Raw genomic sequence first — 54,583 nt, 5'->3', positions numbered from 1 at the left:
GATCACGCTCACTGCGCGTAACCAGCGCGTCGACGCCGCGGTCACCGATCTGTTCGGCCAGGCGGGGCTCAAGGTGAAGGTCAGCTCGGCAGTGACGGGCAAGATCAACGGCGTCTTCGTCGGCAGCCCCAAGAAGATCTGGGACCAGCTCTCGCGCGCCTTCAATCTGGTCGCATACTACGACGGCGCCGTCGTCCGGGTCTATTCGAGCAGCGAGATCCAGTCGCGCAGCTTCAACGCCGCCGATCCCGCAGCGGTGGTGCGCGACGCGCGCAAGATGCGGATTGTCGATGGCGCCAATACCGTTGCCGCGGCCTCCAACGCCGTGAGCGCCACGGGCGTGCCGGCCTTCCTCGACCGAGTCGCGCAGCTCGCCGGGACGACGCAGGCCAGCGCGGCGATCATCCAGGCGTCGACCACTCCATCCGACGCGGCAGTGATCTCCCCGCTGCTCGGCCCGGCGCCGTTGGGAACGGTGAGCAGCGCGCCGCTACGCTCGCGCGTGCTGAGCAGCGCCACGACGCGTTCCCCCTATGAGGTGCGGATCTTCTATCTGCGCTATGCGCGCGCCGACGACACGATCCAGAAGAGCTTCGACCGGACGATCACCATTCCGGGCGTGGGAACGATCCTGCGCGGGATGATGGGCGACGGGCGTCCTTCCGAAACGGTATCGACCAGCGGCAATTTCGACATCCAGCGCCAGTCGCTGCCGCGGCTCGGCGGGCGCGGGCTCAACGCGGTCCCGCCCGACGAGGACCAGCGCAGCTTCGACCAGCAGGGCACGCCCGGGCTCGACACGGTGGTGGTCAAGGAAGCCCCCGTGCGCGACATCAACGGTCCGCGCGTCGAAGTCGATCCTGCCAACAACGCCGTGCTAATCCGCGACCGCCCCGAATCGATGGGCGTCTACGAGGACATCGTCCGCGCGCTCGACGTCGAGCCGCGCGGCGTGGAGATCGAGGCGACGATCCTCGAGCTCGATACCAGCCGGCTGAAGGAACTGGGGCTCGACTTCGGGCTGCGCGTTGGCGGGTTCGCGGCGCTATTCGGCGGCAAGGAGACCAACCCGGCCGAGAATTTCTCGAGCGGGAACGTTGCCGCGGCCTATCTCACCGGATCGCTCGACATCTTCGCCGCGCGCATCACTGCGCTGGAGAAAAGCGGGGCGCTCCACGTCGTCTCGCGGCCGCGGCTGAGCACGCTCAACAACATCCCGGCGGTCTTCAACAACCAGGTTCAATATTACGTCCGCGTCGCGGGCGACCGCCAGGTCGACCTGTTCCCGGTGACCGCGGGAATGGTGATGCGCGTCAATCCGTCGATCCTCTACGACGGCGGCGAGCTGCGCACGCGCATGTCGATCGAGATCCTCGACGGATCGCCCACCGGAATGGTCGTCGACGGCATCCCGGCGGTGAAACAGTCGAGCATCAACACCAGCGCGGTGGTGCGGCAGGGCGAGAGCCTGCTGATCGGCGGCATGACGATCGACACCCAATATGATTTCAAGTCGAAGACCCCGGGCCTCGGCGACATCCCGCTGCTCGGCCAGGCGTTCCGCAAGCGCAAGAAGGGCGGGCAGCACCTCGAGCGGATCTTTCTGATCACGCCGCGGATCCTGTCACAGCGCTCGCAGGTGGCGCAGCAGCCGACCTCGACGACGCCGATCCCGCTCGAACAGCTTCAGGCGATCGCCGAAAAGGGCAGCAAGTCGCGGCGGAGGAAACGGTGAACGCGCCCTTCCTCTCGGTCGCAGTCGGCACGCCCGTCCTGCGCGTGCTCAGCGGGCGGCTGCGCGGCGCCGAGCACCGCCTGCACCCGGGAAAGTTCGTGCGGATCGGGCATGGCTTCGACCATGACATCGTCCTGCGCGACCCCACCACCCGCGGCCTCTCGATCGAGCTCCATCTGGGCGAGGAAATGGCCAATGTGCGGGTCGTCGCCGGGCAGATCGGCCTGCTCGGGCGACCGGTAGCCGCCGGCGAGCAGGTGGCGCTCCCCGCCTATGTCCCGATGATGCTGGGCGGCTTCGCCGTCGCTGTCGGCGATCCCGCGTCCGAACGCTGGGACGAATCAACGCGTCTCTCGTCGATGATCGCGCCTACGGGCGAGGCGCACGAGGTCGCACCGCCTCAGCGCGCGGCGCTCGGCGAGCGCGTCGCCACCCGGCTCTATCCGATGCGCGGCGCGCTCGCGCTCGATCGCCAATGGCCGTTGTACGCTGCGCTGGCCGCGGTGCTCCTGCTGTTCGCCGCGCTCGCCGCGCCGGCGGCGAAATGGGTGTCGCACCAGCTGCACGACGAGGCGGCCGATCAGGCGATGCTCGCCGCGGCCGGGTTCGGCGATCTCACCATCACCGATGGCCCGGCCGGTCCGGTGATCCGGGGCATCGTGAAGGACGATGCCGCGCTCGCGCGACTGCGGCTGGTAGTGGCGCAGCGGATGGGCACGGCGACGCTCGACGTCGATACGATGGAGGCGCTGGCCGCCGCGGCCACCGATCTGCTGCGCGCACAGGGGATCGACGGCGAGGCTGTCCCGCGCCGCGGCAACGCGCTGCTCGTCACTGCCGAGTTCCTGCCGGCCGATCGCCAGGCCGAGCTCGTGCGGCTGATCAAGGAGGACGTGCCCGGCGTGTCGCGCGTCCATTTCGCGGCCGATCCGGCACGCGGCGACCGCGACCTTCAATATTTCTTCTCGGGCTCCGAATATGGCCTCGCCACCTTCGTGGACGGCAACCCGGGTTACATCACCACTGCCGACGGGACGCGCTGGTTCGCCGGTGCGCAGGTGCCCACCGGGCACCGCATCGTCACGATCGGCAACGGCCGCGCCAGCTTCGAGCGGAACGGCCAGATCGAGGAACTCGTCCTGGGGCCGCAGACGCCGCCCGCCCCGGGCCAGCCAGTCGCAAATGGCGGCGCAGCAAGCGGAGGCACGGAATCATGACCAACCCGATCAACAGCGCGTCGCTGGGGACGCTGATCTCGCTCGGCAACATGGGCACTACCGACGCCCGCAGCGGGCGCGGCAACTGGTTCGAGGCGTTCGGCGAAGCCTGGGGCAAGGCGCTCGACACCCAGGCCGATGCGATCACTGCCCAGGCCGATGTCGTCAGCCAAGGCGGCGACAAGCCGTCGGACATCACCCAGCTCACCACCGAATCGATGCGGATGAGCTTCATGGCGAACAGCTCGCACACGTCGATCGACAGCGTCTCCAAGGCGCTCGAGACCATGGCGCGGAAGAACTGATCATGAGCATCGAAGCCATTGGTGCGCTCGTCGCGTCGGTCGCTGGCCCGGCCGGGTCGGCGCCGGCGGGCGGGCGCGCGTTCGATCTGCTGCCGCCCGGTGGCGGCGGTGGCCTCAGCCCGCAGGTCGAGGGCCGCTTCCAGGCCGCGCTCGAACGCGCAGGCGGCATCGAAGCGACGGTTCCGGCAGGGCCGATCCCGCCGGCGCTCAAGGGCATGTTCAACGCGCTCGACCAGGTGAACGTCCAGGCGCGTTCGGTGTCGCGTTATGCCCAGGCAGCGGAGGCGAGCGGCGGGCAGCTGACTCCCGGCGAGATCGTGCAGCTCACGATGAAATGCTCGGAGTTCATGTTCCAGGCGCAGCTCACCTCCAACATCGCCAACCGCAGCTCGGACGGCGTCCAGCAGCTGTTCAAGCAGCAATGATGGCGGCCGCTCCGCTCCGGCGCTGGCAGGGGTGGCTCGGCGCCCTCCTGCTGCTGCTCGCCGCGTTCAGCCTCGCGGGCTGCGGCAAGCAGGAAGTCTATGGCAAGCTGACCGAGACCAGCGCCAACGAGATGATCGCGGCGCTGCACCAGGCGGGCATCGAGGCAAGCAAGGTCGCAGGCGAGAAGGAGACGTGGAGCGTCGCGGTGGCGCAGAGCGATTTCGCCCGCGCGGTCGAGACGCTGCGCGCGCACGGGCTGCCGCACGAGAATTACGATTCGCTCGGATCGGTGTTCAAGAAGGAAGGCTTCACTTCGACTCCGCTCGAAGAGCGCGCGCGGCTGATCTACGGCCTGTCGCAGGAGCTCAGCCGGACGATCAGCGACATCGACGGCGTGGTGCAGGCGCGCGTGCACCTGACCATGCCCGAGGCCGATCCGCTCTCGCGTGAGGCGAAGCCGTCGGCGGCATCGGTGTTCGTCAAATACCGCACTGGATTCGACCTCCGCAGCCAGACCGGCGCGATCAAGGCGCTCGTCACCAATGCGATCGACGGGCTCACCTATGATCGAGTCTCGGTGGTGATGGTGCCTGCGCAGACGCTGCCGATGCTGCCGCAGGAGCAGGGCATGGTCTCGGTCACCACGCTCGTCCGGGCGCTGGCGGCGCTCGCCGCGCTGGTCGTGCTCGGCTTCGCCGGCCGCGCGCTGCTGCGGATGCGGCGGGTGAAGGGCGGCGTGCCGGATACGGTGCGACCGTGAGAGGAGAGGCGCTGCGGATGCGTTACGCCACGCTGGTGCAGCTCGCACCGGACGGGCGGGGAATGCGTTTCGCGCGGCGGCTCTCTGGCGAAGCCGCGCCGCGTTTTGCGGACCTTGCCAAGCTGCCCGGCTGGCTTTCGGCCGCACCCGAGGATCGCCGGCGCCTCGCCGCGCTCGCCGCGCTGCTGCGGCACCGGGCGGCGATCGATGCAGAGCTCTCGGGGCCCCGGCTCGCGATGATCGCAGAGGCAGTGGGCGAGGACCTGCTCGACGCGGCCTGCGAAGGGGAGCCGCCCGCCGAACTGCCCGAAGCCGCGCCGCTCCCTCCGCCCGAACGGCTGCTGCCCGAAGGCGAGGCGTTGCTGGAGGCGGCGCTGCCCGTCTGTCTCGCGGCATGCTTTCCGGGCGCGCGCGACGACGCCGCGGCGCGCGCGTTGGTCGCACGGGCGAGCGGGCTCGCGGAGGCGCTCGCATGACCTTCCACCTCGTACACGCCGATGGCGCCACGCTGCTGGCGAGCGATACCGCGGTGATCAAGCGCGATCAGCGCGTCGACTTCGTCGATGCGGCGGCGCTGCTTCAGGCCGCATCGGCAATCCGCGACCAGGCTTCGGCGGCTGCCGAGGCGGCGCGGATCGAAGCGCGTGCCGAAGGGCTGGCCGAGGCGCGCGCCACCGTGGAAGCGGCGCTCGCCGAGCAGATCGCCGGTTTTGCCGAGGCGATCGAGCAGCACGAAGCGGCGCGGCGGGCGGACATCGCCGCCGCTGCGCTGGCTGCGGTCCGCGCGATCGTCGGCACTCTAGACGACGAGGCGCTGGTCACCGGCATCGTCGAGCGGACGCTCGCCCGGTTGCCTGTCGAAGGACCGATCATCGTCCAGCTTGCCCCGTCAATGGCAGACGGGCTCGCGGTCCGTCTGGCAGATCGTTCGCACGTAACGGTCGTCGCGGATCCTGCGCTCGGGTCCACCGACTGCGTGCTGCGCACCAGCGCCGGCCAGGTGATCGCCAGCCTTTCGGTGCAGCTCGATGCGCTGGCCAAGCGCTGGGGAGTCGCGGCGTGACTCGGCCCGCCGACACGCTCGCGCTGGTGCGTGCGCTCGAAGCGGCGCCGATGTTCGAGCAGCACGGCCGGATCACCGGCGCGCTGGGCACCACGCTGCGCGTCACCGGGGTGCGCGCACGGATCGGGGAGAGCTGCGAGATCGTCGATGCGGAGACCGGCTATTCGCTGTGGGCCGAAGTGATCGGGCTGGCGGACGGTGGCGCGATCCTGACGCCGCTGGGCGATCTGCGCGGGCTTTCGCTCGACAGCGACGTGATCCTGCGCAGCGGCGAGGACCGCGTGCCGCACGGCGCCGACATGTTCGGCCGCGTGCTCGACGCGCGGCTCCAGCCGCTCGACGGGCTCGGCCCGGTGCGGCGCGGAGCCGATCGGCCGATCCATGGCGTCGCCCCCAATCCGATGGACCGCCGCCCGGTCGATCAGGCGATGGAGACCGGCATCCGCGCGATCGACGGGCTGCTGACGATCGGGATCGGCCAGCGCGTCGGCATCTTCGCGAGCGCGGGCGTCGGCAAGTCGACGCTGCTCGCCAATCTCGCGCGCCAGGCACGCTGCGACGCGATTGTGATCGCGATGATCGGCGAGCGCGGGCGCGAAGTGCGCGAGTTCATCGAGGAGACGCTGGGCGAGGAAGGGCTCGCGCGGTCGGTGGTGGTGGTTGCGACGTCCGATCGGCCGGCCATGGAGCGCGTGCGTGCCGCGCATGTCGCCACCGCGATCGCCGAGGGGCTTCGCGACGAAGGCCGGCACGTGCTGCTGCTGATGGACAGCGTGACGCGCTTTGCCCGTGCGCTGCGCGAGATCGGGCTGGCGGCGGGCGAGCCGGCGGTGCGCCGCGGCTTCCCGCCTTCGGTCTTCGCCGAGCTGCCGCGGCTGTTCGAGCGCGCGGGCGCGTCCGCGCAAGGTGCGATCACCGGGCTCTACACGGTGCTGCTCGAGGATGAGGAAGGCGATCCGATCGGCGAGGAGGTGCGCTCGCTGCTCGACGGGCACATCGTGCTTTCGCGCAAGCTCGCCGCGCGCGGCCATTATCCGGCGATCGACGTGCTTGCCAGCCTTTCGCGCCTCTATCCGCGGCTCGCCAGCACCGGGCAGCAGCGCGCCGCGGCAGGGTTGCGCGCGATGCTCGCCAAGCTCGACGAGATCGAGTTGCTCGTCCAGATGGGCGAATATGCTCCCGGGCGCGACGCGCTCGCCGATCGCGCGCTGGGCGAGCGTGCCGCGATCGACGCCTTCCTCCGCCAGACCCGCGACGACCAGGCCGCGCTGGCGCACACCATCGTCCGGCTGCGCACGTTCGAGGAGATCGACCATGGCCGCTGACCGTCACGGCGCGACGCTCGCGCGCGTCGCCGAGATACGCGGACGGCGCCTGACGCGCGCTGCCGTCGATGCGCGAACTACGGCCGAGCAGGCGGCAGCCGCGGCCGAGCGCGCAGCCGCGGAGCGGGCCGCGGCAGCCGCGGTGCGCAGCGAGGCACGCGCGGCCTTCACCGCCAGCCCGGCGTGCATCCAGGCGCGGGTGTGGTTGGACCGCACGATCGAGCGCGAAGCCGGCGCGATCGCCGAGCTTGCGGATCGGCACGCGCGCGCGGACCTGGCACAGGACGCGCATGGCGTCGCGGTACGCGCGCTCGCGCGGCACGAGGTTCGCAGCGAGACGATTGCCGGCCACCGCCAGACGCTCCGCCGCGCCGACCAGCGCCGGGCCGAGGATCGCGCCGAAGCCGATGCTCCGATGACGCTGCGCCCGAGGATCGCATGAACGACGCGCCGCCCCCGCGCCTGACGCCCAAGTCGATGCCGCGCATCGCGCACACGCGCCGCGAGCCCGCCGAGGCGCCGCCGAATCACCGCCGCGCCTTCGCCGACGCGCTCGCCCGCCACGGCGGCAAGCCGCGTGGCAAGAACCCGTTCGACGAGGCACCCGCGGCTCTTTCCGCGATGGCCACCGCGCGCGAGTTCGCCGCCTTGGCGATGGCCGAAGCGCGGCCGCTTGCAGGAGACGTAGACCTGGCATTCCACGCGAATCTCGATCGGATCGCTGCGGCGATCGCCGAATTCGCCGCGAACGGCGCCGAGCCGGAGGTGCATCTCGCGCTTCCGGCCGGTTCGAAAGTCGAGGGCGCAGTGCTCGGGCGCGATCTCGCGGGCCAGATCAACGTGCTGCTGATCCCGACGACCGCCGTTCCCCCTGCAATCGCCGCGCAATGGACCGAGCAGCTTCAGGAACGGCTGGTGCGGCGCGAGTTGCGGATAGGAAAGCTGGCGGTTCAGTCAGCGACGCGGCGCGCGACTGCACCCGCGTAGAGCGCCAGTGCGCGGTGCACTTCGCTGCCCGAGCCGCGCTCGCCGGGGCGATCGACGATGTTGCGTCCGATCGTGAGCATCAGCGAGTCGATCTGGTTGTAAGTGACGAAGCTCGAGATCGCGTGCGAGATCTCCCGCAGGCTCAGTGTGCGCTTGCCCGGACCATATTGGCGTCCCGGCGCGGTCTGATCGAGGATCGCCTGGGTGATGGCGTCGCCATATTCGTCGCTCCAGCTCCCGGTGAGATCGGTGACGATCGTCAGCCCGTCGCGCGTCGCTGCATCGATCGCCTCTCCGTCGAGGCTCTGCGCTACCGCCAGGTCGCCCAGCACGGTCTCGGCGATTCCGGTGATCACCATCGCGCGATCGTCGCGCGTGACCGTTAGCTTGTCGAGCCGGAACAGGTCGGCGATGGCCGCGTCGGCGACGGTCTCCATCGTGATCTTCGTTCCGTTGCCCAGTTCGACGCTGGTGGTGCCCCAGAAACGCGCCGCATCGGCGCCGTCGAGCGACAGCTGGGCGGCGCCCCACACCAGCATCGTCTCGCCCGTCTCGGCATTGGCGACGAACACCGCCGATTGGGCTTCGTCGATCGAGAGCGAGTAACCGTCGCCCAGATCGAACACTAGGCCGCCGATCGCGATCGCCTTCACTTCGAAGGCAGGTTCGCCCGAGATCGCGGGAAGCCCCTCGGCCGGCGCGACGAAGATCGCGACATCGGCGGTCATGGGAAGCTGGGCCGCGCTGTCGGCGGGGGCGGCGAGCGGGTCGACGAGCACGACTTCGGCCAGCAGCACCGGCGGCGGAGCGCCGGCGAGCGAAGCAGATATGGTGTCGACCGCCGCGGACGCGACGGGGGCGGTCACTCGGGGATGCTCTCGCGCAGGCGGAACGTGCCCGCCTGGATCGCCGCGAACGCATAATCGGCGTCGGTCGAACCGGGACGCCCGTCGTCGTCGACTAGGTTGAAATGGAGCCCCGCGACCATGCCGAGCACGCTGCTCCGCGGCTTGGCAGCGAGGAGCGCGGCGGCCTCGCTCGTGAACTCGTGGAGAGCGCGCGAGAGGCGCCCGGCGTCGGCCGGCGTGCCGCCCAAAGCAGCGGCCATTTCGCTGGCGAGCTGCTCGACACCGTAGAAATCGCCGGCCGGGCTGCCTGAACGGCCACCCCGCCCCCCGCGATCGATCAATCCCAGCTCGCGGGTGAGCGTGGTCGCGACGCGGTTGGTCAGCGTGGTCATCGCCGCAGCTGCCTGCGCGCCGGGCGTTGCGACGCCGCCAGCGGCGCCGAGCGAGGCGCCGTGTACGCGGCCGGTACCGATGGGCTGGATCATCTCGGTGACTCGTCGGACGGGTGGAACATGCTGTCGTAGATAGCGCGCCGCGCGGCTTCGCGCGCTCAACGAATCGCTTAGGCAATGCTACGGAGCACGCGAAGCGCGGGAGCAGCCCAAATGATCGTCACCCTGGTCGCGAGCGTTGCAGGCGGTGCCGTCCAGGTCGAGGCCGCGGATCGGGCCGCGATCCTCGATACAGCGCGCGAACCGGTGGCGAAGCGTCTCGGCAAACGGGTGAAACTCAAGGCCCGCACGCTGGCGCGCGAGGGCGACTGGGCTTTCCTGGTCGCCGCCATGGAAGATGCCGGCGGCCGGCCGATCAGCTATGCCGGCACGCCGCTCGCCTCGGCCGAGGCGGAAGGCGCGGTGTCGAAGGATTTCGTGGCGCTGCTCCGCCTTTCGGGCGGACAGTGGCGCATCGTCGATCAGGCGCTGGGGCCGACCGACGTCGCCTGGGCGGACTGGCCCGTGAAGCACGGGGCACCGCAGTCGATCTTTCCGTGACGCTGAGGATCAGTAGGTCCCGTGCTCGTTGCCGCGGGTCCAATATTGGAAGCTGCGATCGAGCGTGCGCGTGGAGAAAACGACGTTGCCGCGGTTGAGCTCGTGCCCCATCGCCGCCGCGCCGTCGAGCGTGCCCGACCACCAGCCTGATCCGCGCTTGCCGACGAACACGATCTGCTTGCCGCTGCGCCCGCGCGCGGTCATCCGCGTGCTGCCCTGCTCCACCGTGAAGGCGATTTCGCACGGCTCGGGCGGCGCGGTGTCGAACACGCAGGTCGCACTCTCCGCGGCAAGCGCCACGGCCAGCAGCAGAGCGCTCACCGCTGGAAAATCGTGTTCGCCAGCCGGGCGCGATGCGCCGAATCCCCAACGATGTCCGCCGGCCGCTCGTAATAGCGGCACACGATCGCCGCGGCGTCGCCCGCATTGGTCGCCTGGCGCAGGCGATTGCCGGCGCTGCGTTCGGAGGTGGTGAGCTCGTGCTGGATGAAGCGGAGCTGCTCCTCGAAGGTCGAGCTGCGGATGTCGTGTCCGGCCCAGGCGGCGAAATCCGCCTGGCGCGGTCCCTCCCATTGGGCGAGGCCATAGCCGGGGCCGCCGCCGTGCTGGCGGATGCCGGCGTCCATGCCGCTTTCGGCATCGAGGTTGGCGACGATTCCCGCCGCCTGCGCGCGCGTCCAGCCCTGACCCTCGAAGAAAGCCATGGCCTGGTCGATACGCCCTTCGCGCGTGCCGGCGGGGGCGCCGACACGCCCGGTGTCGTTCGCCGCAGTGGGCTGGCTCGCCTGCTCGCGCACGCTGGCCGGGGCGCGCAGAATCGTGCCGCCGTTGGACAGCGCCCAGGAGAGGCTGCCGTAGGTCACCTTCTGGCTGCCGTCCGGGTTGCGGTTGTTCGATCCGATCGTCTGGCCGTTGCCGGCATAGAGCACGGTATGCGAGACGCCCCCGCCCTGGATGATCACCACATCGCCGGGCTTGGCCTCCGCCGCGCTCACCTGGGTCCAGCCGCGCGAACGCAGCGTGCTGTTGAGCTGGGCGACCGAATCGGTGTGGAGGTTGCCAGGAAGCTGGCCCGATTCGGTGAGCACCGCCGAAACGAAATTGGCGCAGCACACGTTCGCCGGAACATTGGGGTTCATCGGCAGATTGTCGCTGCGGTCGCCGCGCAGCTCGGCGGCGTTGCGCCCGAGATACTGGCGCGCGACGTCCGCGGGGTTGCGGCCGCTGCCGGTGCCCCCCGGCGCGGTTCCATCGACGCCGCCCGTGGAATTGGTCCTGCCCCCGGCGCCGCCGTCGAGGCGGATCGTCTGGCCCGGGAAAATCAGGTGCGGGTTGGCGAGGCCGTTGTCGAGCGCAAGGGTGCGCCAGTCGAGCCCGTAGCGCGCAGCAATTTCAGAGAGCGTGTCGCCCGGGCGAACGGTGTAGTTCGCACCCGCGGTGCCGCCGATCCTGGTTGCCTGGCTTCCGCTGACCGGCTGCGTGCGGGCGGCCGTAATCGATTCGACCATTTTCGCCTCCATCGATTGTCGCACCATGGCTCTCACGGAGGCGCCGCAATGTCTCTCAACGATTCGTTTAGAGCAGGGCTCGGTTCGTCGTGCGACGAACGGCAACCCAATCCGAGGAAGACAGCGCAATGATCCTTGCAACGCTCCTGCTCGCCCAGGCCGCTCCGCTGACGCCCCCGGCCGAGCCGATCGGCTGCGCAGCGGCGGCCGGCGCCGTCGACGGGACGGGCGCCGCGCTCCCGGAGGCAGTCGACGGCAGCAAGCTCGATTCGGTCAAGGACCTCACCCGGCTGCGCAAGCGTGCCCGGGATGGCCGCGTGATCCTGGTGGAAGGCGGCGACTTCAGCAATTGGGACTTCCGCAAGGCCAGGCTCTCAGCGATCTGCTTCAGCGGCAGCAAGTTGGCGGCGAGCAAATGGAGCGGAGTCTCCGCGCCGGGCATGGGCTTCATCGGCGCCGATCTCACCGGCGCGCAGCTCGCCGATGCCAGGCTTCCCGGCGTGCTGCTGCGGACCACGACAATGACCGGCGCGAACGCGAGCGACGCCGACCTGAGCGGCGGGCAGCTCGACGGCGGCTGGAGCGCGAGCCTCGCGGGGCTCCGGCTCGATGGGGCGAAGCTCGCCGGCTTCCGCTTCCGCTGCGGCGTCACCGAAGCCGACGGCTGCGCGTTCGACCGCAAGGGGATCACGGCGCGGAACGCCGACTTCTCCAACGCCGTCTTCGACGGCTTCGCCTTCTGGGAAGCGAACCTGGAAGGGGTCAGGCTCAACGGCGCCGAGGTGCGGCTCGACAATACGCCTTTGCTGCAGGCCGCGGCAGGAGCCGAATCGATCGTCTTGCGCGATGGCGATCGCCGGATCGAAGTGCCCGGGCGCGTGGCGGCGGCGCTCGGTCGCGCGTTCGCGCCGCCGCCGGACGATGGCTCGCAGACGGTGCAGGCCGTGCCGCAATCGAAGCGCGCGGCTGGCGGCAAGCAGTTGTTCGTCAGCGATCGGCTGCCGGCACTGCAGGGAGGAACCGAGGATCCGGCGTGGCCCGAGGCGGTGCGTGCGCTCGTCGCCCTGGCGCCCTCATACCTTCTGGTCGGGATCGAGAAGGACGGGCGGGCGATGGTGCGGGGAGTCGCTTGGGATGCGGGCGGCGGCCGCTGCTGGATCGACGCGGGGCCGCTCGCGCCGGGAGCGGAAGGCAGCTTCGGCGTCGCGCCGCCTTCGAAGGGGCGCCGCCGATCGAGGCCGAAGACCGCCGCGATCGTCGTGCGCGCGGATCAGGCGATGATCGCGCCCGATCAGGCCGCTGCCGAAGAGGCAGTCAAGGTCGTGCGCTGCAAGGGCAATGCGAGCTTCGGAACGATGAAGCGTGTGCCGGTGGACGAGGGGACTTTCGAGGCGCTGTGGTCGGCAGTCGCCGCGCGGGCGAGCTGAGCAGCGTCAGTCGGGTGCGCGTTCCCCGCGCATCGCCTCGAGCACGGCGGGCGAGGCGGTCATGCCCGCCTTGGCCATCGCCGCGGTAGGCCAGCTGCCGGCGGCGACCATGCGCTTCACGGTTGCGCGATCGGGCGGCGGCCAGGGAAGTCCGCTCGCCTTCGCGCGCTCGGCCAGCCGCGCGCGCGCGGCCTTCATCTCCGCCGAGGCGAAGACCACCGGCTCACCGAGCAGCTCGTGGACGGCCATGCTCCCGTCGGTCGCCACGCTCCACAGTGTCCCGCCCTTTTCGGCCAGCAGCTCGGCGATGTCGGCCTGCTCGGCGTCGAGCGCGAGCCGCACGCGATCGATTCCGAACTTGTCCTGCCAGCGTGGATCGGCGCCGTGGCGCAGCAAGGTCATCACTGCGCCGATGTGCGAGAAGGCGATCGCCGAGCGCATCGCGTCCTCGCCGCCGGCCTTTTGCGGATCGGGCGACGCGCCCGCGCGCAGCAGCAGCTCGGCGATCTCGGGCGTGTCGGCGAGCACCGCCAGCGACAGCGCATTGCCGCGCTTCACGCCATCGGCCGGCATCCCCGCCTGGAGCAGCATCGTGACTGCATCCGCGTCGCAGCGCGAGACCGCGAGCGTCAGCAGATCGCCATATTGGCCAGCCGGCGGCTGGGGCATGCGCGGATCGTGCGCGACCACCGTGTCGATCAGTCGCGGATCGCGCGCGAGCATCGCCCGTGCGTCCTCTGCGCGCCCGTCGAGCACTGCCTCGGCAAGCGCGCGGCCCGATGCGCCGTTGGTGACGTTCGCCAGCACCCGGTTACGATCCGGAAGCACGACCGACGGGCGTTTGGTGAAGCAGCGCGGCTCGGCTTTAGTGTCTGCGGCCATGCATCCCCCGGTCGGTCCGATCGCCAGCATCGCTGCGATGCCGATGAGCAGGCGGCGTGTCACGATTCAGGGCTGTACCCAGCGGGTGCCGGGCGCGTCAATTGACCGGCAGGCTGCTCAGCACCCAGTCCATGCCGTGGCGGGCGACCGGATTGTCCTGATACCAGCTCTGCCCCTGCGGGCGCACGGCGTCGAGCGGGATACGGTCGCCGTAAGCTTCGGGCGCATCGGCGAGCAGGCCGCCCAGCGGACCGCCGAAGATCGCGCCGAGCACGCGGTCGCCGCCGTCCTGCACTGCCGAGAGGATCTCGCCGCGGACATAGAAGGCGGCGATCTCGGGTGCGGGACTGTCCGTGTTGCCGCGGATGGCCCGGGCCCGATCGATCGTCGCATCGCTGAGCCCGGCGGCGTTGAAGGTCGCGGCGTCGCGCCCGCTCGCCAACGCCGCGGCCGATGCCAGCCCGCCGCCGAGCGAATGACCAGTGAGCGTCACATTGGCATCGGGATGGCGCCCGATTGCCTTGGCGAGCATCAGCGCCCGGGCATATTGGTCCGAAGGGAGCCCCACCGCCTGCTGCGCATTGGCCTTCCAGTCGCTCGCGTCGGTCGAGCCGCGGAAGCTCACGACATATTGCGCGCTGGCGCCTTCGCCGCTGAGATAGACGCGGGCACGGAACGCGCTCTGCGGCGACGACAGATCCTGCGGCGAGAGGCCGATGCGCGCGAGATCGGATTCGGTCGCCACGCGATAGCCTGGGGGCGGGGCAGGGATGTCGTTGTAGACGTCGTCGGCCATCAGCGCGAGTTCGCGCGGGGCGGGGGCGTCGATGCTGCCGGCGGTCAGCGGCGTGGGGGCTGCGCGCGCGATCTGCACTGGCGGCGCCGGCTGCTGCCACGCCAGCGCCTCGCGCGGCGGGATCAGGTGCGACTGGAAATCATTGTTGGCCGCCTCGCGCAGTCGCGCGGCGACGGCATTCGACGGCGCTATGCTGTGCGATCGCGAGATAAGGTCAGTGGCGGTCATCCGATCCTCACGAACGGCCCGCTGTGGGGCAGGCGGGCGCGCAATTTCGATGCCATGCGCCAGGGAGGCTGTCCCTAGACGATTCGTTTAGGCGCTCTAAGCGATCCGCTGAGTGTGGGCGCGTGCGGCATATGCGACTTCTTGCAGCAAGGAAGGCCGATTTCCGGCCCCGACCAAGCGCAAGAGGAGCAAGGGCATGACGTCGATTTCCGCGAACGCCAGTCTGATGGCCAACGGCAGCGCCTTGATGATGGCGGCAGGGATGCTGGCAGGTTCGTTCCGCCCCTTGGGGGCGGGGCCGCTCGCCTTTGCGACGCTGCCCTCCGCCTTTGCGATCCGCCTCGGCACGCTCGCGCAGGGCGCGGCGCCGAGCCAGCTCCAGCAGACCGGCGGCTTCACTGCGCAGGTCACCGGGCAGCACACCGCCAAGATCGATCTCGGCGACGGCTACCGGCTCGAGATCGACGAGCGCAACAGCGAGATGACGATCTTCAACGAGAAGACCGGCCAGCGCACCCGCGTCTGGGGCGATCCGCACGTCGACGTGAACGGCAAGCGCCAGTTCGATTTCTACGGCACGACGACGTTCGAGCTCGAGAACGGCACCAAGCTCACGATCAACACCGAACCATGGGGCAAGAATCCCAACGCCTATGTCGCCAGCCAGGTGGTGATTACCCGCGGCGACAATGCCGTGGTGATCGACGGGATCAGCCAGAACCAGCTCGGCGATCTTTCGGTGAGCGTCTCGACCGACGGCTATGCGCTCGATGCCGCCACTCGCGACGGCTTCACCGTGCACGAGGATGCCGCCGGCTGGCAGACCGAGCTCGGCCAGACCGTAACCCAGGCCGAGGCCGACATCACCAAGCCGGGCCAGCTCTACGGCCCCGGCAGCCAGGCGATGAGCCTTGCCGAAGCGGGCACGGCGATCGGCAGCTTCCTCTTCCTCGGCAGCCTGATCGGGCTGAGCTTCGATGCGGCGGTGCGCGGCCAGTCGCGCGAGTTCGAATCCGCCAATGTGCTGCGCCAGCTCCTGCTGGCCTGACGCGACGACCACTCGGATCGGGCACTCGGATCGGGAGAGAACAGATGGTTGGCGGCGTGAACGGCGTGACCGATGCGGCACGGAGCCTACCCAACAACAGCGGCCTCGGCGAAGCGCTGGTCGTCGCCAACCGCAGCGGGCGCGGAGTCGATGTCGGCGGACTCTCGCGCGACCTTGCCGATCTGTCGCTGCGCGATCCCAAGGGCGCGGCGGACGCGATCGAGGCCGCGCGCAAGGATCTGACGCCGGTCCAGCAGGGCGAGCTCGATCGGCTGCTGCCGGATGCGATCGCGTCGAGCCAGCGGGCGGCGCAGCCGGCGCCCGCCGGGCTCGCCGACGCGCAGCGCGAGCTCGCACTCGATTTGACGCAGATGGGGCTCGATGTCGCCGGGCTGTTCGATCCCACCCCGATCTCGGACGGCGCGAACGGCATCGTCTCGCTGCTGCGCGGGGACTGGCTCGGCGCCGGCATCTCGGCGGTGAGCATGATCCCGTACATCGGCGACGCAGCCAAGCTGGGCAAGCTCGGCAAATGGGGCGAAACGGTGATGAATGCCGTCGACCTTGCGCGGCGCGACAGCGGCTTTGCCCAGGCGGTGCAGCCGGCGCTCCAGAAGATTTCCGACGCTATCGGTGCCGCGCCCGACGGGATGCTGAACGCGCTACCCCAATCGGCGCGCGACACGCTTCTGGGCATGAAGCGCCAGATCGACGAGCTATCCGCGCCCGCAGCCCGAGGCGCCGACGATGTCGCGAGCGCAGGGATGCACAGCGCGCGGATCGGCAACAACCAGGTGAACTGGACCGTCGACGCTAATGGCCGGCCCACTTCCGCCTCGGCGACGCTCTCTGAGGTTCAGCCGAGCGGCACCAAGCGCAGCAACGGCGAGCTTTCCGCGCAGGACGAGGTCCGCGGCCGCGGGCTCGACGACGACGATGCCGGCCACATCATCGGCCACCGCTTCATGGGCGACCAGGGCGCGGTCAACATGTTCCCCCAGAACTTCAACTTCAATCGTTCCGCCTACAAGACGATGGAGAATGAATGGGCTGCCTGGATCGACGCCGGCGGCACCGTGAAGGTCAATGTCGCGCTGAAGGGCGGCACCGCCGATCGGCCCGCCCAGGTCGGCGTCGTCTACGAAGTGTTCAATGCCGACGGCAAACGGGTGTTCAAGAACAGCGAACTCTTCGATAATGCGGCAGGGCAGGTGTTCGATCGCGTATCGACTGCGGACATCCGCAAGCTGCTCGGCAAATGATCCTCGAGGTGATGGCGATGACCAGCGTGACCTTCGACCAGACCCGCGCCGACGCGCTGGTCCACGAAATCGGCCAGATGGTGATCGCCGACGCCAATTATGCGGGCCGCGAGTGGAGCGGGATCGCGCTCGTGATCGAAGTCGCCCAGCGCAAGCGGATGTACGGCTTCGTCTATGGAACGGACGGCGACTGGGAAGCCGAGACGCCCGACGATTTCGACGTGATCGAGCGCGCCGCCGAGCTCAACCGGGTGATGGCCGCGGGCGGCAACGGCTGGACGCGCTGCCTGATCCAGATCGCCCGGCCCGGACCGCGCATCACCATCCAGTTCGATTACGACGATACCGGCGACTGGGTGGTCACCCCCGGCAATCACGCCGAAATGGTGGAGAAGCTGCGGCCCTGACCTCGGTCCGGCTGATCCCCATCGGCCAATGGACAGAATGGTGCGTTGAATGGTTGTATCGCGGGCGCCAACCGGAGGGCCCGACATCCATGCTGCCACCTTATCGCTCCCATGCGCTTGTCCGCTCACGCGGCGCGGCGCCGCTCGCGGCACTGCTGCTCGGGGCATGCGGCGGCGGCGTGTCTTCGGACGATGTGCGCGATCCCTTGGCGCAGAATGTCGCGGAGGCAGCGTCCAAGGGCAAGTCGGCGGCGGTCGCCGCGGCGATCGATTGCAGCAACACGCCCGATTTCGTGCCGATCTACCGCGATGCGCAGGTCACCGCCTGCGTCGCGAGCGAGGATGGCAGGGGCCGGCGGCATGTCAGCGGCTCGATCGTCTACCTGACCGGTGCATCCCCGCGCGAAGTGCTCGGCTGGTCGCGCGCGCAGGCCAATGCCTCGGGGCTCCACCAACGGCTCGCGACCGACGAGACCTATTCGGCGGGCGAAGAATCGCAGCGCAGCCTGATGGTGATCGTCGAGCCGTTCGAAGGCCGCACGCGCGTGACGGTCAACTGGGGCAGCGGCGTCTGACGCGCCCTCAATCCTTCCGCAGCAGGAACACCGCATGCTCGGCGAAGAAGTTCGCCATCGCCGATCCGGTGCGGCTGTCTCCCGAGAGGAACCAGCAATCCTCGACCACGATCCCGCGGTTCCGCACGAAGGCGCGGAAATCGTCGATCGTCACATGGTGGATATTAGGGGTCGCATACCATTCGACCGGGAGCAGCCGCGTCACCGGCATGCGCCCGCCGAACAGCAGCGAGGCGCGCACCCGCCAATGCGCGAAATTGGGAAAGGAGACGAAGGCGCGCCGCCCGATCCGAAGCAACTGGTCGAGCACCCAATCGGGCCGCCGCGTCGTCTGGAGCGTCTGGCTCAGGATCGCATAGTCGAAGCTTGCGTCGGGATAGTCGGCGAGATCGGTGTCGGCGTCACCCTGGACCACCGACAGACCCTTGGCCATCGCCGCAGCGACGTCGGCGGGATCGAGCTCGAGCCCGCGCGCGTCGCAGCCGCGCTGGTCGCGCAGCGCCGCCATCAGCGCGCCGTCGCCGCAGCCGACGTCGAGCACGCGCGTGATCGGCTGGACGTTGGCGGCGATGATCGCAAGGTCGGGGCGCAGGCTCATCGGCGGTAGACCTCCGGATCCTCGCGCACCATCAGCCGCTGGGGCGCGGGATAGGGCTCCCAGCCGAGCCTGGCGTAGAGCGGCTGCATGTCGCGCGTGAACAGTGCCCAGCGCCGCAGCCCCTGGAGCTCGGGGTGCGCGTGCAATGCCTCGATCATCTGCCGCGCCACGCCGCGCCCGCGGTGCGCAGGCAGCACGAACACGTCGGCGAGATAGGCGAAGGTCGCGCGATCGGTGATCACGCGCGCGAAACCGATCTGTTCGTCCGCGCCTTCCTCGTCCTTGCCATAGGCACCCACGCACAGCGAATGGGCGATCGAGCGCTCGACAATGTGGCGCGGGATGCCCTGCGCCCAATAGGAGCCGCTCAGAAAGGCGTGGATCAGCTCGACATCCAGCTCGGCCGGATCGAACGACAGGCGATAGCTCATGCCCCTTCCCCGGCGCGCAGGAAGCCTGACATCACGCGGTCGAGCTCGGGGCTTTCGAGCAGGAAGGCGTCATGGCCGAAAGGCGATTTGAGCTCGACGAAGCTCGCCGGCGCCCCCGCGGCGTTGAGCGCATGGACGATGCTGCGCGATTCGCTGGTCGGATAGAGCCAGTCGGTATCGAAGCTCACCAGGCAGAAGCGCGTGCCGTTGCCGTGGAACGCGTTGGCCAGCACCCCGCCATGCTCCTCGGCCAGGTCGAAATAATCGAGCGCGCGGGTGATATAGAGATAGGAGTTGGCGTCGAACCGCTCGACGAAGGCGATGCCCTGGTGGCGCAGATAGCTTTCGACCTGGAAATCGGCATCGAACCCGAAGGTCTTCGCCTCCCGCGCCTGGAGCCTTCGCCCGAACTTGGCGGTGAGCCCGGCCTCGGAGAGATAAGTGATGTGCGCCGCCATCCGCGCGACGGCCAGGCCGGCGGAGGGCGGATCATTGTCGGCATAATAGTTGCCGCTGCGCCACTTCGGATCGGCCATGATCGCCTGCCGGCCGACTTCGTGGAACGCGATGTTCTGCGCCGAATGGCGCGCTGCCGAGGCGATCACGACCGCAGAGGCGACGCGCTCGGGGAAGGTCGCGGCCCAGCTCAGCGCCTGCATCCCGCCCATCGATCCGCCGATCACGGCGAACAGCCGCGCGATGCCCAGATGATCGAGCAGCATCGCCTGCGCGCGGACCATGTCGCGGATCGTGATCACCGGGAAGCTCATCGCCCAGGGCGCGCCGGTCGCCGGATTGATCGTCGCGGGCCCCGATGAGCCCAGGCAGCTGCCGAGCACGTTCGCGCAGATCACGAAATAGCGGTCGGTGTCGATCGGCTTGCCGGGCCCCACCATCCGCGTCCACCAGCCGGGCTTGCCGGTGACGGGGTGGGTCGAGGCGAGGTGCTGGTCGCCGGTCAGCGCGTGGCAGACGAGGATCGCGTTCCCCGCGTCGGGCGCAAGCGTGCCATAGGTTTCATAGGCGATATCGACGGGCGACAGCAGCGCGCCGCCGTCGAGCCTGAGCGGCCCCGGCAGCGTGACCTTGCGGGCGAGACCGAAGCGGGCATCGTCGGACATGCGGGGTGGTTAGGGGCTGTGGCGGGATCGCGCAATAATGCCTGTCCCAAGCGGAGTGGGATGTCGGGCAGCAGCCCGCCCCTGCGCAGGCTTCCTTTGCTTGGCTACACTTGCCATCCGCAGACCATTCCGCCAAGCCGCGCGACCATGAATGCACCCGTTCCCAATCGCTGGGTCATGGAGATCGCCCCCTATGTGCCGGGGCGTTCGACTACCGATTCCGGCTCCAAGGCCGTCAAGCTCTCTTCGAATGAGAATCCGTTCGGCACGCCCGAGGCTGCGCGCGCGGCGTTTGCCGCCGCCGCCTCCCAGCTCGAGCGCTATCCCGACGCCAGCGCTGCCGAGCTGCGCGCGGCGATCGGCGCGCATTACGGGCTCGATCCGGCGCGGATCATCTACGGCACCGGATCGGACGAAGTGCTCCACCTCGTCGCCGGTGCCTATGCCGGGGTCGGCGACGAAGTGATCTATGTGCGCTACGGCTTCGCAGTGTACGACATCGCCGCCCGCCGCGTCGGCGCGACTCCGGTGGTGGCGCCCGATCGCGACTATGCGACCGACGTCGATGCGATCCTGGCCTGCGTCACCGATCGGACCAAGCTGATCTTCGTCGCCAATCCCAATAATCCGACCGGTACCTATACGCCGCGCGCCGAGATCGCCCGGCTCCACGCGGCGCTGCCGCCGCACGTGCTGCTGGTGCTCGATCAGGCCTATACCGAATATCTCGATCCCGAAGATGATGACGGCGGGCTCGATCTCGCGCGGAACACGCAGAACGTGCTGGTCACGCGCACTTTCTCCAAGATCTTCGGCCTTGCCTCGGAGCGCGTCGGCTGGGGCTATGGCGCGCCCGAGATGATCGATGCGATGCACCGCATCCGCGCGCCGTTCAATTTCAGCACCGCGGCGCAGAAAGCGGCGGTGGCGGCGCTGGGCGACCATGCATTCGTCGAGCGCAGCTATCGCCACAATCGCCAGTGGCGCGGCTGGTTCGCCGATCAGATCGAAGCGATGGGCAACAAGGGGCTGCGCGCCATCCCCTCCAAGGCCAATTTCCAGCTCGTGCTGTTCGAAGGCGATGTGAGCGGCGAGCAGGCGTACAAGGCGCTGATGGATCGCGGCTATATCGTCCGCTGGCTGCCGGGGCAGGGGCTGCCGCACGGCCTGCGCATCACCATCGGCACCGAGGAGGAGATCCAGGGCGTCGCAGCGGCGATCCGCGAGATCGTGGGCGCCTGATGCTGCCGTTCGCGCGCGTCACGATCATCGGGCTCGGGCTGATCGGCTCGTCGATCGCGCGCGCCGTGAAGCAGCACATGCCCAGCGTGCGCGTCACCGGCTATGACGCGAGCCCCGAGGTCCGCGAGACCGCGGTACGGATCGATCTTTGCGACGACATTGCCGACACGGCCGGCACCGCGGCGATCGACGCCGATCTGGTGATCCTCTGCGTTCCGGTGGGCGCGATGGGAGAGGCGGCGGCGGAGCTCGCCGCCGACCTGCCCGCCGATGCGATCGTCAGCGACGTCGGCTCGTGCAAGGAGAATGTGATCGAGGCGGTGCGCGCGGCGCTCCCGAACGCAGTCTTCGTCCCTGCGCATCCGGTGGCCGGCACCGAGAACAGCGGCCCCGAGGCGGGCTTCGCCACGCTGTTCCATCACCGCTGGTGCATCCTGACCCCGCCCGGGGGCACCGATCCGCTCGCCGTCGAGCGCGTCGCCGAATTCTGGCGGCGGCTCGGCGCCGAGCTCGAGACGATGGAGCCTGCGCACCACGATCGGGTGCTGGCGGTCACCAGCCACCTGCCGCACCTCATCGCCTATACGATCGTCGGCACCGCCTCCGATCTAGAGGAAGTCACTCAGTCCGAAGTCATCAAATTCTCGGCCGGCGGCTTCCGCGATTTCACGCGCATCGCCGCTTCGGACCCGACGATGTGGCGCGACGTGTTCCTCGCCAATCGCGAGGCGGTGCTCGACATGCTCCAGCGCTTCTCGGAGGATCTGACTGCGCTCCAGCGCGCGATCCGCTGGGGCAAGGGCGACGAGCTGTTCGAGCTGTTCAGCCGCACCCGCGCCGTGCGCCGCTCGATCATCGACCAGGGCCAGGACGACGCGCGGCCTGACTTCGGCCGCTCGCACGAGTGACCGTTATTCGTTGAGCGTGTTGATCTCACGGTGGACGCGCGCTTCGATCTCGTCGCGCTTGAGGCCCGGCGGAATCGCGTCCCCGAAGCGGAAGGTGACCAGGCCCGGCCGCATCGGGCCGTGCTTGGGCCAAACCCGAGCAGTATCCAGCGCCACCGGCACCACCGGCAGCCCGACCGCGCGGTACAGGCCGGCCAACCCTGCCTGCACCCGCGGCGTTTCGCCCATTGCAGAGCGCGTGCCCTCGGGAAACAAGATGACCGAGCGTCCCTCTGCGCTCGCGGCCTTGGCTTCGCGCATCATCTGTCGCAGCGCCGTTGCCGAGCCGCTTCGGTCGATCACGATCACGCCGTAGCGGCGCGCCGCCCATCCCCATACCGGGATGCGCGCGTATTCCTGCCGCATCACCACTGCCGGCGCGTCGAGCATCCGGACGAGCTCGAACGTCTCGAAGAAGGACTGATGCTTGGCCGCATAGAGCGCCGGCGTCGTCAGGGGTTTTCCCTCGATCCGGGTGCGTATCCCCGCCAGATGCCGCGCGCACCAGGCATGATATTGGGTCCATGCCAGAACCCATCTACGGAACACGCGCTGGCCGAAGAGCGCCATCATCGGCGCCAGCAGCACGATCGGCACCGAAAGCCCGTAGAAGGCGACCGAGAACGATAGCGTACGCAGCCGGCCCATCCTCAGCCCGCCCCGGTCCATAGCGCCAGCCGGCGCACGAGATACTTGTTGTATTCGCGCAGCAGCACGCGCGAACCGGGACTGCTGCGCACCGCATCGCCGATCACTTCGACATCGCCGTCGAGCGCGTGCGACAGCTCCATCCGAGCGCGGGGCATGTGCCAGTCGGTGGTCACCAGCCGCACCGATTTATAGCCGTGCGCGCGCACCCAATGCGCAGTCTCGTCGGCGTTCGATCGCGTGTCGACTGCCTCGTGCCCCAGGTCGACGCAGCAGTCGAACAGCCGCGTGTCGCGCTGGAACTGCGCCGCCAGCTCGTGCGGCCGCACATCGGGATCGACTCCGCTCACCAGCATCCGCTTCGCGTCGCCCGCGCGCAGCACGTCGAGCCCGCGCCCGATCCGGCCGGGGCCGCCGGTGAGCACCACGATCGCATCGGTCTTGCGCGCTTCAAGAGGTTCGCCGAGCGAATGGAGGAAAAAGCCGTATCCGCCCGCCCAGCCTGCAGCGAGCAGCAGCACCATCGCACAGAGCAGGAAGAAGGCGCGGATCACAGCCGGGCGCCCAGCGTGCGCAATATCGCCAGCCGCGCCGCTGCCGTGGCGAGCAGCGCAAAGCCGAGCGGCACCAGCAGGAGCAGCAGCCAGTCGCGCGGCGCGAGCGCCACGCTGCCCAGCAGCTCGGACCCCAGCCCCTGCGCCCGGGTCTGGAGCAGCCACGCCACCGCCGCTGCCGCCAGCGTGCCGATCAGCCCGCCGGCCAGCGCGTCGAACGCGATGCGCCGCTGGAACAGCCGCGCCACCTGGATGTCGGTCGATCCGAGCATATGGAGCACTTCGATCGTGTTGCGGTGCGTGTCCAGCCCCGATCGCGCTGCGAGCAGCACCACTGCGGCGGTGGCGCTCGCGATCAGCAGCACCAAACCCAGCGCGAGCCAGCTCATCATGGTCATGAAGCTGCGCACCGGCGAGAGCCATTGCGCGTGGCGGTCTACCCGCGCGCCCGGCGTGATCCGGCGCGCCGCCTGCTCGACGGCGGCCGCACGGTCCCCGGTCACCTCGACATCGATCATCGCCGGCATCGGCAGGTCCGGATCGAGCCCCGCCTCGCCGAGCCAGGGCTTCAGCAGCTCGGCAAGCCGGCCGCGATCGACCAGCTGCACCCGCGCCACGCCGGGCAGCCGCGCCAGCTCGGCCTGCACTGCCGCAGCCTGGCGATCGCGCAGCGCGGCATCAGGCTCGACCAGCTGGACGGTGAGCCTTCCGGCGAGCTGGCGGTCGAGCTGGCCCGTGGCGGCGAACATCCCCAGCCCCAGCGCAGCGGCGAGCACCGTCAGGAAGACCATGATCGCCATGATCCACGTCATGATACGCGTGCGACCGCTCTCGTCGAGCAGCCGCCGGTCGTGCGGGGGCGGGAACGGCAGCCTCATTGCTGCCCCGGCGGATTGCGGAGCGAGCCGGTCGGATCGTTGATCCGCCCCTTCTCCAGCCGCATCATGTGGGCATCGGGAATGCGGTTGAGCAGCTGGAAGTCATGCGTCGCGACCACCACGGTGGTGCCGAGTCGGTTCAGCGACTGGAACAGGTGCAGCAGGCGTTCGGCCATGTCCGGATCCACGTTTCCGGTCGGCTCGTCGGCGACGAGCATCTCGGGCCGGCCGATAACGGCGCGGGCGATCGCGATCCGCTGCTGCTCGCCGCCCGAAAGCGTGGGCGGCCGGGCGCTACCGCGTCCGGCGAGGCCCACCCAGTCGAGCATCTCGCGCACCGGCGCCTCTATATCGCTCTCGGAGACGCCCGCGACGCGCAGCGGCAGCGCGATATTGTCGTAGGCAGAAAGGTGCGGGAGGAGTCGGAAATCCTGGAACACCACGCCGATCCGCCGGCGAAAGCCCGGCAGCCGTGTGCGGGGAAGCCGCGCCGCGTCTTCGCCGAACAGCCGGATTGCGCCGCGCGTCGGCCGCTGGGCGAGATAGAGCAGCTTGAGGAGCGATGTCTTGCCGGCACCGGAAGGACCGGTGAGGAAATAGAAGGAGCCGCTCTTGAGCGTGAAGGTCACGTCCGAAAGCGTCTCCGGACCCGTGCTGTAGCGCAGCCCGACATTCTCGAATTGGACGATGCTGACCATCCGCCGGCGCTGACTGCTTTCTGCTGACCCCGGATCGGCATCGCACAGCCGCCGGGCTCGCTCAAGCACATGGGCGAATCGCATGTTCACAGACTCTTGCTGCGCCGATTCGCTAGGGTTAGAATCACGCAGGTCGGCCAGTGGGCAAGCCGGCTCCCCATGAGGCGTTCGAATGATCCTGGAATGCAGCCAGTGCGGGACGCGGTACAGCGTACCCGATAGCGCCATAGGACCCGATGGGCGGACGGTGCGCTGCGCAAGCTGCAAGCACAGCTGGTTCCAGTCGCCCCCGATGCTCGATCTCGCAACGAGTGCCGAGATCGACCGCGTGGCCGACGAAGCTGTGCCCGCGCCATCTGAACCCGATGCTCCGGTCGCTGCGCGAGTTTATGAAGACACCGCCCAGCCCGAGGCGCCGAAGCCCGCGCCCGGCTATGATCCTTTCGTGCAGCAGCCGTCGTCCAGGCGGCAGCGCAAGCCCGCCCGGCGCTGGACCGCGGCTGCGGTGATCGCCGGGATCTCGATGCTGCTCGGCGCCGGCGCGATCCTCTATTCCGGCGCTCCCAGCCTCGCCGCGCAATTCGGGCTGGGGATCGGCGGGCAGGTGGATACGCCGCTGCTCTTCACCGACAAGAGCGTCGAGCTCCGGACGCTGCCCAACGGCAGCGAGGTGCTGGCGATCTCGGGCAAGGTGATGAACCCCACCGGCGGCGCCCAGCACGTGCCCGACATCCGCGTCGAGCTGCGCGACGACGGCGACCGGCTCGTCTACAGCTGGCGAATCACGCCCCAGGCGCGCAACCTGGGTCCCAAGGCAGCGATCGACTTCGATGGTGCCACCGTGGACATGCCGCCCAACGCCAAGGTGGTGCAGCTCAGCTTCGCGACCGAAATCGGGAGCTGACCCGGGCGAGCCGTCCGCCGTTGAGCAGCGCGGCGGCGACCATTCCCAGCCCCGATGCGATCACCAGCGCGCTGGACCCAAGTCCCCAGTCGACGAGCAGCACGCCCGCGCCGCCGGTGATCACGAAAAAGGCGATGATGCCGTTGATCCCTGCGGCGATCTGGTCGCCCAGCGAGCGCAGCGCATAGACGAACACCACCTGCACCCCGTCGAACAGGATGAAGGGTGCCCAGATCGCCAACATCGCGAATGCCATCGCATGAACCTCGCGCGTCGCCGGAAACAGGCCCACGAAGGGATTGGGAACCAGCAGCAGGATCAGCGCGAGCAGCCCGGTGGCAAGCGCCGCCAGTACCGCGGCGATCAAGGCGCGGCCGGTCGCTTGGTGCGGGACGCCTTCGCCGACTGCATTGCCGACGCGCACGCCCGCGGCCGATCCCAGCCCCAGCGCGACCGCGAAGGTGACGTTGTGTATCGAGAAGACGATCTGGAAGGCGTGCGCCGTCGTCTCGCCGAGCTGGGTGGAGAGGGCGATCAGGATCGAGAAGCCGACGAGCTCGAGCCCCGACGCCAGCGCCGGCACCAGCCCGAATGCGGCGAGCCTGCCGGCGCCACGGAGCGTTTCTCGGCTCATGACGTCGTGCAGGTCGTGCACGCCGCGCTCGCGTCCGCGCGGCAGCGTCCAGGCCGCGACGATCATTCCGACCGCGCCCAGCGCCGAAGCGAGCGCAGTCGCCCCGGCCGCCCCGACTGCCCCCATTGCCGGCAGCCCGAACTGGCCGGTGGCGAATGCCCAGGCGAGGAAGGCGTTGATCGGCAGGATGGAGATATTCACCACCGCGACGCGGCGCGGCCGGCTGACGCCCTCCAGGAAGAAGCTCGCCGCGACGATCAGCAGCTGGAACGGATAGGCAGCCGCCATCACCCGGACGACCTGCGCGGCATGGGGCGCAGTCTCCGCGGCCACTCCCAGTGCGAGCAGCATCGGCTCGGCGAAAAGATAGAGGGCAAGTCCGCTCGTCAAGCCGAGGATGAGCGCGAGCACCAGCCCCTGGTGGAGCACGCGGCCGGTCTCGCGCAGATCGCGGGCGCCATCGGCGCGCGAGACGAATACGAGGATCCCGGCGAGCGCGCCAAGCCCCATGACGATTCCCGGGAAAGTGACCGAGCGGCTCGCGCCGAGCGCCGCGGCCTCGGCGGTCCCCGTCAGCCCCACCACTGCCACGTCGGTGACGTGCAGGATCGTCCAGTTGAGGCTGGTCAGCACCACCGGCCAGGCAAGGGCCAGAATGCGGCGCATCTCGGCGGAAAGGGTGGGCAATGCAGGCATGGGCACCCGGCCCTTAGGGTGTCGAACAGATTCGCGAAAGCCGCGGCTTCGGCGCTTGCAACGCGCAAAGCGCTTTGCTAGGGGCCGCGCCTTACCAGACGCCGGGCCTCTCCGGCGGAGTTTCACGTGCGGTCGTGGCGGAACTGGTAGACGCGCAACGTTGAGGTCGTTGTGGCCGAAAGGCCGTGGAAGTTCGAGTCTTCTCGACCGCACCAGTGAAGCAGGCGCCCCGCTGCAGGGGCCATTTTTCTCTCCCTTGGCACAATTCTGCGACAAGTCGCCTTTAGCCCCCGGTCAGGGGCGGAGCGCCGGCGTTCCGCGACGATGAGAAGGGGAGCTTGATTCGAATGAAATGGAGTTGCGCGCTCGCGGGTCTGATGGTGGGCGCGATGCCGGCTGCGGCATGGGCACAGGAGCAGGCTGCGCCGCCCGCGCCGCAGGATGTTCCGGCGGCCGAGGAGACCCCCGAGGGGGCGAGCGATTCAGACGTGCCGGTTGAGGAAGTCGTCATCAGCGGGCAGCTCGAAGGCGCGGTTCCGGGCGACATCAAGCCCGAGGTCCAGCTCACCCCGGCCGAGATACGTTCCTTCGGCGCTTCGAGCGTCGGCGAGCTGCTCGGCCAGCTCTCCGCGCAGCTCGGCAGCGGCTCGGGCCGCGGCGGCGAGCAGCCGGTGATCCTGCTCAGCGGTCGTCGCGCGAGCATGGCGGAAATCCGCTCGCTGCCGCCCGAAGCGATCGAGCGGATCGACATCCTTCCAGAGGAAGCCGCGCTCCAGTTCGGCTACAGCGCAACACAGAAAGTGATCAACTTCGTGCTGCGCCGCCGCTTCATGGCGCTCACCACCGAGCTGGAAGGGCGCACGCCCACCGCCGGCGGCAACGCGGGCGTGAACGCCGAAGCCGATCTCACGATGATCCGGCGCAACCAGCAGACGCAGCTCCACGTCGAGTATGACCAGTCCTCGGGTATCCTCGAAAGCGAGCGCGGCGTCTCGCGCGTCGGCACTTCGCTGTTCGACTTTGCCGGCAACGTCACCGGCCTCACCGGTGGCGAGATCGATCCGGCGCTGAGCGCGGCTGCCGGCGCTATCGTGACCGAAGCTGGCGTGCCCGCCTCGGCGGCCGCGGGTGCACCGAGCCTCGGCGACTTCGTCCCGACGGCCAACCAGCCCAACGTCACCGATATCACCCCCTATCGAACGCTGGTGAATCCGCGGAAAAATCTGCAGATCAGCGGCGTCTACCGGCGCCCGCTGTCCTCCAAGGTCCAGGCGTCCGCCACGCTCGAACTCGAGGGGACGGAGAGCCATTCGCTGCAGGGGCTTTCGGGCGTCGTGCTCCGCTTGCCCGAGGGAAATCCCTACTCGCCCTTCTCGCAGGACGTGTCGCTGCTGCGCTACATCGAAGGCCAGCCGGCGCTGGTGCGTGCGAACAGCAGCAAAAGGGCAGAGGCAGGGCTCACGATCAACGGCGACGGTGCGCCCTGGGCGCAGAGCTGGCGCTGGTCGTTCCAGGGCAATTACCTGCTGAACACCACCGAATCGAGCGGCGACAACGGCATCGACCCTTCGGCGATGCAGGCGCTGCTCGACGCCGGCGACCCCGGCTTCAATCCCTTCGCGCCGATCGCGCCCGGCGTGATCCGCAGCCTGCCCTATGACAATGCCAGCTCGCGCTCGACCACCGGCCGAGTCGATTTGCTGACCAACGGGCCGCTGTTCAATCTGCCCGCCGGCGATGTGCGCGCAAGCATCCGCGCCTCGGGCCAGACCCAGGATTTCTCGAGCGAGAGCTTCCGGCGCGGACTCGCGAGCGAGGCCGACATCGCGCGCGACCGAGGCGGCGTGCGCGGCACGATCAGCGTGCCGATCACCAGCGATCGTCGCGAAGTGCTTGGCTTCCTTGGCGATTTCTCGGCCGATGCCTCGGTCGAAGTCGAGGAGTTGTCCGACTTCGGTCAGCTGACGAGCACCACCTATGGCTTCAACTGGGAACCCGTGAACGGCATCCGCGCGCTGGTGAGCTGGACCCGCGACAGCAACGCGCCCAGCCCGCAGCAGCTCGGAGATCCGCTACTGATCACGCCCAACGTCCCGGTCTATGATTATGTGCGCGGCGAAAGCGCCAACGTTTCGGTGATTACCGGCGGCAACCCCGCGCTGCTCGCTGACGACCGGCACGTCTTCAAGGCCAACCTTACCCTGCGCCCGCTGCGCGAAACGATGCTCACCATCACCGCGGACTACACCAACCAGCGATACCGCGACACATTCGGCGCGCTTCCCGCGGCCAGCGCGGAAGTCGAGGCGGCGTTCCCCGACCGCTTCATTCGCGATGCCGAGGACAGGTTGCTGAGTATCGACCAGCGCTGGGTCAATTTCGATCGCGCCGATCGCTCGCAACTCAAATGGGGCTTCAACCTGTTCCTGCCGATTGCCTCACCCGCGGCAAAGCGGATGCAGGAGCGGCGCACGGCCTTTCAGGAAGCGATGGCCGAATCACGGCGTACCGGGCAGCCCCTCCCGCCCGAGTTTCAGGCGCAGCTCGATCAGTTCCGCCGGCTCGGCCAGCAGCAGAGCCTGTTCGGCGGCGGCCAGCGGCAGGGGCCTGGACAGGGGCAAGGTCAGGGGCCGCGCCCGCCGCAGGGGGAAGGCGCGGGCCAGGCGCAAGGCGCAGGTCAGGATCGGGGGCCGGGCGGTGGTCCGGGCGTCAGGCGGTTCGGCCCCGGCGGTGGCGGCGGCGGCCGCGGCCGCTTCGGCGGCAACGGTATCCAGCTCGCTGCTTATCATACCTGGGTCTTCAAGGACGAGCGCGTGATCCGCCCCGATCTGCCGGTGCTCGATTATCTGAACGGTGCGGCCGAGGGCCGGGGCGGCGGCACGCCCGCGCACAAGATCGAGTTCCAGAGCGGCATCCAGCGCGATGGCCTTCGCCTGCGTCTCGACGGTAGCTGGCAGAGCGGCAGTGAAGTCGCGACTGGCACCCCTGGGAGCATGGGCAGGCTCACCTACGGCAGCCTCGCCAAGGTCAATCTCGTGGCCCAAGCCGATCTGGGCCAGCAGCTCGACCTGCTGCTCAAGCATCCCTGGCTGCGCGGCACGCGCGTCAGCTTCCGCGTCGACAATATATTCGATGCCAGGCAGCGCGTGACTGACGAGACAGGGGCGACGCCCTCGGCCTATGCGCCGGACCTGATGGACCCTCTGGGCCGGGTCGTGCGGCTCAGCATCCGCAAGCAGTTCTTCTGATCGACGATCGGCGGGTACGCTCGCGGCCGCAAAGAGAAACGGCGGCCTCCCCGAAGGGAAGCCGCCGCCACGGAGTGCGAGGGAGCACTCAACTTGTGAAGTACGTCAGAAGCGGAACGACGCGCCCGCGCGGAACTGGCGGCCGATCAGACCCGGATAGTGCCAAGTGGTCATGAAGTTCGGCGCGCTGGCATAGGCTGCCGGAGCGACCGGTGCCCGCGCGTCGAGCAGGTTCTTCACGTTGACGAAGAAGGTCAGGTCGTCGCCCGACTTCATCGTCATGTTCAGGTCGTTGGTGATGAAGCTGTTGACGTAGCAGAACTTCTCTCCTGAGGTGTCGCCCGGCGCCTTGTAGAGCGCAGCCGAGCAATCCGTAGTGTAGTTCGGGCCGGTTTGCTGATCGGTCGACACTGCCTTGATCCGGCCGACATAATAGGTCGTCAGGCTGAGCGAGAAATCGCCATACTCGATCGTGTTCTGCCAATTGCCGCGCCAGTTCGGCGTGCCATTGCCCGACGAGAGATCATAGGGGCCCATGGTGCCGGCATATTCCTGCACGCCATTGTCGGTGTGCAGATCATAGTTGAACACATGGGTGACCTCGATCCGGCTGCGGAACCGGATGCCGTCCGAGATCGGAATGTCCGCGGTCGCGGCGAGATCGATGCCCGAAGTGGCCGCATAGTTGGCGTTCACATAGGGCACGTTGATGATCAGCACGCGGGGCAGCGCCGCAGGGTAGAGCGGATCGGCGCCGTCGACGGTGTTGACCGAATAGCCCGGGCCGACCGCAGCGACGGCCGCCTGCGCCGCCGCAAGGTTGGGCGCGGCGAAATAGGCGCTGACGGCGGTGCCGATATCGGGACCCGCGATGATCAGGTTCGATTTCTTCACATTGTAATAGTCGGCGGTGAAGCTCAGCCAGCGCGCCGGCTGGAAGATCGCGCCGGCGGTGAAGCTGCGCGAAGTCTCGGGCTCGAGATCCGGGTTGCCCGCAACGCCGCGACCCAGCGAATAGGGCAGGTTGTAGGGGTTGCCGTTCCCGGTGGCCGAAGGGCACGGCGACCCGGCCGGGCTATGCGCCAGGATGAAGTTGCACGGCGGGGTGGTGGTGACGAAGCCGGCGTACTGGCTCCGCGGACCCGATTCGGCGAAGGTCGGCGCACGGAAGCCTTCCGAATAGGTGCCGCGCAGCGCCAGCCCTTCGAACGGCGTGACCTTCAGGCCGACCTTGGGCGAGAAGTGGCTGAACCCTTCCGAATAATTGTCGTAGCGGCCCGAAACGTTGAGCTCCACCTCGTCGATGATCGGCGCTTCGAGCTCGAAATACGCCGCCGAAACCGTGTGCTCGCCGAACGCCGAGGCGGTGGTGAGGCCATAGGTGTCAAGCGCGGCGTTCTGGTTGTTGTTCTCCAGCTCCTCGTGGCGAACCTGGCCGCCGATCGCGAGCTGCATCGTGCCGCCCGGTAGCTCGAACAGCGACTTGGCGATCGACGCATCGACGCCATACATCTGCGAGAAGGACGGCGTCGTCTTGTCCGGCGCCAGCGCAGCGCGCACCGCGGCGCTGTTCTGTGACGGATTCACGAAATTATACGAGCCGGTGTTGATCGCCTGGCGCAGCGCAGCGATGTTGATCAGGCCGTGCTGCGTGATCTCCAGCTCGTCTCGGGCATAGACGGCCTCGACGCGCCAGTCCCAGCCCCCGTCGAAGCTGCCCGTCAGGCCGCCGGTGAAGCGATAGACTTCGTTGGTGCGATCGCTGCCCGCGGGGATGTCACCGAACAGATAGTAGATGCGCGCTGCGCCTGCCGAGGGATTGCCGGCAAAGGCGGCGGCATAGGGATTGTTCGGGTTGAGCGTGCGGCCCGGCGTGGCGGGATCGGCGCAGTTGTTGCCCGACGGGCAGATCCACACCGGCAGCACCACACCCGGGTTGCTGGTGGCGACCAGCGGGTTGGCGCCGAACGGCTGGGTCTGGCGGACCGCCGAGGGGATGCCCTTGATGCTGACGTAGCTGCGGCTGTAGCTGCCGGTCAGATAGCCTTCGATGTTGTCGGCGACGCGGACGCTCAGCCGGCCGTTGAGCGAATAGCGCTCCTGCAGTGGCTGGAGCTGCCGGTACATGTCCTCGAGATTGTACCGGCATCCGGTGCCGCGCGCCGAACCGGTGGTGATGGCGTAGGTGCCGGTGCTGCAGTTGGCGAGGCCGAGCGCGTCATACTGGTTGGTGATCGGTGCACCGACCTGCCCGCTAAGCGGGTTGTTCAGGTCGAGCTGGTTGACGCGCGTGACATAGGCGGTCGGCACGTTGGTCGTGAGCGAACCGTCTGCCGCGTTAGAATCGTTGCCGCCGATCGGAGTCAGGTCGCGCGTGTTGTACGGGAAGCCGCGGCTGTGGCTGCTGACGCGGCCGTCGCGCTGATATTCGCCGTTGATGTAGAAGTTCCAGCCGCTCGTGTCATAGTCGCCGAACCCGAAGGTCAGGTCGCCGCGGACATGGCCGGCATCGCCCTGCTCGGAAACGCCGCCCTCGAAGGTGCCTTCGATGCCGGTGAACTGCTTCTTGAGGATCAGGTTGACCACGCCGCCGATCGCATCGGCACCATAGGTCGAGGACGCACCGTCCTTGAGCACTTCGACCCGGTCGACCAGGCTGAACGGAATCGAGTTGAGGTCGACATAGGCGTTGTGGCCGTCGTCGTTGATCGGGAAGTTGGTCGAGCGCAGCCCGTCGATCAGCACCAGCGTCGAGGAGACGCCGAGGCCGCGCAGCGAGACTGCCGAGCCGCCGGCCGAGAAGCCGGTCTGGAAGCCGGTGCCGATCGATCCGGCGCTGTCGGCGGAGATCGAGCGGATCGCGTCGGCGATCGTGGTGATGCCGGCCTTGTCCAGCGTCTCGGAGGTGAGCACGGTGACGGGCGACGGCGTTTCGGTGTCGGTGCGGCGGAACAGCGATCCGGTGACGACCACGGTCTCGCCTTCGTCTTCGGCCTGCTGCTCCTGATCCGTGACCGGCGGCGTGCCGGCGTCCTGCGCGAAAGCCGGCGAGGCGATCAGCCCCAGCGCGAGCGCGAACGGAGCCGCCCCGCGACGCAGGCGTGCCGCGGTCGAACGATTATGAAACTGCATCGGAAATCTACTCCCCTGAACCGCCCCGCGGGCCGGCATGTCTAGCGCACACGGTCTCCTGCCCCGCGCGCCAATGTTGCTGGAATGTAGCCCCGGAAATACATTGTAAACTGGCAGAAACAAAAAAGTCGGCGTGTTGTGTCAGTGCAACACCTATGCACTGAGGTGGCGAACCTATGCCCAATGGTTCATCACCCCGGCAAGCCATTCACCCCGCGCGCAGTGCTGGCATCCTCCCGCGCTTTGGGCTAGCGCGTGCGCGATGAGCCAGCCCCATGTCGTCGCCCTCGGCGGAACCCTGCGGTCTGAATCGGCGACGGGGCGGCTGCTCGCCGCCGCGCTCGAGATGGCCGCCGCACGTGGCGCTCGGACCACGCTGCTCACCGGCGATGAGATCGCCTTTCCCCATTACGAGCCCGATGTCGCCGCGGCCAACCGGGCAGTGGCGCGGTATCTTGAGGCGCTGCGCAGCGCGGACGCAGTGATCGTCGGCTCGCCGGGCTATCACGGAACGCTTTCCGGGCTGGTCAAGACCGCGCTAGATTATGCCGAGCAGCTCAGGACCGACGAGCGTGTCTATTTCGACGGGCTGCCGGTGGGGTTGATCGCCACCGCGGCGGGCTGGCAGGCCGCAGTCTCGACGCTCCACGCGCTGCGCACCATCACCCACTCGTTGCGCGGCTGGCCCACCCCAATGGGGCTCGCGATCAACACTGCCGAGCCGGGCGACTGCATCGCGCGCTGCTCGGGCCAGATGGAAGTGATGGTCGACCAGATCTTCGAATTCCTGCGGCGCTGAGAGTCGCCGGCCCGGATTTGTTGCAGCGCCGTTCACGATTCGTCGCTCTCAGCCAAGCGTTCGTCGCATACGTGACTCGCCGGACTTTGCTGGATTCCGCCTCGGGCGCATGGTGCGCAATTAGGCAAGGGGCGCAAAAGTGTGAAGAAATTCCTCGGCTTCTCATCGATCGAACGGGCGCTGACCGTCGCGGGCCTCGGCCCGGCGATCCTGCTCGGTTGCTCGGTGCATGAGAATACCGAAATTGCCGCCTATCTTCCCGCGCCCACCTATCGCGTGCTCGTGCCGATTCCGCCCGCCGCGGCGGCGCCGACAGCGCCCACTGTTCCGGCCCCGCGCGACCTGGTCAATTCGATCGACTTGCTGACGCGCGACTTCAACGGCCTCGTCGGCGTCGCGGTGACCAGCATCGACGACGGCTGGATCGCCGCCAACCCGACTGCCACGCGCCGCTTGCCCCAGCAGAGCGTGAGCAAGCTGTGGGTGGCGATGACGGTGCTCGATCTGGTCGATCAGGGCAAGGTCCGGCTCGACGATCCGCTGACCATCACCAGGGCGGATTTCACGCTTTTCCACCAGCCGGTCGCCGCGCTGGTCAAGGACGGGGTGGGCTATACCGGCACCGTCGGCGAGATCATGCGCCGCGCGATGCAGATGAGCGACAACACCTGCAACGACAAGCTGCTGCGCCTTGCCGGCGGCCCGCAGGCTGTCCGTGCGTTCATCGCGCGCAAGCAGCTCGGTGCGATCCGCTTCGGTCCCGGCGAGCGGCTGCTCCAGGCGGGCACCGCCGGGCTCGAATGGAAGTCCGAATATTCCTACGGCAACGCCTTTTCGGTGGCGCGTTCCAAGCTGGCGCCCGAAGTACGGCTCGCGGCCTATGAGGCCTATGTCGCCGATCCGCCCGACGGCGCCGCCCCCCAGGCGATCGCGCTGGCGCTCGCCCGGCTGAAGCGCGGCGAGCTGCTTTCGGCGAGCTCGACCGATTGGCTGCTGCGCACCATGGGCGCCTCGCGCACCGGTCGTGCCCGCGTCCGTGCCGGGCTGCAGCCGGGCTGGGAATTCGCGCACAAGACCGGCACCGGCCAGGATCTGCGCAGCCGCACCGCGGGTTTCAACGATGTCGGCATCCTCACTGCGCCCGATGGCCGCTCCTATGCGCTCGCGGTGATGATCGGCGATACGTCGCGCCCATCGCGCGAGCGGCAGCAGCTGATGCAGTCGGTGGCGCGGACGATCATCGCGCACCATGAGGAAAAGCGGATGATGGCCCGCAACATGGCTGGCACGCCCGCAGGTCACTAAGCCGATTTTGACGGCCCCTCACCTCGGCGCGGCGCAATGCGGCGCCGATGGCTGCGCCTGAGGGCTTTGTTCCGCCCCGCGGCTCGGCTATCTCCGCCGCGATGCCCCATCTCTATCTCGTCGACGGCTCCGGCTATATCTTCCGCGCCTATCACCGGCTGCCGCCGCTTACCAACAAGCATGGCGAGCCGGTCGGCGCCGTCTATGGCTATACGACCATGTTGTGGAAGCTGGTCGACGCCCTCAACAAGGCCGACGGCCCGACTCACATGGCGGTGATCCTCGACAAGAGCGAGCACACCTTCCGCAACGAGATGTACGATCAGTACAAGGCGCACCGCCCGCCCGCGCCCGAGGATCTGGTGCCCCAGTTCCCGATGATCCGCGACGCGACGCGCGCCTTCTCGCTGCCCTGCATCGAGGAAGTGGGCTGGGAGGCGGACGATCTGATCGCGAGTTATACCAAGGCGGCGCTGGCGCAGGGCTGGCAAGTCACGATCGTCAGTTCCGACAAGGATCTGATGCAGCTGATGACCGATCCGTCGGTCGACATGCTCGATACGATGAACAACCGGCGGCTCGGCCCCGACGACACGCGCGAGAAGTTCGGCGTGGGGCCGGAGAAGCTCGGCGAAGTGCTCGCGCTGATGGGCGACAGTGTCGACAATGTGCCGGGCGTCCCCGGCGTCGGCCCCAAGACCGCGGCAAAGCTGATCCTTGAGCATGGCGATGTCGAGGCGGTGCTCGCCGCGGCACCCTCGATGAAGCCGGGCAAGCTGCGCGACAATCTGATCGAGCATGCCGAAATGGCGCGGCTTTCCCGGAAACTCGTCGAGCTGAGCTGCGACGTGCCGCTGCCCGATCCGCTCGAGGAGCTGGAGCTCAAGGGCATTCCGGAGGCGCCGCTGCGCGCCTTCCTCGAGCACCACGGCTTCCGCACCTTGCTCAACCGGCTCTCGGCAGTGGCCGACGCGCCGGTCGAGGCGCACGAGACACCAGGGCTGGAGGAAGATCCCCCCTGCGACCACGACGCCTATGAGACCGTGGTCACCGAAGAAGCGCTCGACCGCTGGATCGCCGAGGCACGCGCGCAGGGCTGGGTCGCGGTCGATACCGAGACCACCGAGCTCGACGCGATGCGCGCCGGCATCTGCGGCGTCAGCCTCGCGCTCGCCCCCAATAAGGCGTGTTACGTCCCGCTGGCGCACATCGGCAGCGACATGTTCGCCGAGAAGCCGGTCCAACTCGATGCCGATCTGGCGCTCGCAAGGCTCAAGCCGCTGCTAGAGGACCCCGCCGTCCTCAAGATCGGCCACAACCTCAAATACGACATGATCGTGCTCGCCCGCCGCGGGATCACCGTCGCCCCCTATGACGACACGATCGTGATGAGCTTCGATCTCGACGCGGGGCTCCACGGCCACGGCATGGACGAGCTCGCCGCGACGCACCTCTCGCACAGCTGCATCGCGTTCAAGGACGTGGTCGGCGCCGGCAAGAAGCAGCTCGGCTTCCACCAGGTCGATCTGCGCGCCGCGACGCGCTATGCCGCCGAGGATGCCGACGTCACGCTCCGCCTGTGGCGGCGCTTCAAGCCACGACTGGCCTATGAAAGCGCGACGCGCGTCTATGAGATGGTCGATCGTCCGCTCGTCGCGGTGCTCGCCGGAATGGAGCGGCAGGGCATCAAGGTCGACGCCGCGGTGCTGGCGCGGCTCTCCGACGAGTTCTCGAAGCAGATCGCCGCACTCGAGGCGGAAATCCACGGCATCGCCGGGTTCAAGTTCACGATCGGCAGCCCCAAGCAATTGGGCGACGTGCTGTTCGAGGGCATGGGGATCAAGGGCGGGCGCAAGGGCAAGTCGGGCGTCTATTCGACCGACGTCAACGAGCTCGAGCGGATCGCGGCGGACAAGGATTCGCCGGGCCGGGTGATGGCCGCCAAGGTGCTCGACTGGCGCCAGCTCACCAAGCTCAAGTCCACCTACACCGATGCGCTCCAGGCGCAGATCAATCCCGAGACCGGCCGCGTCCACACCAGCTACAGCCTCACCGGCGCGCAGACTGGGCGGCTGTCCTCGACCGATCCCAACCTCCAGAACATCCCGATCCGCACCGAAGTCGGCCGTCAGATCCGCGACGCCTTCGTTGCCGAGCCGGGCAATGTCATCCTCGCCGCCGACTATTCGCAGATCGAGCTCCGCCTCGCCGCGCACATCGCCGACGTGCCGGCGCTCCGCGATGCCTTCGCCAGCGGCACCGACATCCACAACATGACCGCGATGGAGCTGTTCGGCGAAGTCAACCGCGACACCCGCGGCCGAGCCAAGACGATCAATTTCGCGATCCTCTACGGCATCTCGCGCTGGGGGCTCGCCGGCCGGCTCGACGTGACGCCCGACGAGGCGCAGGCGATGATCAACCGCTATTTCGAGCGCTTCCCCGGCATCAACCGCTACATCGCCGACACGCTCAACGAAGCCAAGGCGCGCGGCTACACCACCACTCTGTTCGGCCGGAAGACGCATTTCCCACGCCTGAAGTCGCCCAACCCCAACGAGCGCGGCGGCTCCGAGCGCGCCGCGATCAACGCCCCGATCCAGGGCACCAGCGCCGACATCATCAAGCGCGCGATGGCGCGGATGGGCCCCGCGCTCGCCGAGGCCGGGCTGCACCGAGTGAAGATGCTGCTCCAGGTGCACGACGAACTGGTGTTCGAGCTCCCCGAAGCCGATGTGGAGGCCGCGCGCCCGATCATCGAGCGCGTGATGGCCACCGCCGCCGAGCCGGCGATCAAGCTCACCGTACCCCTGGGAGTCGATATCGGCGTGGGCCCGAGCTGGGGCGCCGCCCATTGACTATTTGCTCGGTTCGCCCTGAGCTTGGCACAGGGCGGTTCTCCTCCGCGAATCGGGTGGGAGGCCGGCGCACCGGAAAACCGGGCGTGCAACGGGAGGGGGCCGAAGTCCGGTGAGCGAATCGCAGGACATCAATGCGCTCGCCAAGGGCGGGCGAACCAACATGCTCGGCTTCATCCTGCGGCTCGCGGCGCGGCTTCCCTTCCTGTTCATCGCGGGGCGGGCCTATGGGCCGGACATCGTCGGCCGCTATGCGATCGCGGTGCTGGTCCTCGAAGTCGCGGCGCTGCTCGCGACGCTGGGGCTGAAGCGCGGGCTGGCGCAGGCGCTTTCTTCCACCGATCGCCCGCACGCGCATGTCGCCTGGGATGCCGTCGTCGTGGCGGTGGTCGCCTCGGCGATCGCCAGCGCGGTGCTGATCGCCTTGCCGCAGATCATGTACCCCAACAGCCAGGTGATGGGGCTCGAGCGACTGCTTCCGCTGGTCGTCTTCGCGATCGCCATCTCGGACGTGACGCTCGCCGCGCTCGCCTATCGCCATAACATCCGCGCCTCGGTCACGGCGCGCGCAGTGATCGAGCCCTGGACGATCAGCATCGCCGCCTGGGGCTTCTCCTATGTCTCGGCGCGCGACGGGCTGATGTTCGCCTATGTGCTGTCAATGACCGCCGCGTTGGTCGCTTCGGTCGTGCCGTTCGTCAAGGAATATGGCCTGCCGCACGGCTGGCGGCCGCGGCTGGTGGAGATCGCCGCGCTTGCCCGGCGCAACGCCCCGCTTGCCGGCGCCGACGCGATCGAGTGGGGGACGCGCAACGTCGATCGCTTCATCCTGGGCCTGTTGTTCACGCCTTCGGTGGTCGGCATCTATTATATGGCGCAGCAGGTCGCCTCGGTGCCGCAGCGGCTGAAGTCGAGCTTCGATCCGATCCTGGGACCCGTCGTCACGCAGAGCCTCGCCGCGGACGACCACAAGGCGATCGCCAAGCAGGTGCGCCAGGTCGGCTTCTGGGTCATGAGCGCGCAGGCCGCGCTGTTCGTGGTCTTCGCCATCCCGGCCGAAGGCGTGATGGGGCTGATCGGCCCCGAATTCGTGGTCGGCGCGGGCGTGCTGTGCGTGCTGCTGGTGGCCGAGGTGCTCGCCTCCACCGGGGCGGTGTGCGAGACGGCGCTCGTCTATATCGCGCGCCACCGCAACCTGATGGTCTCGGTCTGCGTGCTGCTGCTCCAGATCGCGCTGAGCTTCGCCTTCGTGTTCCTCGCGCGCGAACAGGGCTGGTCCGAGTCCGTCCAGGCCGCGGGCCCCGCCGTCGCGCTCGCGCTGTCGCTGACGATCGGCTCGGCGGCGAAGGCGATCCTCCTCTATCGGATCGTGCGCGCGCCGGTGATGCGCATCCGCCCGAGCTTCTTCGTGGCGATCGGAGTCGCGGGGCTGGTCGGCTTCGCCTTCACGTCGCTGCCCCACCGCTATGAATGGGCCGAGCTCAGCCTGGGAATGCCGGCGATCCTGATCACCTTCCTCTATGTGATGATCCGCTTCGGCTTCGGCCCGGAGGACCGCGCGTTGTTCCGCAAGTTGCCCAAGGCAGAACCCGCGCTGCCGCTGACCGAGAAGCTGTAGCGCCGCGCGCCCATGGGCGAGTTCGTGATCTTCCTCGCCTCGCTCGCCGCGGTCCTCGTGCTCGCGCTGGTCGCGCGGCTGCTCCGGCTCGGCGGCGGATCGATCGCCGATGCGGCAGAGGCGATGCGCGAAGCCGAGGCGCAGCTTCCCGGATTCGACGCGGAGCGCGCGCTGGTCGGCAGCGATGGCCAGGCGGCGCTGGTGCATGGCCGCGACGGTAGCGTGGCACTGCTCAAGATGCACGGCACCCAGGTCGCGGCGCGGCGCCTCCTCGCCCCCGCGATCCGGCAGACCGACGCCGGCCTGCTCGTCGCGAGCGGCGAGCGCCGCTTCGGCGAAGTGCTCGTCCGCGGCATTTTCGAAGCGTCCTGAATTCCTATCCTCCCCCGCCAGGCGGAGGTGTCAGCCGCAAGCTGAAGGAGGGGGCGGATGCCAGAACATGGCGGCGCGCTTCCTCCCCCTCCGTCGCCTTCGGCGCCACCTCCCCCTGGCGGGGGAGGATAAACCTCTTCAATGCCCCCGCGGGCGCGAACAGTGACACGCTATTTACATTAGGGTAAGCAGTCACTCCGATGCCCAGCCTGCCCGATCCCGTCAATCTCGCGGTCCCGGCCTTCGTGCTGCTCGTGCTGGCGGAAATGGTCGTGGCCTGGGCGAAGGACCGCCGCCGCTATTGCCCGCGGGACACGCTGACTTCGCTCGGTCTCGGATTGGGGAGCACGGTCGCCGGGCTGCTCTCGGGCGGGCTCGTCTTCGCGATGGCGGTCTGGGTCTGGCAGTTCCGTCTCTTCGATATTCCCTGGGCCTGGTATTGGTTCGTCGTCGCCTTCGTGCTCGATGATCTGGCCTATTATGTCTTCCATCGCTCGGCGCACCGCGTCCGCTGGTTCTGGGCGAGCCACGTCATCCACCATTCGAGCCAGCATTATAATCTGTCGACGGCGCTGCGGCAGACCTGGACCGGCTTCTTCAGCCTCGGCTTCCTGTTCCGCCTGCCGCTGTTCCTGATCGGCTTTCCCCCGGCGATGATCTTCTTCGTCGCAGGAGTGAACCTGATCTACCAGTTCTGGATCCACACCGAAGTGATCGGGCGGATGCCGCGCTGGTTCGAAGCGGTGATGAACACGCCGTCGCACCACCGCGTCCACCACGCGACCAATCCACGCTACCTCGATCGCAACTATGCCGGCGTCTTCATCGTCTGGGACAAGCTGTTCGGCACCTTCGAGCCGGAGCGCGACGACGATCGCCCCCGCTACGGCATCGTCAGGAACCTCGGTAGCTTCAACCTGCTCTGGGCGGCGTTCCACGAATGGATCGGCATCGCCCGCGACGTGTGGCACGCACCCGATTGGCGTGCGCGGCTGAACTATATGGTCAAGCCGCCCGGCTGGAGCCACGACGGCAGCCGCGACACGTCCGAGACGATAAAAGCGCGCTGGGAGGCGCGGCAGCAGCGGGAGGGTGTGTGGAGCAGGCCGACATCGTCGTCATCGGCGGAGGATCGGGCGGGAGCGTCGTCGCAGGCCGCCTGAGCGAGGGTGGCCGATACCGGGTTGCGTTGCTCGAGGCGGGCGGGCGCAACACCGGCCTCAAGACGATCATGCCGGGCATGATGCCCTTCCAGGGCGAGGCGACCAACTGGCGGTTCGAGACAGTGCCCCAGCGTGGGCTGAATGGCCGCCGCGGCTATCAGCCCCGCGGCCGCGGGCTCGGCGGATCGAGCGCGATCAACGCGATGCTCTACGTCCGCGGCCACCCCCGGGATTACGACCAATGGCGCGATCTCGGCTGCACCGGCTGGGGCTGGGACGATGTGCTGCCGTGGTTTCGGCGAAGCGAACGCAACGAGCGCGGCGCCGATGCTTTCCACGGCGACGCGGGACCGCTCTGGGTCAGCGACCAGCGCTTCGCCAATCGCGGCAGCCACGCCTTCGTCCGGGCGGCCGAGGCCCTCCAGATCCCGGTCAACCACGACTTCAACGGCGCGTGCCAGGAAGGCGTGGGACTCTATCAGGTCACCCAGCGTGGCGGCGAACGCTGGACCGCGTCGCGTGCCTATCTTTCCGGCGCCCGCGAAAACCTCACGATCCTCTGCGATACCCTCGCCGAGCGCGTGCTGTTCGAGGACGGGCGCGTGGCCGGCGTCGCCTATTTCCAAGGCAGCGAGCGGCGGACGATCCGCGCGCCGCGCGTGGTGCTCGCCGCGGGCACCTTCCAGACGCCGCAGCTGCTGATGCTCTCGGGCATTGGGCCTGCCGCGCATCTTCGGGAGGTGGGGATCGATGTCCGGCTCGATCGCGCCGCGGTCGGCGCCGACCTGCAGGACCATGTCGATTATGTCGCGGCGTTCGAGACGCCGGGCAGCCTGTTCCTCGGCAAGTCGCTGCGCGGCACGATCCGCTCGATGGGCGCGCTCGTCCAGTGGCTGCTCACGCGGCGCGGCGGGATGACGTCGCCCTTCGCCGAGGCGGGCGGCTTCCTGCGCACCGATCCGGCCGACGAACGCCCCGACGTCCAACTCCATTTCGTCGTCGCTATCGTCGAGGATCACGGTCGCGCCAAGGTGAAGGCCCACGGCTTTTCGTGTCACGCCTGCGTGCTGCGTCCGGACAGCTGCGGCACGGTGCGCCTGCAATCGCCCGATGTAACCGCGCCGCCGCTGATCGATCCCGATTTCCTGGGCGATCCGCGCGACATGGAAGTGCTCAAGCGCGGCGTGCGCGCGATGTACCGCATCCTCCAAGCCCCGCCGATGGCAGCCTTCGAAGGGCGCGACCGCTATCCGCTCGACCTCGCCGACGATGCTGCGCTCGAAGCGCTGCTCCGCGCGCGTTCGGACACGGTCTACCACCCGGTCGGCACCGCTCGCATGGGATCGGATGCCGCGGCGGTCTGTGACCCGCGCCTCCGCGTCCGCGGCGTCGAGGGCCTCTACATCGCCGATGCTTCGGTGATGCCCCGCCTGATCGGCGGCAACACCAACGCCCCCACCATCATGATCGGCGAACGCTGTGCCGCCTTCGTGCGCGAGGATCTCGCATAAATCTCTCTACGGCTTGCCTCGCTTGCAAAATAGGATTTCGCCTGCTTGGCTCGGGCAGCGGGGTTCGCGCCTTGCTGCTCTTTGACCTCGTGATCCCATAGGCTGCTGCGCGGTGCGAAGTTGACCCGGCAAAAACCTTGAATCGAGTCAACCGGGTCAACCAACCATTTGGTTGAATATTATCCGGCGGGACCGTGACAAATCGTTTCATACATTTGAATTGAAAGTATTTTTAAAGCGCTGTCTCAGTTGACTCGATGCGGCACTCGCGGCGGAAAGCTAAACCTTTCGGTTGAATCTCGACATAGGATTCAACGCGATTCAGCCGGCTTCCCGCGCCGCCTGCCGCCCGAATAAAAAAGGGCCGGTGGAGAACCACCGGCCCAGTGCGTCCGCAGGAGGAACGTCGGTTGGAGCGCCGCGCGTGCAGGAGAGTGCGCGGCGCTCCGAGCTCGTCAGTAGTTGTAGGCGCGCTCGCCGTGCGCGTTGATGTCGAGGCCTTCGACCTCGACCTCGGCGCTCGGCCGCAGCCCGACCGTGTGCTTGAGTGCCAGGAACAGGATCGCCGATACGCCGCCCGACCAGATCAGCGTGACGGCCACTGCCTTGATCTGGGTCACGAGCTGCGCGCCCATGTCATAGGTGCCGGCGACCGCGGGCATCACGGTATAGTCGAAGAAGCCCTGGCCCCCGAGCGCCGGGTCCGCGACGATGCCGGTGCCGATCGCGCCGACGATGCCGCCCACGCAGTGCACGCCGAACACGTCGAGCGAGTCGTCATAGCCGAACTTGTTCTTCACCGTGGTGACGAAGAAGAAGCAGACGACCGAAGCGACGGCGCCGAGCACGATCGAAGTCCCCGGAGCGGCGAAGCCCGCCGCGGGCGTGATCGCGACCAGGCCGGCCACCACACCCGAGGCCGCGCCGAGCAGCGAGGACTTCTTGTGCACGATCTGCTCGATCAGCGCCCACACCAGCCCGGCGGCCGCAGTGGCGACCAGCGTGTTCATGAAGGCGAGGCCTGCGAGCGCATTGGCCTCGAGGTTCGATCCGGCGTTGAAGCCGAACCAGCCCACCCACAGCAGCGAGGCGCCGATCATGGTCATCACCAGGCTGTGCGGCGCCATCGGCTCGCTCTTGTAGCCGATCCGCTTGCCGATCACGAGGCAGCCCACGAGACCGGCGATGCCGGCGTTGATGTGCACCACGGTGCCGCCCGCGAAGTCGAGCGCGCCCATGCCCCACAGAAAGCCCGCGTCGCTGGTGTTGGCCGGCAGGAAGTCCGGGCCGGCCCAGTACCAGACCATGTGCGCGACCGGGAAATAGACGATGGTCAGCCAGGCCACGACGAAGAGGATCAGCGGCCAGAACTTCACCCGCTCGGCAAAGGCGCCGACGATCAGCGCAGGCGTGATCGCCGCGAAAGTCAGCTGGAACACCACGAACACGAGCTCGGGCAGGTAGACGCCGTTCGAGAAGGTCGCCGCGAAGGTGGTCGCGTCGACGCCGCTCAGGAACATCTTGGAAAAACCGCCGACGAACGGCGCGAGCGCGCCCGAACCGGCGGTGAAGGCCATCGAATAGCCCCAGCCGACCCACACCAGCGCCGCGACGCAGACGATGGTCAGCACCTGCATCAGCACCGACAGCATGTTCTTGGCGCGCACCAGGCCGCCGTAGAACAGCGCGAGACCGGGCACCGACATCATCAGCACCAGTGCCGCGGACACGAGCATCCAGGCGACGTCGCCCTTGTTCACCATCGACGCGTCCGGCGTCACCGTCGCGACGGCGGGCGCGGCTGCGTCCTGCGCCCAGGCAGGCAGCGCCGCAAACGCCGCGAGCCCAGCGCCCGCGGCCAAAGTCTTGGCTAGCTTCATTTCGACCCCCTTCATCACAGCGCCGTCTCGTTGGTCTCGCCGGTGCGGATCCGCACGGCCTGACCCATGTCGAGGACGAAGATCTTCCCGTCGCCGATCGCTCCCGTGCTCGCCGCAGCCTGGATCGCCTCCACGGCGCTGTCGGCAAGGTCGGCGCCCACTGCGACCTCGATCTTGATCTTGGGCACCATGTTGGTGCTGTATTCGGCGCCGCGGTAGATTTCGGTCTGGCCCTTCTGGCGGCCGAAACCCTTCACTTCGGACACGGTCATGCCCGTCACGCCGACCTGCGTCAGCGCCTCGCGGACTTCGTCCAGCTTGAATGGTTTTATGATGGCGATGATGAGTTTCATTTCGCCCCCTCTTGGCGGTTGTCCCGGGGGAGCGATCAGCAAGCGCCGTGCCAGACGCAGGATTCGCGCATTTCTGCCGTCAGGCGGCGCAATCAAATGTCACGAACATGTAAATTTTTGTGCAGATGCGAGCGTCTGCCTAAAAATCAGGCAGGTCATTGATAATGGCGCGGGCGCGTTCGAGATCCTCGTCGTCGACCATTACGCGCACCGGGATCAGCAGCCAGCTCCCGTCGGCGATGCTCGCGCCGGCATCGAAAACAAAGCTCATCACGTCCTCGGCTTCGAGCCGCGACTGGACGAAGAACGCCTCCTGCCGGTCGAAGCGGCCGAGTTCGACGAGCGCCATCAGCCGGCCAGTTCGCGCAACCGCGCCGCCACTGCCCCGGGGTCGGGCAAGTCGATTCCCATCTCCCGCGTAAGGATCGTGCAGAATTCGTCGGCATCCTCCACTACGCGGCGCTCGAAGCTGCCATCGCGCCCATAGCGCGTGAACAGCCCGCTGCGCACCGCCAGCCGCCCGTCGGGGAGCACCCGCGCACAGGTCACGCCCTGAGTGAAGTGCGAAGCGGGGCTGGTCGAGACCCACCAGTTGATCGCCTCGAAGTCGATCGCGAGCTGCGGGTGGAGGTCGAAGCGATAGGTGGTCCGCCATTCGTCGTCGATGCGGATCTGCTGCCGCCATTCGCCGCCTTGTTCGAGCAGCCGGAAGGGCTCGTGCGGCGTCGTCTGCTCGATGTCCGGTACCAGATCGAGCACCCCGGTCAGCACCGCGCCGCCGAAGCCCACGTCGACGATCACCGGCCCCTCAGGCAGATCGACCCGAAGCAGCATGTGGCTGCGCGGGGTGATCGCATCTTCGGCCATGTTCCACAGCACGCGCGCAGCGAGCGGCGTCACTTTGAAGCCGATCGTCTCCAGCACTCGCCAGAACAGCCCATTCTGCTCGAAGCAATAGCCGCCGCGCCGGCCATGGACGAGCTTGTCGACCAAGGCCTCCGGATCCAGCTGAACCGGCCGGCCGAGCAGCGGATCGAAATTCTCGAACGGAATCGCCAAAGTGTGGCGCAGCACCAGCTCCGCGAGCGTCGCGCGGTCCGGCGCGGGTGTCCCCGCATAGCCGATGCGCGTGAAATAGGCCTGAAGGTCACGATCGAAGAGCATGTGCACGGCCTAGCTTAGATCGCTGGCGGGCAACAGCATTCGCATCACGAGAAGATGTTGATGCGCAAATAGGATGCGCATACTTTATGCGCATGAAACATGCGTCCATCGCGTCAGGCAAGCGCAAGGCAGTCAACCTCTCGCTCGACACGGGCGTGGTCGAAGCCGCCCGCGAGGCGGGTCTGAACCTTTCGCAAGTGTGCGAAGCCGCACTTCGCGACGCCAGCAAGCAGGAACTCGAACGCCGCTGGAAGGAAGAGAATCGCGATTGGATCGAGGCCCACAGCAAGTGGGTCGAAGCCAATGAGCTGCCGCTCGAGAAGTACCGCATGTTCTGATGGCGCGATTCGATATCTATGAATTGAAAAGCGGGGCATTGGTACTGGATTGCCAAGCCGACATATTCGAGGGGATCGGCACGCGGTTCGTAGTCCCGCTGATCCCCCTGGGAGAAGGGCCACCAACTAATCCCCGGCTTCATCCGCAGTTCGAGATGAACGGGCGGGCGCTGATCATGATGACGGAATTCGCCGCCGCGATCCGTACTTCGGAACTACGAACCAATATCGGCTCGTTGGCGCACGAGCATTTCCGGATCATCGGCGCGATCGACACGCTGACCGGCAGCGGCTGATCAAGCTGCGGTCCCGCCCACCGTCAGTCCTTCCACCAGCAGCGTCGGCTGGCCCACGCCAGCGGGCACGCTCTGCCCGCCCTTGCCGCACATGCCGATGCCTTCGTCGAGGGCGAAGTCGTTGCCGATGCCGGTCACCTTGTTGAGCACCGTCGGACCGTCACCGATCAGCGTCGCGCCCTTGATCGGTGCGGCCAGCTTGCCGTTCTCGATCATGTACGCCTCGGTGCACGAGAAGACGAACTTGCCCGAGACGATGTCGACCTGCCCGCCGCCGAAGCTCTTGGCATAGATGCCGCGCTTCACCCGCGACATCAGCTCGGCGGGATCGTCTTTGCCGCCTTTCATGAAGGTGTTGGTCATCCGCGGCATCGGCGCGTGCTGGAAGCTCTCGCGGCGCCCGTTGCCGGTGGGCTCCACGCCCATCAGCCGCGCGTTGAGCCGGTCCTGCATATAGCCCTTGAGGATACCGTCCTCGATCAGGATCGTCTCGCGGGTCGGCGTGCCTTCGTCGTCGATCGAAAGCGAGCCGCGACGGTCCATGATCGAGCCGTCGTCGACCACGGTCACCCCCGGCGCCGCGACGCGCTCGCCGACCCGGCCCGAGAAGGCGCTGGTGCCCTTGCGGTTGAAATCGCCCTCGAGCCCATGGCCCACCGCTTCATGGAGCAGCACGCCAGGCCAGCCAGGACCGCAGAGCACGGTCATGTCGCCAGCGGGCGCGGCGACGGCATCGAGGTTGACCAGCGCCTGCGCCAGCGCCTCGTCGATCGCGCGGTTCCACGTCGCCGGCTCGAACAGCCGGTCATAGAGCGTGCGCCCGCCGGTGCCGAAGCTGCCCGTCTCGCGGCGGCCGTTTTGCTCCACCACGATCGACACGTTGAGCCGCACCAGAGGCCGAACGTCGGTGGCGATGAAGCCGTCCGGACGGACGATCTCGACCACCCCCCACGACCCGGTGAGCCCCACCGATACCTGCACCACGCGCGGATCACGCGCGCGTGCCGCGGCGTCGATCGTCTGGCACAAGTTCACCTTGTCGGCGAAGGGGACCAGGTCGAGCGGGTCCGCATCGGTATAGAGGTGACGATTGTTGCCCTGCGGCGCCGGCGCCTTGGCCTGCTTCGCCGGATCGATCAGCGCCATCGTCTCAGCAGCGCGGCGGATCGCCTGCGGGCTGATCTCGTTGGCGTGCGCGAAGGCAGTGGTCTCGCCCGAGACGGCGCGAAGCCCGAAGCCCGATTGGGTGTCGAATGAAGCCGTCTTCAGTCGTCCGTCGTCGAAGCCGAAGGCTTCGGTCTTGCGATATTGGAGATAGAGCTCGCCGTCCTCGGCATTGCCGAGCGCCTCGGCAGTGAGCTGTGCCGCGGTCTCGGGATCGAGGCCGTCGCGATAGAGGAAGCTGCGCGGGTCGGAGGGGATCGTCATCCCACCGATATAGGTGTCTTAAACGCTGACACCAGCCGGGCGTTTCTGCGGCGCTTACCGGCTGGCGCCGGACGCGATGTCGGGAAGATCGCTCTGGTCGGCGCCGTCGGCGGGCCCGCCGATCAGGATGAAGCGCCGGTCGCAATAGCCGCAATCGACATAGCCGTGCTCGTCGATCTGGAGGAATACGCGCGGGTGCCCCAGTGCGGCGGGCAGGCCGGGGCCGGTGCCGTCGCAGGCGACGCGGGCGGTGGAGGTGCGGATGATCTCGGGCAGGGGCGCGGTCATGCGTGGCGATTAGCAAAGGCGGAGGGGGCTCGCAATCACATGCACAGCGTCCTAATGCACGCCGCATGACCCAGGCCGCGATCGAGATCCAGGACCTTTGCAAGACCTACGCGGGCGGCAAGCGCGCGCTCGACGGCGTCACCTTCGAAGTGCCGCGCGGCCAGATCTTCGGGCTGCTCGGCCCCAACGGCGCGGGCAAGTCGACGCTGATCAACATCCTGGCGGGGCTGGTCAACAAGACCGGGGGTCGCGCCTCGGTCTGGGGCTTCGACATCGATGCCCATCCGCGCAACGCCAAGGGTTCGATCGGGATCGTCAATCAGGAGATCACCTTCGATCCCTTCTTCACGCCGCGCGAGACGCTCGAGCTCCAGGCAGGCCTTTACGGCGTGCGCAAGGATCGCTTCGATGCAATGGCGCTGCTCCGCGCCGTGCATCTCGAGGACAAGGCGGAGGCCTATTCGCGCACGCTTTCGGGCGGCATGAAGCGCCGGCTGATGGTCGCCAAGGCGATGGTCCACTCGCCGCCGATCATCGTGCTCGACGAGCCGACCGCCGGGGTCGACGTCGAGCTTCGCCAGCAGCTCTGGGCCTATGTGAAGGAGCTCAACGCACGCGGGGTCACGGTGGTGCTCACCACCCACTATCTCGAAGAGGCCGAGGAGCTGTGCGACCGGATCGCGATCATCAACCACGGCAAGCTCATCGCCAACAAGCCGACGCGCGAACTGGTGGGCATGGCGCAGGAGAAGGTGGTCGAGGTGACCGTCGACCGTGACGTGCCGGCGCTTCCTGAAAACCGCTGCTTCCAGAAGATCGAGGCGAAGGGCGAGCGCATGTTCGTCATCACTTATCGCAAGGACCAGGCGAACGCAGGCGAAGTGCTCGGCGCCGTCCAGTCGAGCGGCTACGGCATCGTCGACGTTTCGACCCGCGAGGCCGATCTGGAGGACGTATTCCTCAATCTCACCCGGGCGGCCAACGCCTAGGCGCTACCGCCGGTGGCGGGCGAGGAAGGCCCACATCGCTTCGTTGTCCGCCGTCCAGACATGCCCTGCGCCGGGGGTGATCCGCGCGACCACATCGGCAGTGCTCCGGCAGTCTACATAGGCTCGTTCGATCACACCGCTTGCCAGCCGGCGCTCGGCCAGCGGGCGGCGGCAGGCGTTGAGGTCGGCCCAGCGCGCTTCGGCGGTGTGCATCGGATATTGCCAATATCCTGCGCCGCCGCCCTGGATGGGGTTGGTGGTGTCCTTGTCCCCGGCGAAGGCGATCACCGGCATCGGGCGGCTCGGCGTGCAGGTCGCGGGGTCGGGGAAGCGGGGGTCCGCCTTCGAGGGATTGCCGGCGCGCAGCCCCACCACCGGGGCGATCGCGGCGAACCGGTCGGCGGCGACGCAGCCGAGCCAGGAGGACATCCGCCCGCCGCCCGACAGGCCGGTAGCATAGACGCGGCTGCGGTCGGCGCAGCCTTGTGCCACGAGCCAGTCGATCGCCGCGCCCAGATAGGCGACGTCGTCGGGATCGCCGGGGCCGGGTACCTTGCCGGTGACGGTCGGCACGCCGGGGATGTTCCATACATAACCCTTGCCGGCCGGAATGCCGCCGTCGGGTGCGGCGAGGAGGAAGCCATGGCGCTCGGCGGTTTCCTCGAGCTTCGACTGGACTAGGATGCCCGCCCCGTCGCCGGTGCTGCCGTGGAGCACGAAGAGCAGCGGCGCCCGCCCCTTCAGCTTCGCCGGCACCCGGAGCAGCATCGACCGGCCGGTGTCGCCGATCGCCACGCGCTGGGTCGTTCCGGCCTTGCCGAGGGTGCAGGAAGCGGCAGCAGCGGGTGCCCAAACGGCGGCGAGCGCCAGTATCGCGAAACCCAGGCTATGGCGGCGCATATCTGTCTCCCGTTGCCAGCGGCGGCGCTTAGCGCCTAGTCGGAAAGCCAAAGCAGCGGAAGAGACATGGCCGGCGAACCTCACAACAGCGACATCCTCGTCATCGGCTCGGGCGCGGCGGGGCTCACCGCGGCGCTCAACCTCGCCGAGCGGTTCAAGGTCACCGTGCTCGCCAAGGGGCGGCTCGACGAAGGCTCGACCGCCTGGGCCCAGGGCGGGATCGCCGCGGTGCTCGAGCCCGGCGACAGCTTCGAGAACCATGTCGAGGACACGATGATCGCCGGGGCGGGGCTCAACGATCGCGCTACGGTGGAGTTCGTGGTGGAGAACGCGCCCGCGGCGATCGACCGGCTCGCCAAGCTCGGCGTGCCGTTCAACACCGAAGGCAACACCCTCCACCTCACCCGCGAGGGCGGGCACAGCCACCGCCGGATCGTCCATGTCAACGACGCGACCGGCTGGGCCGTCCAGGAAGCGCTGCTCAAGGCGGCGCGTGCGCACCCCAACATCACCATGATCCCCGACATGGTGGTGATCGACCTCGCCACCAGCCGCCACGAGATGCGCTATTCCGGCGCGGGCAGCGTCTGGGGCGTCTATGCCTTCAGCCGCGCGACCAAGCGCGTCGAGCTGTTCACTGCGCGCGCCACTGTGCTGGCCTCGGGCGGCGCCGGCCGCACCTATCTGTTCTCGACCGCGCCGCGCGGGGCGACCGGCGACGGCATCGCGATGGCGTGGCGCGCGGGGTGCCGCATCTCCAACATGGAGTTCATGCAGTTCCACCCGACCTGCCTCTACAACCTCGAGGTCAAGAACTTCCTGATCACCGAAGCGGTGCGCGGCGAGGGCGGGCATCTCAAGAACCCCAACACCGGCCACCGTTTCATGCCCGAGCTCGATCCGCGCGCCGAGCTGGCGCCGCGCGACATCGTGGCGCGGGCGATCGACGCCGAGATCAAGCGCTTCGGCCTCGACTATGTCCATCTCGACATCAGCCACATGGGCGCGGAGTTCGTGAAGCACCACTTCCCGACGATCCACGCGCGGCTGCTCGACCTCGACATCGACATGACGAAGGAGCCGATCCCGGTGGTGCCGGCGCAGCACTATACCTGCGGCGGGGTGGTGATCGACCGCGACGGGCGCACCGACCTGCCCAACCTCTATGCCGCGGGCGAAGTCAGCCAGTCGGGGCTCCACGGCGCCAATCGTCTAGCGTCGAACAGCCTGCTCGAATGCTTCGTGTTCGGCGAGGCGGCGGCCAACCATATCGCGGCGAGCTGGGGCGACCTCGCCCCCCCGCCGGCGATCCGGCCGTGGGACGAGAGCCGCGTGACCGATTCCGACGAGGAAGTGGTCATCAAGCAGAACTGGACCGAGATCCGCCGCTTCATGTGGAACTATGTCGGCATCGTCCGGACGACCAAGCGGCTCGAACGCGCCGCGCACCGGATCAAGATGCTGCGCGAGGAAGTCGCCGACTATTACGGTCATTTCCGCGTCACGCCCGACCTGATCGAGCTGCGCAACCTGCTCGAAAGCGCCGATCTGATCGTCCGATCGGCGCTCCACCGCAAGGAGAGCCGCGGGCTGCACTATACGCTCGATTATCCCGAGACGCTCGACGTGGCAGTGGACACGGTGCTGATGCCCTGAGGGCGGGAATTGACTCGGGCGAATATTCAACCAGCTGGTTGAGCTTTCGGCGGGGAGTCAGGCGTCGCTCGACTCGCTGGGTGCCGGAAGAACTTCTTTTATTCGCAACTGCCTGGGGCACTTGTCGCGCTTAAAGGCGCCGCGATAGTCAACCGAATGGTTGCGCAACTGCTTGACTCGATTCGACGTTTTTCACGCGCGTGAGTCAACCGCGGACACGGCGCTCCACAGTCGCGCGCGGGGAGAATCATCACAAGATCAAAGAGCCGCGAGGCGGGCCCCGCGCGGGGAGCACAGCAGGCGAAATCCTATTTTGCAAGCGCAGGGGCTGGGCCTGTATCGATACCTTCCCTTCGACAAAGCCGGCCGACAGCGGCTAAGGCGCTGGCCATGAATCTCGTCACCCTCACCGGCGAGCCCTGGGCCGATTACGGGCTGCTCGACAGCGGCCACGGCCGCAAGCTCGAACGCTACGGCGCCTATCGCTTCATTCGCCCCGAGCCCCAGGCGATGTGGGCACCTGCCTCCGCAGACTGGGACGCGCATGGCGAGTTCTTGCCCGGATCGGACGAGGAAGGCGGCGGTCGCTGGACCTTCGCCAAGCCGGTGCCGCGCGAAGGATGGCCGCTCGCGTGGAACGAGGCGCGCTTCACTGCGCAGAACACGCCGTTCCGCCACCTCGGCTTCTTCCCGGATATGGCGCCGGTGTGGAGCTGGATGCGCGAGCGGATCGAAGACGCCGAGGCGCCCGAGTGCATGAACCTGTTCGGCTATACCGGCGTCGGCACCCTCGCGCTCGCCGCCAGGGGCGCGCGCGTGACACATGTCGATGCGTCGAAGAAGTCGGTCGCCGAGGGCAAGGCCAATGCCGCGCTTTCGGGGATGGAAGACAAGCCCATCCGCTGGATGATCGACGACGCCGCCAAGTTCACTGCGCGCGAAGTGCGGCGTGGGCGGCGCTATGACGGAATCATCCTCGATCCGCCCAAATGGGGCCGGGGGCCGAACGGCGAAGTATGGAAGCTCGAAGAGGGGCTTCCGGCGCTGATCGCCGACACGCGGAAGCTGCTCGACGCGGAGTCGCGCTTCCTGTTCCTCACCGTATATGCTGTGCGCATGTCGGCGCTGGCGATCGGCGAGCTGGTCCGCCAGCATTTCGCCGATCTGGGCGGCAAGGTCGAATGCGGCGAGCTGGCGGTGCGCGAGGAGGCGCGGGGGTTGCTGCTGCCGACGGCGATCTTTGCGAGGTGGAGCCGCTGAAAGCCCTCTCCCGGAGGGGAGAGGGAGCTTAGCTTAGCTCCGCCCCATCCGCATCGCCGCGCCCGCCACCACCGGGCACCCCGCTACCAGCAACAGGCTCACCGCGCCGAGCAGCTTGAGAGCGCCCGGCTGGCCTGCGGTCGACCCTGCGCCGAAGATCAGCAGCGGCACCGCGAAGGGCAGCATCACCAGCCCCGCGAGCGCGCCCGCGCCGCGCAGCCCGGCGACCAGCGCGGCGGTCGCGACGCCCAGCGCGGCAAGCCCGGGTGTGCCGATCGCAAGGCCCGTGAGGATCGCGACCAGCGCCGCTCCCGGCAGCTGGAGCAGCGCCGCGGCGATCACCGTCGCGAGCAGCAGCGCGGGCGCGAAGCCCAGCCAATGGCCGATCATCTTGGCCGCAGCGACGGGGGTGTCCGAAACTCCGCGCACTGCATATTGATCGAGCACGCCGCTCTCGGCGTCGGGCGTCACCAGCCGCTCGACCGGGAGCAGCGCTGCGAGCAGCGCCGCCGCCCAGATCACGCCCCCGCCGATCCGCGCGAGCAGCCGCGCGTCCGGCCCCACCGCGAAGGGAAACAGGATCGCGACGAGCAGGAAGAAGACGATCGGCATCGGCAGCCCGCCGGTGCTCCACGCGCGCCGAAGCTCGCGCCAAACGATTGCGCCGAACCCGCTCACCGTCGCCCCTTCCGTTCGTGCTGAGCTTGTCGAAGCACGTTTCCCTTCGCTTGCGAGGGAGGTCGCCCTTCGACAAGCTCAGGGCGAACCGGGAGTGGACGCGTCACAGCGCGATCTCCTGCGCGTCCGGCAGCGCCAGCGGCAGGTGCGTCGCGGCGACCACGATCCCACCCGTCTCACGGTGCGCGGCGATCGCCGCCTCCAA

Annotated in this window: 56 protein-coding genes and 1 tRNA gene (2 of these 57 running past the window's edge); 33 read left to right on the top strand and 24 right to left on the bottom strand. The window is 68.2% G+C overall.

Annotated features, from left to right (window positions below; genetic code table 11):
• The 10 genes in view from sctC to ACMGDH_RS02695 are tightly spaced (at most 17 nt apart) and all read left to right on the top strand, a layout consistent with a single transcriptional unit that may run on beyond the window.
• A protein-coding gene (sctC, locus tag ACMGDH_RS02740; protein WP_436826383.1) for a type III secretion system outer membrane ring subunit SctC crosses the window boundary here: on the top strand, positions 1 to 1,735 show its 3' portion. The gene continues 71 nt to the left of window position 1, outside the view; only the last 1,735 of its 1,806 coding nucleotides appear in the window; the start codon falls outside the window, past its left edge; its stop codon occupies positions 1,733 to 1,735.
• Positions 1,732 to 2,952: a SctD/MshK family protein gene (locus tag ACMGDH_RS02735; RefSeq protein ID WP_436826382.1), complete on the top strand. Its 1,221-nt coding sequence runs from the start codon at positions 1,732 to 1,734 to the stop codon at positions 2,950 to 2,952. The genes sctC and ACMGDH_RS02735 overlap by 4 nt, the downstream gene beginning before the upstream one ends.
• A complete protein-coding gene (locus tag ACMGDH_RS02730) occupies positions 2,949 to 3,257 on the top strand; it encodes a hypothetical protein (RefSeq protein ID WP_436826381.1) in 309 nt (102 codons plus the stop codon). Before ACMGDH_RS02735 ends, ACMGDH_RS02730 begins: the two co-directional genes overlap by 4 nt.
• Positions 3,258 to 3,259: 2 nt before the next feature.
• A complete protein-coding gene (locus ACMGDH_RS02725; RefSeq protein WP_436826380.1) occupies positions 3,260 to 3,682 on the top strand; it encodes a hypothetical protein in 423 nt (140 codons plus the stop codon).
• Positions 3,682 to 4,443, top strand: coding sequence for a type III secretion system inner membrane ring lipoprotein SctJ (gene sctJ / locus ACMGDH_RS02720; RefSeq protein WP_436826379.1), 762 nt, complete (start codon positions 3,682 to 3,684; stop codon positions 4,441 to 4,443). The genes ACMGDH_RS02725 and sctJ overlap by 1 nt, the downstream gene beginning before the upstream one ends.
• A gap of 17 nt (positions 4,444 to 4,460) precedes the next feature.
• Entirely contained in the window at positions 4,461 to 4,919 is a 459-nt protein-coding gene (locus ACMGDH_RS02715; RefSeq protein WP_436826378.1) for a hypothetical protein, read from the top strand.
• Entirely contained in the window at positions 4,916 to 5,506 is a 591-nt protein-coding gene (locus tag ACMGDH_RS02710; RefSeq protein ID WP_436826377.1) for a FliH/SctL family protein, read from the top strand. Before ACMGDH_RS02715 ends, ACMGDH_RS02710 begins: the two co-directional genes overlap by 4 nt.
• Positions 5,503 to 6,831: a FliI/YscN family ATPase gene (locus tag ACMGDH_RS02705; RefSeq protein WP_436826376.1), complete on the top strand. Its 1,329-nt coding sequence runs from the start codon at positions 5,503 to 5,505 to the stop codon at positions 6,829 to 6,831. The genes ACMGDH_RS02710 and ACMGDH_RS02705 overlap by 4 nt, the downstream gene beginning before the upstream one ends.
• Positions 6,821 to 7,273 (top strand): hypothetical protein, encoded by a 453-nt coding sequence (locus ACMGDH_RS02700; protein WP_436826375.1) that lies wholly within the window; start codon positions 6,821 to 6,823, stop codon positions 7,271 to 7,273. The genes ACMGDH_RS02705 and ACMGDH_RS02700 overlap by 11 nt, the downstream gene beginning before the upstream one ends.
• On the top strand, positions 7,270 to 7,818 hold the full coding sequence (locus tag ACMGDH_RS02695; RefSeq protein ID WP_436826374.1) for a hypothetical protein: 549 nt from the start codon (positions 7,270 to 7,272) through the stop codon (positions 7,816 to 7,818). Before ACMGDH_RS02700 ends, ACMGDH_RS02695 begins: the two co-directional genes overlap by 4 nt.
• Here the strand turns inward: ACMGDH_RS02695 and ACMGDH_RS02690 are convergent.
• Together ACMGDH_RS02690 and ACMGDH_RS02685 are read right to left on the bottom strand one after the other, a co-directional pair.
• The gene (locus ACMGDH_RS02690) at positions 7,782 to 8,684 is read right to left on the bottom strand and encodes a DUF1521 domain-containing protein (RefSeq protein ID WP_436826373.1); all 903 of its coding nucleotides are present in this window, start codon (positions 8,682 to 8,684) and stop codon (positions 7,782 to 7,784) included. The genes ACMGDH_RS02695 and ACMGDH_RS02690 overlap by 37 nt on opposite strands.
• Positions 8,681 to 9,151: a hypothetical protein gene (locus ACMGDH_RS02685; protein WP_436826372.1), complete on the bottom strand. Its 471-nt coding sequence runs from the start codon at positions 9,149 to 9,151 to the stop codon at positions 8,681 to 8,683. Before ACMGDH_RS02685 ends, ACMGDH_RS02690 begins: the two co-directional genes overlap by 4 nt.
• Before the next feature lie 120 nt (positions 9,152 to 9,271).
• On the opposite strand from ACMGDH_RS02685, the gene ACMGDH_RS02680 reads away from it, so the two are divergent.
• The gene (locus ACMGDH_RS02680) at positions 9,272 to 9,658 is read left to right on the top strand and encodes a hypothetical protein (protein ID WP_436826371.1); all 387 of its coding nucleotides are present in this window, start codon (positions 9,272 to 9,274) and stop codon (positions 9,656 to 9,658) included.
• 9 nt (positions 9,659 to 9,667) lie between these two features.
• Here ACMGDH_RS02680 and ACMGDH_RS02675 read toward each other — a convergent pair whose 3' ends face one another.
• Both ACMGDH_RS02675 and ACMGDH_RS02670 read right to left on the bottom strand, forming a co-directional pair.
• Positions 9,668 to 9,979 (bottom strand): hypothetical protein, encoded by a 312-nt coding sequence (locus tag ACMGDH_RS02675; RefSeq protein WP_436826370.1) that lies wholly within the window; start codon positions 9,977 to 9,979, stop codon positions 9,668 to 9,670.
• Positions 9,976 to 11,166, bottom strand: coding sequence for a phage tail tip lysozyme (locus ACMGDH_RS02670; RefSeq protein WP_436826369.1), 1,191 nt, complete (start codon positions 11,164 to 11,166; stop codon positions 9,976 to 9,978). The genes ACMGDH_RS02675 and ACMGDH_RS02670 overlap by 4 nt, the downstream gene beginning before the upstream one ends.
• Positions 11,167 to 11,294: 128 nt before the next feature.
• Here ACMGDH_RS02670 and ACMGDH_RS02665 point away from each other — a divergent pair, with 128 nt between their 5' ends.
• Positions 11,295 to 12,593: a pentapeptide repeat-containing protein gene (locus ACMGDH_RS02665; protein ID WP_436826368.1), complete on the top strand. Its 1,299-nt coding sequence runs from the start codon at positions 11,295 to 11,297 to the stop codon at positions 12,591 to 12,593.
• 6 nt (positions 12,594 to 12,599) lie between these two features.
• Here ACMGDH_RS02665 and ACMGDH_RS02660 read toward each other — a convergent pair whose 3' ends face one another.
• Both ACMGDH_RS02660 and ACMGDH_RS02655 read right to left on the bottom strand, forming a co-directional pair.
• Positions 12,600 to 13,538, bottom strand: a complete 939-nt coding sequence (locus ACMGDH_RS02660; RefSeq protein ID WP_436826367.1) for an ankyrin repeat domain-containing protein — start codon at positions 13,536 to 13,538, stop codon at positions 12,600 to 12,602.
• 34 nt (positions 13,539 to 13,572) lie between these two features.
• Positions 13,573 to 14,499: a Tle-like phospholipase domain-containing protein gene (locus tag ACMGDH_RS02655; RefSeq protein WP_436826366.1), complete on the bottom strand. Its 927-nt coding sequence runs from the start codon at positions 14,497 to 14,499 to the stop codon at positions 13,573 to 13,575.
• Between the two features lie 196 nt (positions 14,500 to 14,695).
• Here ACMGDH_RS02655 and ACMGDH_RS02650 point away from each other — a divergent pair, with 196 nt between their 5' ends.
• The 4 genes from ACMGDH_RS02650 (at position 14,696) to ACMGDH_RS02635 (ending at position 17,791) form a co-directional block, all read left to right on the top strand.
• Complete coding sequence (locus ACMGDH_RS02650) at positions 14,696 to 15,547, top strand: DUF1521 domain-containing protein (protein WP_436826365.1); 852 nt, start codon at positions 14,696 to 14,698, stop codon at positions 15,545 to 15,547.
• Between the two features lie 44 nt (positions 15,548 to 15,591).
• On the top strand, positions 15,592 to 16,809 hold the full coding sequence (locus ACMGDH_RS02645) for a DNA/RNA non-specific endonuclease (protein ID WP_436826364.1): 1,218 nt from the start codon (positions 15,592 to 15,594) through the stop codon (positions 16,807 to 16,809).
• Positions 16,806 to 17,216, top strand: a complete 411-nt coding sequence (locus tag ACMGDH_RS02640) for a hypothetical protein (RefSeq protein ID WP_436826363.1) — start codon at positions 16,806 to 16,808, stop codon at positions 17,214 to 17,216. The genes ACMGDH_RS02645 and ACMGDH_RS02640 overlap by 4 nt, the downstream gene beginning before the upstream one ends.
• 89 nt (positions 17,217 to 17,305) lie before the next feature.
• A complete protein-coding gene (locus tag ACMGDH_RS02635; protein WP_436826362.1) occupies positions 17,306 to 17,791 on the top strand; it encodes a hypothetical protein in 486 nt (161 codons plus the stop codon).
• Between the two features lie 7 nt (positions 17,792 to 17,798).
• Here ACMGDH_RS02635 and metW read toward each other — a convergent pair whose 3' ends face one another.
• From metW to metX, 3 genes are read right to left on the bottom strand one after another with little or no spacing between them, the layout of a single operon-like run.
• The gene (metW, locus tag ACMGDH_RS02630; protein ID WP_436826361.1) at positions 17,799 to 18,389 is read right to left on the bottom strand and encodes a methionine biosynthesis protein MetW; all 591 of its coding nucleotides are present in this window, start codon (positions 18,387 to 18,389) and stop codon (positions 17,799 to 17,801) included.
• Positions 18,386 to 18,820, bottom strand: a complete 435-nt coding sequence (locus ACMGDH_RS02625; RefSeq protein ID WP_436826360.1) for a GNAT family N-acetyltransferase — start codon at positions 18,818 to 18,820, stop codon at positions 18,386 to 18,388. Before ACMGDH_RS02625 ends, metW begins: the two co-directional genes overlap by 4 nt.
• Entirely contained in the window at positions 18,817 to 19,941 is a 1,125-nt protein-coding gene (metX, locus tag ACMGDH_RS02620; protein WP_436826359.1) for a homoserine O-acetyltransferase MetX, read from the bottom strand. Before metX ends, ACMGDH_RS02625 begins: the two co-directional genes overlap by 4 nt.
• Before the next feature lie 147 nt (positions 19,942 to 20,088).
• On the opposite strand from metX, the gene hisC reads away from it, so the two are divergent.
• Entirely contained in the window at positions 20,089 to 21,183 is a 1,095-nt protein-coding gene (hisC, locus tag ACMGDH_RS02615) for a histidinol-phosphate transaminase (RefSeq protein WP_436826358.1), read from the top strand.
• Positions 21,183 to 22,091, top strand: a complete 909-nt coding sequence (locus tag ACMGDH_RS02610) for a prephenate/arogenate dehydrogenase family protein (RefSeq protein ID WP_436826357.1) — start codon at positions 21,183 to 21,185, stop codon at positions 22,089 to 22,091. The genes hisC and ACMGDH_RS02610 overlap by 1 nt, the downstream gene beginning before the upstream one ends.
• 3 nt (positions 22,092 to 22,094) lie before the next feature.
• Here the strand turns inward: ACMGDH_RS02610 and ACMGDH_RS02605 are convergent, their stop codons facing one another.
• The 4 genes from ACMGDH_RS02605 to ftsE are packed head-to-tail and all read right to left on the bottom strand — an operon-like array spanning position 22,095 to position 24,908.
• Entirely contained in the window at positions 22,095 to 22,778 is a 684-nt protein-coding gene (locus ACMGDH_RS02605; protein ID WP_436826356.1) for a lysophospholipid acyltransferase family protein, read from the bottom strand.
• Between the two features lie 2 nt (positions 22,779 to 22,780).
• Positions 22,781 to 23,314: a YdcF family protein gene (locus tag ACMGDH_RS02600; protein ID WP_436827206.1), complete on the bottom strand. Its 534-nt coding sequence runs from the start codon at positions 23,312 to 23,314 to the stop codon at positions 22,781 to 22,783.
• Between the two features lie 14 nt (positions 23,315 to 23,328).
• Positions 23,329 to 24,210, bottom strand: coding sequence for a cell division protein FtsX (locus ACMGDH_RS02595; RefSeq protein WP_436826355.1), 882 nt, complete (start codon positions 24,208 to 24,210; stop codon positions 23,329 to 23,331).
• The gene (gene ftsE, locus ACMGDH_RS02590) at positions 24,207 to 24,908 is read right to left on the bottom strand and encodes a cell division ATP-binding protein FtsE (RefSeq protein ID WP_436826354.1); all 702 of its coding nucleotides are present in this window, start codon (positions 24,906 to 24,908) and stop codon (positions 24,207 to 24,209) included. Before ftsE ends, ACMGDH_RS02595 begins: the two co-directional genes overlap by 4 nt.
• Before the next feature lie 172 nt (positions 24,909 to 25,080).
• Between ftsE and ACMGDH_RS02585 the strand changes: the two genes are divergently transcribed.
• The gene (locus ACMGDH_RS02585; RefSeq protein ID WP_436826353.1) at positions 25,081 to 25,812 is read left to right on the top strand and encodes a zinc-ribbon domain-containing protein; all 732 of its coding nucleotides are present in this window, start codon (positions 25,081 to 25,083) and stop codon (positions 25,810 to 25,812) included.
• On the opposite strand, the gene ACMGDH_RS02580 is transcribed toward ACMGDH_RS02585, so the two are convergent.
• The gene (locus ACMGDH_RS02580) at positions 25,784 to 27,142 is read right to left on the bottom strand and encodes an MATE family efflux transporter (protein ID WP_436826352.1); all 1,359 of its coding nucleotides are present in this window, start codon (positions 27,140 to 27,142) and stop codon (positions 25,784 to 25,786) included. The two genes, ACMGDH_RS02585 and ACMGDH_RS02580, sit on opposite strands and share 29 nt — an antisense overlap.
• 128 nt (positions 27,143 to 27,270) lie before the next feature.
• Between ACMGDH_RS02580 and ACMGDH_RS02575 the strand changes: the two genes are divergently transcribed.
• Positions 27,271 to 27,357 (top strand) — tRNA-Leu (locus ACMGDH_RS02575).
• Positions 27,358 to 27,489: 132 nt separating this feature from the next.
• Entirely contained in the window at positions 27,490 to 30,390 is a 2,901-nt protein-coding gene (locus tag ACMGDH_RS02570) for a TonB-dependent receptor (RefSeq protein WP_436826351.1), read from the top strand.
• 105 nt (positions 30,391 to 30,495) lie between these two features.
• Here ACMGDH_RS02570 and ACMGDH_RS02565 read toward each other — a convergent pair whose 3' ends face one another.
• Positions 30,496 to 33,522: a TonB-dependent receptor plug domain-containing protein gene (locus tag ACMGDH_RS02565; RefSeq protein ID WP_436826350.1), complete on the bottom strand. Its 3,027-nt coding sequence runs from the start codon at positions 33,520 to 33,522 to the stop codon at positions 30,496 to 30,498.
• Between the two features lie 262 nt (positions 33,523 to 33,784).
• Here ACMGDH_RS02565 and ACMGDH_RS02560 point away from each other — a divergent pair, with 262 nt between their 5' ends.
• From ACMGDH_RS02560 to ACMGDH_RS02530, 7 genes are all read left to right on the top strand, one after another.
• Positions 33,785 to 34,321: an NADPH-dependent FMN reductase gene (locus ACMGDH_RS02560; protein ID WP_436826349.1), complete on the top strand. Its 537-nt coding sequence runs from the start codon at positions 33,785 to 33,787 to the stop codon at positions 34,319 to 34,321.
• Positions 34,322 to 34,462: 141 nt separating this feature from the next.
• Positions 34,463 to 35,626, top strand: a complete 1,164-nt coding sequence (locus tag ACMGDH_RS02555) for a serine hydrolase (RefSeq protein WP_436826348.1) — start codon at positions 34,463 to 34,465, stop codon at positions 35,624 to 35,626.
• 101 nt (positions 35,627 to 35,727) lie between these two features.
• A complete protein-coding gene (gene polA / locus ACMGDH_RS02550) occupies positions 35,728 to 38,484 on the top strand; it encodes a DNA polymerase I (protein ID WP_436827205.1) in 2,757 nt (918 codons plus the stop codon).
• A 112-nt stretch (positions 38,485 to 38,596) separates the two neighbouring features.
• A complete protein-coding gene (locus tag ACMGDH_RS02545) occupies positions 38,597 to 40,102 on the top strand; it encodes a lipopolysaccharide biosynthesis protein (protein ID WP_436826347.1) in 1,506 nt (501 codons plus the stop codon).
• A gap of 12 nt (positions 40,103 to 40,114) precedes the next feature.
• Entirely contained in the window at positions 40,115 to 40,474 is a 360-nt protein-coding gene (locus tag ACMGDH_RS02540) for a hypothetical protein (RefSeq protein ID WP_436826346.1), read from the top strand.
• Between the two features lie 200 nt (positions 40,475 to 40,674).
• Complete coding sequence (locus tag ACMGDH_RS02535) at positions 40,675 to 41,637, top strand: sterol desaturase family protein (RefSeq protein WP_436826345.1); 963 nt, start codon at positions 40,675 to 40,677, stop codon at positions 41,635 to 41,637.
• On the top strand, positions 41,571 to 43,148 hold the full coding sequence (locus tag ACMGDH_RS02530; protein WP_436826344.1) for a GMC family oxidoreductase: 1,578 nt from the start codon (positions 41,571 to 41,573) through the stop codon (positions 43,146 to 43,148). The genes ACMGDH_RS02535 and ACMGDH_RS02530 overlap by 67 nt, the downstream gene beginning before the upstream one ends.
• Before the next feature lie 455 nt (positions 43,149 to 43,603).
• Here ACMGDH_RS02530 and ACMGDH_RS02525 read toward each other — a convergent pair whose 3' ends face one another.
• From ACMGDH_RS02525 to ACMGDH_RS02510, 4 genes are all read right to left on the bottom strand, one after another.
• Complete coding sequence (locus ACMGDH_RS02525; protein WP_436826343.1) at positions 43,604 to 45,028, bottom strand: ammonium transporter; 1,425 nt, start codon at positions 45,026 to 45,028, stop codon at positions 43,604 to 43,606.
• A 14-nt stretch (positions 45,029 to 45,042) separates the two neighbouring features.
• Complete coding sequence (locus ACMGDH_RS02520) at positions 45,043 to 45,381, bottom strand: P-II family nitrogen regulator (protein WP_436826342.1); 339 nt, start codon at positions 45,379 to 45,381, stop codon at positions 45,043 to 45,045.
• A 139-nt stretch (positions 45,382 to 45,520) separates the two neighbouring features.
• Entirely contained in the window at positions 45,521 to 45,730 is a 210-nt protein-coding gene (locus tag ACMGDH_RS02515; protein ID WP_436826341.1) for a putative signal transducing protein, read from the bottom strand.
• A complete protein-coding gene (locus ACMGDH_RS02510) occupies positions 45,730 to 46,545 on the bottom strand; it encodes an arylamine N-acetyltransferase family protein (RefSeq protein ID WP_436826340.1) in 816 nt (271 codons plus the stop codon). Before ACMGDH_RS02510 ends, ACMGDH_RS02515 begins: the two co-directional genes overlap by 1 nt.
• Before the next feature lie 86 nt (positions 46,546 to 46,631).
• Between ACMGDH_RS02510 and ACMGDH_RS02505 the strand changes: the two genes are divergently transcribed.
• A complete protein-coding gene (locus ACMGDH_RS02505; protein WP_436826339.1) occupies positions 46,632 to 46,883 on the top strand; it encodes a type II toxin-antitoxin system CcdA family antitoxin in 252 nt (83 codons plus the stop codon).
• Positions 46,883 to 47,179: a CcdB family protein gene (locus ACMGDH_RS02500; RefSeq protein ID WP_436826338.1), complete on the top strand. Its 297-nt coding sequence runs from the start codon at positions 46,883 to 46,885 to the stop codon at positions 47,177 to 47,179. Before ACMGDH_RS02505 ends, ACMGDH_RS02500 begins: the two co-directional genes overlap by 1 nt.
• On the opposite strand, the gene tldD is transcribed toward ACMGDH_RS02500, so the two are convergent.
• Both tldD and ACMGDH_RS02490 read right to left on the bottom strand, forming a co-directional pair.
• Positions 47,180 to 48,607 carry a metalloprotease TldD gene (gene tldD, locus ACMGDH_RS02495; protein WP_436826337.1) on the bottom strand — a complete coding sequence of 476 codons (1,428 nt, stop codon included), beginning with the start codon at positions 48,605 to 48,607 and terminating at the stop codon, positions 47,180 to 47,182. It lies immediately after the preceding gene.
• A gap of 54 nt (positions 48,608 to 48,661) precedes the next feature.
• Complete coding sequence (locus ACMGDH_RS02490; protein ID WP_436826336.1) at positions 48,662 to 48,895, bottom strand: zinc-finger domain-containing protein; 234 nt, start codon at positions 48,893 to 48,895, stop codon at positions 48,662 to 48,664.
• A 65-nt stretch (positions 48,896 to 48,960) separates the two neighbouring features.
• On the opposite strand from ACMGDH_RS02490, the gene ACMGDH_RS02485 reads away from it, so the two are divergent.
• Complete coding sequence (locus ACMGDH_RS02485) at positions 48,961 to 49,884, top strand: ABC transporter ATP-binding protein (protein WP_436826335.1); 924 nt, start codon at positions 48,961 to 48,963, stop codon at positions 49,882 to 49,884.
• Between the two features lie 3 nt (positions 49,885 to 49,887).
• Here the strand turns inward: ACMGDH_RS02485 and ACMGDH_RS02480 are convergent, their stop codons facing one another.
• Positions 49,888 to 50,784 (bottom strand): CE1 family esterase, encoded by an 897-nt coding sequence (locus ACMGDH_RS02480; protein ID WP_436826334.1) that lies wholly within the window; start codon positions 50,782 to 50,784, stop codon positions 49,888 to 49,890.
• Positions 50,785 to 50,850: 66 nt separating this feature from the next.
• Between ACMGDH_RS02480 and nadB the strand changes: the two genes are divergently transcribed.
• A complete protein-coding gene (gene nadB / locus ACMGDH_RS02475; protein ID WP_436826333.1) occupies positions 50,851 to 52,440 on the top strand; it encodes an L-aspartate oxidase in 1,590 nt (529 codons plus the stop codon).
• A 390-nt stretch (positions 52,441 to 52,830) separates the two neighbouring features.
• Positions 52,831 to 53,700, top strand: a complete 870-nt coding sequence (locus ACMGDH_RS02470) for a class I SAM-dependent methyltransferase (protein WP_436826332.1) — start codon at positions 52,831 to 52,833, stop codon at positions 53,698 to 53,700.
• A gap of 33 nt (positions 53,701 to 53,733) precedes the next feature.
• Here the strand turns inward: ACMGDH_RS02470 and ACMGDH_RS02465 are convergent, their stop codons facing one another.
• Both ACMGDH_RS02465 and ccmA read right to left on the bottom strand, forming a co-directional pair.
• Positions 53,734 to 54,378, bottom strand: a complete 645-nt coding sequence (locus ACMGDH_RS02465; protein WP_436826331.1) for a heme exporter protein CcmB — start codon at positions 54,376 to 54,378, stop codon at positions 53,734 to 53,736.
• Between the two features lie 103 nt (positions 54,379 to 54,481).
• On the bottom strand, positions 54,482 to 54,583 hold the 3' portion of the coding sequence (ccmA, locus tag ACMGDH_RS02460) for a heme ABC exporter ATP-binding protein CcmA (protein WP_436826330.1). The gene runs 468 nt beyond the window's last position; only the last 102 of its 570 coding nucleotides appear in the window; its start codon lies off the right edge, out of view — the gene reads right to left on this strand; its stop codon occupies positions 54,482 to 54,484.

Source organism: Sphingomonas radicis (assembly GCF_051400635.1).
Taxonomy (GTDB): domain Bacteria; phylum Pseudomonadota; class Alphaproteobacteria; order Sphingomonadales; family Sphingomonadaceae; genus Sphingomonas.
Note: the sequence above shows the minus strand (reverse complement) of the source record. Positions and strands in the feature narration are given on the sequence as shown.

What these genes read in the sequence shown, in the direction of transcription:
- ftsE (WP_436826354.1), bottom strand. Translation starts at nt 24,908, where the DNA reads ATGGTCAGCATCGTCCAATTCGAGAATGTCGGGCTGCGCTACAGCACG.
- ACMGDH_RS02540 (WP_436826346.1), top strand. Translation starts at nt 40,115, where the DNA reads ATGGGCGAGTTCGTGATCTTCCTCGCCTCGCTCGCCGCGGTCCTCGTG.
- metW (WP_436826361.1), bottom strand. Translation starts at nt 18,389, where the DNA reads ATGAGCCTGCGCCCCGACCTTGCGATCATCGCCGCCAACGTCCAGCCG.
- ACMGDH_RS02680 (WP_436826371.1), top strand. Translation starts at nt 9,272, where the DNA reads ATGATCGTCACCCTGGTCGCGAGCGTTGCAGGCGGTGCCGTCCAGGTC.
- tldD (WP_436826337.1), bottom strand. Translation starts at nt 48,607, where the DNA reads ATGACGATCCCCTCCGACCCGCGCAGCTTCCTCTATCGCGACGGCCTC.
- ACMGDH_RS02525 (WP_436826343.1), bottom strand. Translation starts at nt 45,028, where the DNA reads ATGAAGCTAGCCAAGACTTTGGCCGCGGGCGCTGGGCTCGCGGCGTTT.
- ACMGDH_RS02610 (WP_436826357.1), top strand. Translation starts at nt 21,183, where the DNA reads ATGCTGCCGTTCGCGCGCGTCACGATCATCGGGCTCGGGCTGATCGGC.
- ACMGDH_RS02725 (WP_436826380.1), top strand. Translation starts at nt 3,260, where the DNA reads ATGAGCATCGAAGCCATTGGTGCGCTCGTCGCGTCGGTCGCTGGCCCG.
- ACMGDH_RS02470 (WP_436826332.1), top strand. Translation starts at nt 52,831, where the DNA reads ATGAATCTCGTCACCCTCACCGGCGAGCCCTGGGCCGATTACGGGCTG.
- ACMGDH_RS02560 (WP_436826349.1), top strand. Translation starts at nt 33,785, where the DNA reads ATGAGCCAGCCCCATGTCGTCGCCCTCGGCGGAACCCTGCGGTCTGAA.
- ACMGDH_RS02510 (WP_436826340.1), bottom strand. Translation starts at nt 46,545, where the DNA reads ATGCTCTTCGATCGTGACCTTCAGGCCTATTTCACGCGCATCGGCTAT.
- ACMGDH_RS02650 (WP_436826365.1), top strand. Translation starts at nt 14,696, where the DNA reads ATGACGTCGATTTCCGCGAACGCCAGTCTGATGGCCAACGGCAGCGCC.
- hisC (WP_436826358.1), top strand. Translation starts at nt 20,089, where the DNA reads ATGAATGCACCCGTTCCCAATCGCTGGGTCATGGAGATCGCCCCCTAT.
- ACMGDH_RS02485 (WP_436826335.1), top strand. Translation starts at nt 48,961, where the DNA reads ATGACCCAGGCCGCGATCGAGATCCAGGACCTTTGCAAGACCTACGCG.
- ACMGDH_RS02500 (WP_436826338.1), top strand. Translation starts at nt 46,883, where the DNA reads ATGGCGCGATTCGATATCTATGAATTGAAAAGCGGGGCATTGGTACTG.
- ACMGDH_RS02655 (WP_436826366.1), bottom strand. Translation starts at nt 14,499, where the DNA reads ATGACCGCCACTGACCTTATCTCGCGATCGCACAGCATAGCGCCGTCG.
- ACMGDH_RS02565 (WP_436826350.1), bottom strand. Translation starts at nt 33,522, where the DNA reads ATGCAGTTTCATAATCGTTCGACCGCGGCACGCCTGCGTCGCGGGGCG.
- ACMGDH_RS02695 (WP_436826374.1), top strand. Translation starts at nt 7,270, where the DNA reads ATGAACGACGCGCCGCCCCCGCGCCTGACGCCCAAGTCGATGCCGCGC.
- ACMGDH_RS02685 (WP_436826372.1), bottom strand. Translation starts at nt 9,151, where the DNA reads ATGATCCAGCCCATCGGTACCGGCCGCGTACACGGCGCCTCGCTCGGC.
- ACMGDH_RS02515 (WP_436826341.1), bottom strand. Translation starts at nt 45,730, where the DNA reads ATGGCGCTCGTCGAACTCGGCCGCTTCGACCGGCAGGAGGCGTTCTTC.
- ACMGDH_RS02625 (WP_436826360.1), bottom strand. Translation starts at nt 18,820, where the DNA reads ATGAGCTATCGCCTGTCGTTCGATCCGGCCGAGCTGGATGTCGAGCTG.
- ACMGDH_RS02585 (WP_436826353.1), top strand. Translation starts at nt 25,081, where the DNA reads ATGATCCTGGAATGCAGCCAGTGCGGGACGCGGTACAGCGTACCCGAT.
- ACMGDH_RS02670 (WP_436826369.1), bottom strand. Translation starts at nt 11,166, where the DNA reads ATGGTCGAATCGATTACGGCCGCCCGCACGCAGCCGGTCAGCGGAAGC.
- ACMGDH_RS02710 (WP_436826377.1), top strand. Translation starts at nt 4,916, where the DNA reads ATGACCTTCCACCTCGTACACGCCGATGGCGCCACGCTGCTGGCGAGC.
- ACMGDH_RS02580 (WP_436826352.1), bottom strand. Translation starts at nt 27,142, where the DNA reads ATGCCTGCATTGCCCACCCTTTCCGCCGAGATGCGCCGCATTCTGGCC.
- ACMGDH_RS02665 (WP_436826368.1), top strand. Translation starts at nt 11,295, where the DNA reads ATGATCCTTGCAACGCTCCTGCTCGCCCAGGCCGCTCCGCTGACGCCC.
- ACMGDH_RS02640 (WP_436826363.1), top strand. Translation starts at nt 16,806, where the DNA reads ATGATCCTCGAGGTGATGGCGATGACCAGCGTGACCTTCGACCAGACC.
- ACMGDH_RS02505 (WP_436826339.1), top strand. Translation starts at nt 46,632, where the DNA reads ATGCGCATGAAACATGCGTCCATCGCGTCAGGCAAGCGCAAGGCAGTC.
- ACMGDH_RS02605 (WP_436826356.1), bottom strand. Translation starts at nt 22,778, where the DNA reads ATGGGCCGGCTGCGTACGCTATCGTTCTCGGTCGCCTTCTACGGGCTT.
- ACMGDH_RS02570 (WP_436826351.1), top strand. Translation starts at nt 27,490, where the DNA reads ATGAAATGGAGTTGCGCGCTCGCGGGTCTGATGGTGGGCGCGATGCCG.
- ACMGDH_RS02635 (WP_436826362.1), top strand. Translation starts at nt 17,306, where the DNA reads ATGCTGCCACCTTATCGCTCCCATGCGCTTGTCCGCTCACGCGGCGCG.
- polA (WP_436827205.1), top strand. Translation starts at nt 35,728, where the DNA reads ATGCCCCATCTCTATCTCGTCGACGGCTCCGGCTATATCTTCCGCGCC.
- ACMGDH_RS02700 (WP_436826375.1), top strand. Translation starts at nt 6,821, where the DNA reads ATGGCCGCTGACCGTCACGGCGCGACGCTCGCGCGCGTCGCCGAGATA.
- ACMGDH_RS02715 (WP_436826378.1), top strand. Translation starts at nt 4,461, where the DNA reads ATGCGTTACGCCACGCTGGTGCAGCTCGCACCGGACGGGCGGGGAATG.
- ACMGDH_RS02645 (WP_436826364.1), top strand. Translation starts at nt 15,592, where the DNA reads ATGGTTGGCGGCGTGAACGGCGTGACCGATGCGGCACGGAGCCTACCC.
- ACMGDH_RS02730 (WP_436826381.1), top strand. Translation starts at nt 2,949, where the DNA reads ATGACCAACCCGATCAACAGCGCGTCGCTGGGGACGCTGATCTCGCTC.
- metX (WP_436826359.1), bottom strand. Translation starts at nt 19,941, where the DNA reads ATGTCCGACGATGCCCGCTTCGGTCTCGCCCGCAAGGTCACGCTGCCG.
- nadB (WP_436826333.1), top strand. Translation starts at nt 50,851, where the DNA reads ATGGCCGGCGAACCTCACAACAGCGACATCCTCGTCATCGGCTCGGGC.
- sctJ (WP_436826379.1), top strand. Translation starts at nt 3,682, where the DNA reads ATGGCGGCCGCTCCGCTCCGGCGCTGGCAGGGGTGGCTCGGCGCCCTC.
- ACMGDH_RS02535 (WP_436826345.1), top strand. Translation starts at nt 40,675, where the DNA reads ATGCCCAGCCTGCCCGATCCCGTCAATCTCGCGGTCCCGGCCTTCGTG.
- ACMGDH_RS02520 (WP_436826342.1), bottom strand. Translation starts at nt 45,381, where the DNA reads ATGAAACTCATCATCGCCATCATAAAACCATTCAAGCTGGACGAAGTC.
- ACMGDH_RS02480 (WP_436826334.1), bottom strand. Translation starts at nt 50,784, where the DNA reads ATGCGCCGCCATAGCCTGGGTTTCGCGATACTGGCGCTCGCCGCCGTT.
- ACMGDH_RS02490 (WP_436826336.1), bottom strand. Translation starts at nt 48,895, where the DNA reads ATGACCGCGCCCCTGCCCGAGATCATCCGCACCTCCACCGCCCGCGTC.
- ACMGDH_RS02595 (WP_436826355.1), bottom strand. Translation starts at nt 24,210, where the DNA reads ATGAGGCTGCCGTTCCCGCCCCCGCACGACCGGCGGCTGCTCGACGAG.